Source organism: Longibacter sp. (assembly GCF_051155795.1).
Taxonomy (GTDB): Bacteria; Bacteroidota; Rhodothermia; order Rhodothermales; family Salinibacteraceae; genus Longibacter.
Genome location: NZ_DAXETW010000106.1, coordinates 1 through 57,359 on the forward strand (window position 1 = coordinate 1; position 57,359 = coordinate 57,359).

51 protein-coding genes and 2 tRNA genes (1 of these 53 running past the window's edge) are annotated in these 57,359 nt (G+C 62.7%); 26 read left to right on the top strand and 27 right to left on the bottom strand.

What is annotated here, in order from left to right:
• The 3 genes from thpR to ACFCU0_RS11225 all read left to right on the top strand — a co-directional run.
• On the top strand, window positions 1-462 hold a 462-nt coding region (gene thpR / locus ACFCU0_RS11215), incomplete at its 5' end, for an RNA 2',3'-cyclic phosphodiesterase (RefSeq protein WP_434973762.1).
• 105 nt (window positions 463-567) lie between these two features.
• Window positions 568-1,212, top strand: coding sequence for a LolA family protein (locus ACFCU0_RS11220; protein WP_434973763.1), 645 nt, complete (start codon window positions 568-570; stop codon window positions 1,210-1,212).
• A gap of 54 nt (window positions 1,213-1,266) precedes the next feature.
• Entirely contained in the window at window positions 1,267-2,478 is a 1,212-nt protein-coding gene (locus ACFCU0_RS11225) for a lysylphosphatidylglycerol synthase transmembrane domain-containing protein (RefSeq protein WP_434973764.1), read from the top strand.
• Window positions 2,479-2,910: 432 nt separating this feature from the next.
• On the opposite strand, the gene ACFCU0_RS11230 is transcribed toward ACFCU0_RS11225, so the two are convergent.
• From ACFCU0_RS11230 to ACFCU0_RS11260, 7 genes are all read right to left on the bottom strand, one after another.
• The gene (locus ACFCU0_RS11230) at window positions 2,911-3,735 is read right to left on the bottom strand and encodes a class I SAM-dependent methyltransferase (protein WP_434973765.1); all 825 of its coding nucleotides are present in this window, start codon (window positions 3,733-3,735) and stop codon (window positions 2,911-2,913) included.
• Window positions 3,736-3,788: 53 nt separating this feature from the next.
• Window positions 3,789-4,391: an OsmC family protein gene (locus tag ACFCU0_RS11235; protein WP_434973766.1), complete on the bottom strand. Its 603-nt coding sequence runs from the start codon at window positions 4,389-4,391 to the stop codon at window positions 3,789-3,791.
• A 103-nt stretch (window positions 4,392-4,494) separates the two neighbouring features.
• Complete coding sequence (locus ACFCU0_RS11240) at window positions 4,495-4,734, bottom strand: hypothetical protein (RefSeq protein ID WP_434973767.1); 240 nt, start codon at window positions 4,732-4,734, stop codon at window positions 4,495-4,497.
• 1 nt (window position 4,735) lies between these two features.
• A complete protein-coding gene (locus ACFCU0_RS11245; protein ID WP_434973768.1) occupies window positions 4,736-5,056 on the bottom strand; it encodes a 2Fe-2S iron-sulfur cluster-binding protein in 321 nt (106 codons plus the stop codon).
• Window positions 5,057-5,069: 13 nt separating this feature from the next.
• Window positions 5,070-6,467 (bottom strand): selenium-binding family protein, encoded by a 1,398-nt coding sequence (locus ACFCU0_RS11250; protein ID WP_434973769.1) that lies wholly within the window; start codon window positions 6,465-6,467, stop codon window positions 5,070-5,072.
• Between the two features lie 58 nt (window positions 6,468-6,525).
• Window positions 6,526-7,263 carry a hypothetical protein gene (locus ACFCU0_RS11255; RefSeq protein ID WP_434973770.1) on the bottom strand — a complete coding sequence of 246 codons (738 nt, stop codon included), beginning with the start codon at window positions 7,261-7,263 and terminating at the stop codon, window positions 6,526-6,528.
• A gap of 150 nt (window positions 7,264-7,413) precedes the next feature.
• Window positions 7,414-8,499 (bottom strand): alpha/beta fold hydrolase, encoded by a 1,086-nt coding sequence (locus ACFCU0_RS11260; RefSeq protein ID WP_434973771.1) that lies wholly within the window; start codon window positions 8,497-8,499, stop codon window positions 7,414-7,416.
• Between the two features lie 825 nt (window positions 8,500-9,324).
• On the opposite strand from ACFCU0_RS11260, the gene ACFCU0_RS11265 reads away from it, so the two are divergent.
• A complete protein-coding gene (locus ACFCU0_RS11265) occupies window positions 9,325-9,900 on the top strand; it encodes a hypothetical protein (protein WP_434973772.1) in 576 nt (191 codons plus the stop codon).
• A gap of 239 nt (window positions 9,901-10,139) precedes the next feature.
• On the opposite strand, the gene rlmB is transcribed toward ACFCU0_RS11265, so the two are convergent.
• Window positions 10,140-10,913, bottom strand: coding sequence for a 23S rRNA (guanosine(2251)-2'-O)-methyltransferase RlmB (gene rlmB, locus ACFCU0_RS11270; protein WP_434973773.1), 774 nt, complete (start codon window positions 10,911-10,913; stop codon window positions 10,140-10,142).
• Window positions 10,914-11,360: 447 nt separating this feature from the next.
• Between rlmB and ACFCU0_RS11275 the strand changes: the two genes are divergently transcribed.
• The 5 genes from ACFCU0_RS11275 (at window position 11,361) to ACFCU0_RS11295 (ending at window position 17,018) form a co-directional block, all read left to right on the top strand.
• Window positions 11,361-12,674, top strand: a complete 1,314-nt coding sequence (locus ACFCU0_RS11275) for an acetyl-CoA C-acyltransferase (RefSeq protein WP_434973774.1) — start codon at window positions 11,361-11,363, stop codon at window positions 12,672-12,674.
• A 49-nt stretch (window positions 12,675-12,723) separates the two neighbouring features.
• Entirely contained in the window at window positions 12,724-14,904 is a 2,181-nt protein-coding gene (locus ACFCU0_RS11280; protein WP_434973775.1) for a 3-hydroxyacyl-CoA dehydrogenase NAD-binding domain-containing protein, read from the top strand.
• A 248-nt stretch (window positions 14,905-15,152) separates the two neighbouring features.
• Window positions 15,153-15,503, top strand: a complete 351-nt coding sequence (gene ytxJ / locus ACFCU0_RS11285) for a bacillithiol system redox-active protein YtxJ (protein ID WP_434973776.1) — start codon at window positions 15,153-15,155, stop codon at window positions 15,501-15,503.
• Between the two features lie 50 nt (window positions 15,504-15,553).
• Entirely contained in the window at window positions 15,554-16,192 is a 639-nt protein-coding gene (locus tag ACFCU0_RS11290) for a TlpA family protein disulfide reductase (protein ID WP_434973777.1), read from the top strand.
• 85 nt (window positions 16,193-16,277) lie between these two features.
• The gene (locus tag ACFCU0_RS11295; protein WP_434973778.1) at window positions 16,278-17,018 is read left to right on the top strand and encodes a head GIN domain-containing protein; all 741 of its coding nucleotides are present in this window, start codon (window positions 16,278-16,280) and stop codon (window positions 17,016-17,018) included.
• Window positions 17,019-17,239: 221 nt separating this feature from the next.
• Here ACFCU0_RS11295 and ACFCU0_RS11300 read toward each other — a convergent pair whose 3' ends face one another.
• On the bottom strand, window positions 17,240-17,605 hold the full coding sequence (locus ACFCU0_RS11300; protein WP_434973779.1) for a hypothetical protein: 366 nt from the start codon (window positions 17,603-17,605) through the stop codon (window positions 17,240-17,242).
• A gap of 264 nt (window positions 17,606-17,869) precedes the next feature.
• Here ACFCU0_RS11300 and ACFCU0_RS11305 point away from each other — a divergent pair, with 264 nt between their 5' ends.
• Window positions 17,870-18,532 (top strand): hypothetical protein, encoded by a 663-nt coding sequence (locus ACFCU0_RS11305; protein ID WP_434973780.1) that lies wholly within the window; start codon window positions 17,870-17,872, stop codon window positions 18,530-18,532.
• Window positions 18,533-18,592: 60 nt separating this feature from the next.
• Here the strand turns inward: ACFCU0_RS11305 and ACFCU0_RS11310 are convergent, their stop codons facing one another.
• Window positions 18,593-19,051 (bottom strand): hypothetical protein, encoded by a 459-nt coding sequence (locus ACFCU0_RS11310; protein WP_434973781.1) that lies wholly within the window; start codon window positions 19,049-19,051, stop codon window positions 18,593-18,595.
• A gap of 218 nt (window positions 19,052-19,269) precedes the next feature.
• On the opposite strand from ACFCU0_RS11310, the gene ACFCU0_RS11315 reads away from it, so the two are divergent.
• From ACFCU0_RS11315 to ACFCU0_RS11325, 3 genes are all read left to right on the top strand, one after another.
• On the top strand, window positions 19,270-20,343 hold the full coding sequence (locus ACFCU0_RS11315; RefSeq protein WP_434973782.1) for a metal-dependent hydrolase: 1,074 nt from the start codon (window positions 19,270-19,272) through the stop codon (window positions 20,341-20,343).
• 92 nt (window positions 20,344-20,435) lie between these two features.
• Complete coding sequence (locus ACFCU0_RS11320; protein ID WP_434973783.1) at window positions 20,436-21,266, top strand: mechanosensitive ion channel family protein; 831 nt, start codon at window positions 20,436-20,438, stop codon at window positions 21,264-21,266.
• A gap of 146 nt (window positions 21,267-21,412) precedes the next feature.
• Window positions 21,413-21,844, top strand: a complete 432-nt coding sequence (locus ACFCU0_RS11325) for an OsmC family protein (RefSeq protein WP_434973784.1) — start codon at window positions 21,413-21,415, stop codon at window positions 21,842-21,844.
• 117 nt (window positions 21,845-21,961) lie between these two features.
• On the opposite strand, the gene ACFCU0_RS11330 is transcribed toward ACFCU0_RS11325, so the two are convergent.
• The 4 genes from ACFCU0_RS11330 to ACFCU0_RS11345 form a co-directional block, all read right to left on the bottom strand.
• Window positions 21,962-22,945, bottom strand: coding sequence for an NAD(P)H-quinone oxidoreductase (locus ACFCU0_RS11330; protein ID WP_434973785.1), 984 nt, complete (start codon window positions 22,943-22,945; stop codon window positions 21,962-21,964).
• A gap of 108 nt (window positions 22,946-23,053) precedes the next feature.
• Window positions 23,054-24,295, bottom strand: coding sequence for a bifunctional alpha/beta hydrolase/OsmC family protein (locus ACFCU0_RS11335; protein ID WP_434973786.1), 1,242 nt, complete (start codon window positions 24,293-24,295; stop codon window positions 23,054-23,056).
• A 122-nt stretch (window positions 24,296-24,417) separates the two neighbouring features.
• A complete protein-coding gene (locus ACFCU0_RS11340; RefSeq protein WP_434973787.1) occupies window positions 24,418-25,221 on the bottom strand; it encodes an NRDE family protein in 804 nt (267 codons plus the stop codon).
• Between the two features lie 92 nt (window positions 25,222-25,313).
• Window positions 25,314-25,892: a class I SAM-dependent methyltransferase gene (locus ACFCU0_RS11345; protein WP_434973788.1), complete on the bottom strand. Its 579-nt coding sequence runs from the start codon at window positions 25,890-25,892 to the stop codon at window positions 25,314-25,316.
• Between the two features lie 135 nt (window positions 25,893-26,027).
• Here ACFCU0_RS11345 and aroB point away from each other — a divergent pair, with 135 nt between their 5' ends.
• From aroB to rnr, 3 genes are all read left to right on the top strand, one after another.
• Complete coding sequence (gene aroB, locus ACFCU0_RS11350; protein ID WP_434973789.1) at window positions 26,028-27,128, top strand: 3-dehydroquinate synthase; 1,101 nt, start codon at window positions 26,028-26,030, stop codon at window positions 27,126-27,128.
• Window positions 27,129-27,310: 182 nt separating this feature from the next.
• Entirely contained in the window at window positions 27,311-32,116 is a 4,806-nt protein-coding gene (locus tag ACFCU0_RS11355) for a translocation/assembly module TamB domain-containing protein (RefSeq protein WP_434973790.1), read from the top strand.
• Between the two features lie 224 nt (window positions 32,117-32,340).
• Window positions 32,341-34,524: a ribonuclease R gene (gene rnr / locus ACFCU0_RS11360; RefSeq protein WP_434973791.1), complete on the top strand. Its 2,184-nt coding sequence runs from the start codon at window positions 32,341-32,343 to the stop codon at window positions 34,522-34,524.
• 106 nt (window positions 34,525-34,630) lie between these two features.
• Here rnr and ACFCU0_RS11365 read toward each other — a convergent pair whose 3' ends face one another.
• Both ACFCU0_RS11365 and ACFCU0_RS11370 read right to left on the bottom strand, forming a co-directional pair.
• Entirely contained in the window at window positions 34,631-35,059 is a 429-nt protein-coding gene (locus ACFCU0_RS11365; RefSeq protein WP_434973792.1) for a universal stress protein, read from the bottom strand.
• A 167-nt stretch (window positions 35,060-35,226) separates the two neighbouring features.
• Entirely contained in the window at window positions 35,227-37,548 is a 2,322-nt protein-coding gene (locus ACFCU0_RS11370; protein ID WP_434973793.1) for an NAD(P)-binding domain-containing protein, read from the bottom strand.
• 291 nt (window positions 37,549-37,839) lie between these two features.
• Between ACFCU0_RS11370 and ACFCU0_RS11375 the strand changes: the two genes are divergently transcribed.
• From ACFCU0_RS11375 to ACFCU0_RS11390, 4 genes are all read left to right on the top strand, one after another.
• The gene (locus tag ACFCU0_RS11375) at window positions 37,840-38,730 is read left to right on the top strand and encodes an NAD(+)/NADH kinase (protein WP_434973794.1); all 891 of its coding nucleotides are present in this window, start codon (window positions 37,840-37,842) and stop codon (window positions 38,728-38,730) included.
• Between the two features lie 171 nt (window positions 38,731-38,901).
• Window positions 38,902-38,974 (top strand) — tRNA-Phe (locus ACFCU0_RS11380).
• A gap of 183 nt (window positions 38,975-39,157) precedes the next feature.
• Window positions 39,158-39,230, top strand: a tRNA-Phe gene (locus ACFCU0_RS11385).
• Between the two features lie 305 nt (window positions 39,231-39,535).
• Window positions 39,536-40,543 (top strand): hypothetical protein, encoded by a 1,008-nt coding sequence (locus ACFCU0_RS11390; RefSeq protein ID WP_434973795.1) that lies wholly within the window; start codon window positions 39,536-39,538, stop codon window positions 40,541-40,543.
• A gap of 56 nt (window positions 40,544-40,599) precedes the next feature.
• On the opposite strand, the gene ACFCU0_RS11395 is transcribed toward ACFCU0_RS11390, so the two are convergent.
• The gene (locus ACFCU0_RS11395; protein ID WP_434973796.1) at window positions 40,600-41,160 is read right to left on the bottom strand and encodes an ATP-dependent Clp protease proteolytic subunit; all 561 of its coding nucleotides are present in this window, start codon (window positions 41,158-41,160) and stop codon (window positions 40,600-40,602) included.
• 541 nt (window positions 41,161-41,701) lie between these two features.
• Here ACFCU0_RS11395 and ACFCU0_RS11400 point away from each other — a divergent pair.
• The 4 genes from ACFCU0_RS11400 (at window position 41,702) to ACFCU0_RS11415 (ending at window position 47,422) form a co-directional block, all read left to right on the top strand.
• Window positions 41,702-44,065 carry a carboxypeptidase-like regulatory domain-containing protein gene (locus ACFCU0_RS11400; RefSeq protein ID WP_434973797.1) on the top strand — a complete coding sequence of 788 codons (2,364 nt, stop codon included), beginning with the start codon at window positions 41,702-41,704 and terminating at the stop codon, window positions 44,063-44,065.
• Window positions 44,066-44,228: 163 nt separating this feature from the next.
• Window positions 44,229-46,097, top strand: a complete 1,869-nt coding sequence (locus ACFCU0_RS11405) for a putative nucleotidyltransferase substrate binding domain-containing protein (protein WP_434973798.1) — start codon at window positions 44,229-44,231, stop codon at window positions 46,095-46,097.
• A gap of 49 nt (window positions 46,098-46,146) precedes the next feature.
• Window positions 46,147-46,812: a 3'-5' exonuclease gene (locus ACFCU0_RS11410; protein ID WP_434973799.1), complete on the top strand. Its 666-nt coding sequence runs from the start codon at window positions 46,147-46,149 to the stop codon at window positions 46,810-46,812.
• 64 nt (window positions 46,813-46,876) lie between these two features.
• The gene (locus ACFCU0_RS11415) at window positions 46,877-47,422 is read left to right on the top strand and encodes a hypothetical protein (protein WP_434973800.1); all 546 of its coding nucleotides are present in this window, start codon (window positions 46,877-46,879) and stop codon (window positions 47,420-47,422) included.
• A gap of 94 nt (window positions 47,423-47,516) precedes the next feature.
• Here ACFCU0_RS11415 and tyrS read toward each other — a convergent pair whose 3' ends face one another.
• The 9 genes from tyrS to ACFCU0_RS11460 form a co-directional block, all read right to left on the bottom strand.
• The gene (gene tyrS / locus ACFCU0_RS11420) at window positions 47,517-48,740 is read right to left on the bottom strand and encodes a tyrosine--tRNA ligase (RefSeq protein ID WP_434973801.1); all 1,224 of its coding nucleotides are present in this window, start codon (window positions 48,738-48,740) and stop codon (window positions 47,517-47,519) included.
• A 110-nt stretch (window positions 48,741-48,850) separates the two neighbouring features.
• Window positions 48,851-49,315, bottom strand: a complete 465-nt coding sequence (smpB, locus tag ACFCU0_RS11425; protein WP_434973802.1) for an SsrA-binding protein SmpB — start codon at window positions 49,313-49,315, stop codon at window positions 48,851-48,853.
• Between the two features lie 51 nt (window positions 49,316-49,366).
• On the bottom strand, window positions 49,367-50,287 hold the full coding sequence (locus ACFCU0_RS11430; RefSeq protein WP_434973803.1) for an MqnA/MqnD/SBP family protein: 921 nt from the start codon (window positions 50,285-50,287) through the stop codon (window positions 49,367-49,369).
• A gap of 158 nt (window positions 50,288-50,445) precedes the next feature.
• Window positions 50,446-50,805 carry a 50S ribosomal protein L19 gene (gene rplS, locus ACFCU0_RS11435; protein WP_434973804.1) on the bottom strand — a complete coding sequence of 120 codons (360 nt, stop codon included), beginning with the start codon at window positions 50,803-50,805 and terminating at the stop codon, window positions 50,446-50,448.
• A gap of 114 nt (window positions 50,806-50,919) precedes the next feature.
• The gene (gene trmD / locus ACFCU0_RS11440) at window positions 50,920-51,600 is read right to left on the bottom strand and encodes a tRNA (guanosine(37)-N1)-methyltransferase TrmD (RefSeq protein WP_434973805.1); all 681 of its coding nucleotides are present in this window, start codon (window positions 51,598-51,600) and stop codon (window positions 50,920-50,922) included.
• A 46-nt stretch (window positions 51,601-51,646) separates the two neighbouring features.
• Complete coding sequence (gene rimM / locus ACFCU0_RS11445) at window positions 51,647-52,285, bottom strand: ribosome maturation factor RimM (RefSeq protein WP_434973806.1); 639 nt, start codon at window positions 52,283-52,285, stop codon at window positions 51,647-51,649.
• A 55-nt stretch (window positions 52,286-52,340) separates the two neighbouring features.
• Entirely contained in the window at window positions 52,341-52,973 is a 633-nt protein-coding gene (rpsP, locus tag ACFCU0_RS11450) for a 30S ribosomal protein S16 (RefSeq protein WP_434973807.1), read from the bottom strand.
• A 304-nt stretch (window positions 52,974-53,277) separates the two neighbouring features.
• Window positions 53,278-54,660 (bottom strand): signal recognition particle protein, encoded by a 1,383-nt coding sequence (ffh, locus tag ACFCU0_RS11455; protein ID WP_434973808.1) that lies wholly within the window; start codon window positions 54,658-54,660, stop codon window positions 53,278-53,280.
• Window positions 54,661-54,905: 245 nt separating this feature from the next.
• The gene (locus ACFCU0_RS11460) at window positions 54,906-55,244 is read right to left on the bottom strand and encodes a carboxymuconolactone decarboxylase family protein (protein WP_434973809.1); all 339 of its coding nucleotides are present in this window, start codon (window positions 55,242-55,244) and stop codon (window positions 54,906-54,908) included.
• Window positions 55,245-55,578: 334 nt separating this feature from the next.
• Between ACFCU0_RS11460 and ACFCU0_RS11465 the strand changes: the two genes are divergently transcribed.
• Both ACFCU0_RS11465 and ACFCU0_RS11470 read left to right on the top strand, forming a co-directional pair.
• Window positions 55,579-56,202 carry a 5-formyltetrahydrofolate cyclo-ligase gene (locus ACFCU0_RS11465; RefSeq protein ID WP_434973810.1) on the top strand — a complete coding sequence of 208 codons (624 nt, stop codon included), beginning with the start codon at window positions 55,579-55,581 and terminating at the stop codon, window positions 56,200-56,202.
• Window positions 56,203-56,359: 157 nt separating this feature from the next.
• Window positions 56,360-57,112 (top strand): PspC domain-containing protein, encoded by a 753-nt coding sequence (locus tag ACFCU0_RS11470; protein WP_434973811.1) that lies wholly within the window; start codon window positions 56,360-56,362, stop codon window positions 57,110-57,112.
• A gap of 145 nt (window positions 57,113-57,257) precedes the next feature.
• On the opposite strand, the gene ACFCU0_RS11475 is transcribed toward ACFCU0_RS11470, so the two are convergent.
• Window positions 57,258-57,359: part of a M16 family metallopeptidase coding region (locus ACFCU0_RS11475; RefSeq protein ID WP_434973812.1), annotated on the bottom strand (this coding region is incomplete at its 5' end). The annotated region continues 342 nt past the right edge of the window; the window shows 102 of its 444 annotated nt.

The following is a 57,359-nucleotide window of genomic DNA, read 5'->3' on the forward strand; positions in this document are numbered from 1 at the left end:
GTGCGCTGGTCTACGCCGGATACCTACCACCTGACGATCCGGTTCATCGGGGAGTCCAGCGAAACGGAGGCAGATGCGTATCGGGATGCTCTCACATCCGTCGACGCCGCTGCGGCGCACATCGAGCCGTTCGGCCTTGGCGTCCTTCCCTCCCGGCTCTCGCCGCGTGTGGTCATGTGCGGATCCGAGCAAACACGGTCGCTCTCGGCTCTCTACGCAGAGGTGTCGGAGGCCCTCGAAGATGCCGGACTCGACGAGGCGGACAACGCGTTTCGCCCCCACGTCACGATCGGCCGCATTCGAGATGCCGACCCCGAGGCCGTGCATCATGCGCTCCGCGAAGCGTCGAGCGTCCACCTGCCCGCCGTCACTGTTCGCAGCCTGACGCTCTACAGGAGTCGTCGTGGCCCCGATGGCGCGCGACACGAGGTAGTGGAGACCGTTCCTCTCGCCAGCAGTTAAGTGAATATCGGGTCCTCATCCGCTGAAACGCGTTACGGTGCAGCCGCGATGTGCGGCTCTCGCGAACACATGTCCGCCGCTCCTCCTCTGCTTCCCCCGACCACCATGCGCAACCTGGTTTCCATCATTCTTGCGCTGATCCTCCTTGCCGTCGGCACCACCGGCCCGGCGCTCGCACAGTCCGGAGCCGACCTTCTCGAAGAAGTGCAGGCCCGGTACGAATCCATCGACGGCATTCAGTCCCGGTTCGTTCAGACCGTAGAGTCCGAATTCGCTTCGGCCCGGCGCACGGAGGGGACTCTTTACCTGGCCGGCGCCCGGTATCGCGTCGAAACCGATCAGCAAACATTCGTGACCGACGGATCGACCACCTGGATCTACTCCCCGGCTCAAAAGCAGGTGATCATTAACCGCGCCTCAGATGATGGGAGCGATCTCACACCGCAGACGTTCTTCACGGACTATGCGGCACGCTACGCGGTCGACACATCTCGCGACACCACGGTCGCCGGCACCGCCTTTACGGTGCTCGACCTGAAACCTTCGGTACCCGAGGCGTCGTTTGATCATGTCCGACTGTGGGTCAATCCCGTATCTCGGATCATCGAACGTCTTCGTGTTCGGGATGCCAATGGCAGCGTGATCACGATCCGCCTCCGCGACATCAGCGTCAATCCCGGTCTCTCCGACACAACGTTTCGGTTCGACCCGCCGGAAGACGTCGAAATCGTCGACCTCCGGTCGTCGTAACCTGACGCCGGCCCTGCCTCGCTCGCCGCACTCATCGCCAGCACACTTTCCTTCGTGACGCGTCGTCTTCGTCGCCGCCTGTTTCAGGTCGGCAGTTTCTTACTTGCCGCCGGGCTCCTGTATCTCGCGTTCCGCGGGATCGACGTGGACACCATCACGCGGGCCTTTCGACAGGCGGACTACCGCTGGGTGCCGGTGCTTGTGCTGCTGGTGATCGGCGCGAACTGGATGCGGGCATGGCGATGGCATCTACTGCTGGAAGCCCTGCCGGCGGATCGCACACGGGCAGATGAAGAGGGCGAACCGCCAGCGTCGCGGCTGACGGATGCCTTTGCGTCCGTCATGATCGGTTACATGGTGAACTATGCTGCGCCGCGCATGGGGGAAGTGGCTCGGACGGCCAACATGTCCACGCAGTCACGCTATCGCTTCAGTGCGGTCTTCGGCACCGTGGTCGTCGAGCGCGTCTTCGACACCGCCGTCCTTGCGTTCGCCATACTGAGCTCCGGTATTCTGCTGGTGGACCGGTTGCCGATCGTTCGAAAGACGTTCGTGGAGCCGGTCGTTTCGCGCGTCGAGGCTCTCCCCGGTACGTCGATCGTGCTCTGGACGGCAGCGGGCATCGCCGTGGTGGTGGGCATCACTGCCGGCATCTGGCGCATGTTTCAGAACGAGCAGTCCGCCCTCCGACAGATGTGGACGAGCACGCTACAACCCGCGCTCGTCTCCTTCAAGGAGGGCTTCATGACACTGGGCCGGAGCCCGCGTCGCTGGTCGATCGTTATCAGCACCGTGGGCATGTGGGGCGGATACCTACTGATGGCGTACGTACCATTTCGCATGCTGGATCTGACGGTGCCCTACGACATCGGTCTGGTCGACGCCTGGATCCTGATGGCGATCGGTTCGCTCGGGCTTCTCGTCCCCTCCCCCGGCGGCATCGGGTCGTACCATTACGTGACCATCCAGGCTCTCATCCTCCTCTACGACGTACCGGAAGGGGCATCGGCGTCGTACGCCGTTCTGACGCATGCCGCGCAGCTCGTTTTTTACACGATTGCGGGCCTGATCGCGCTTGTACACCAGGGCAGTAGCTTTACCCGCCTCTTCCAGCGCTCGGCAGCACGGCGAGACGATACGGCAAACCGGGCCGGGGATGCCAATCACGATCCATCCAACGGATCGCCACAGCGCTCACCCAATCCGACCGGCGACGAGCGATCCACCCCGGCCCCCGTCACTGGAGCCGCGGACGAGCAGCCGTGAGCAGGAAGATTCCGTACGACGGCTCCAGCCCTCGGACGGGTCGCCCCCCTCCCTGGCGTCCGCCTCATCCCGTTCTTCGTCGGAGCGGGCGCCGGAAGAAACGAACAAGGCTACGCCTAATCTCTCGGGGTCGTATTGAGATACGGTTCCGTCTGTCGATTATATATCAGCCGCCGCGAGATGCCTCAGCGGAGAGCGGGTTGAACGGGTCGCCAAGCATACCCATTCTTGCCAAGTTATGGGTGGAAATAAACCGACAGGCCGAGGCGGGTACTGCGGGAGCGCCAAATCTGTGTAATATGCCCCCTCGACGTTGCTTCGCAGGATCAACGCACCTCCATGCTCCAGAACGAACAGCCTTCCTTGTGATTCTGCTGAGAGACGCGTCTGGTTCGACCGATGCTGTCCTGTGGCCTCCAGGGCCGAGACCGTTCATCGAGAGGGCTTGAACCCGTGGGTGATCACAAACTCCCCGGGGATCGCAACCTTACGCCCGTTTGCATACGGGGCAACCGCTTCCCGGTACTCTGCACGGGCTGCCTCGCGGGTGCTGACATCGAACGTACGCCAGGCCATCGCCACCGGGCCTCCTTCGAATACGGCGCGGCAGGCTTCCTGCTGAGACTCGAAGGGAAGTACGGTGCGTAGTCGATTGGAGGTGACAGAGACGAAGCCAGCGGCCCGAAACGCCGATTCGAGGGCCGAGCCCGTACCAAGTTGGAAGAAAAGTGGGCACACGTCCGACTCCACGCGCCGGTCAACGATGGGAAAGACGGCGGCCCATCCGCAATGCGTGCGCGCCCCCCAGACGCTTGCCACCGCCTGCCTGCCGGGGGCGAGCACGCGGTGCATCTCACGAAGTGCCTCCTCCGGGTCGGGCACATACATCAATCCCAGCGAGCAGAGCACCACGTCGAACGTATCGTGGGGTAGGTCCAACTTTTCGGCGTCCATGCGCTCGAACATCACGTTGCGGATCCCCCGCTCCTCGGCGATCGCCTCGGCGCGCTTGATCATGCCGTCCGAAAGATCGGTACCTACAACCTCGCCCCCGGGGGCCACCGCGTCTGCCGCCGAAAACGTCACCAGACCCGTGCCGCAGGCCACGTCCACGACGTGCTGTCCGGGGTGGAGATCGGCTCGCTCCAGTAGTTCATCCTGCGCAGGCTGGAGCGGCCGCTGCCACCCGGCCTCGTAGTCCCCGGCGGCTCGGTCCCACCCGTACCGCTGCACGCGTTTTTGAAGATTATCCTTCATGATCGGCTATTGCGTTGTGATGAGGGCACCTGTTGTGAAGGCCGGAGACCGAGTCATGGCGACTCCGACATCACGACCTGCACGTCGCGCTCAATGGTTAGCGCGTGCCCCAGGCTGTCGTGGACCGGGCTGTGTGCACGCGCGGCGTCCAGCACACGTTGTACGTCTTCCTCGGGCGCCGGACTCTCAATGGTAATGCGATACCTTAGCCTCGTGAAACGCGGGTCGGTGCCGTCTACGCCGAGCAGGCCGCGCGCGTCGTGGTGGGCGTCTACCTCCACATCGACGCGGTCGAGGGGCACGCCAAGCTTTGCGGCCCACAGTGCCGCCGTCTGAGCGAAACAGGTTCCCATGGCCGCGCGCAAGAGAAAGCCAGGGCCGGGGTGTTTCTGACTACCCCCAAGTTGTGGATCGAGGTCGGCCGCGATTTCCCACGGGCCTTCCTCGACATCGCACATCACCCCATCGCGCAGGCATACGGTGGTCGTGTCGGTGCCCTGCCCGATGGCGGGTCGCAGCGTAACAGCCGCGGTCGCACGTTCGACGATGGATTGAAGCGTGTTCTCGGAGGTCATCGCTTTGATGCCGTTCTGCGCCAGCCGCACGGCAGCGGCGGCCCGCTCGGAGATCGATGGACGTGCTTGTTCTTCTGCCATGATGGGTACCTCGTATTCGGATGGGTGCGTAAACGGTGAAACGCGGTGTTCTTTCGTCACGACATCAGCAGATGCATCGCCGGCGTGCCCCGGAGCACGGTGATCAGGCCGAACACGTCTGCGTCAGGTAGCGCGACGCGGCGCGGAAGGGCGGCCAGTGCATCAGCGTGCCCATCGCCGGAAGGCGCCTCACCGCACCAAGGAGGTGGAGGCCGAGGACGAGCATCAGCGCGCCGGCTCCGATGCTGATCGCGTCCTGCACGCCGAAGAAGGCCCCGCACATGCCGAAGCAGTGCGCGCTTTCGAGAAACCCAGCCGCGAAGACGAGTGAGAAGTCAATCATGTCATGATGCCTGCTTGAACGGATTTGTGAAGAGCTCTCTTTGGCATGCGGCGCCGACCTCGAACACACAGTCCGACCGGGGCCGGGCGATGCAGAGGAGCACGTAGCCAGCCGCTTTGTGCGCGGGCTTCAGGGCCTTTCCGTCGGACTGATCGACCGTGCCGTCCAGAAGCCGCGCTGCGCACGTGATACACGCGCCATGGCGGCAGCCGTAAGGGAGGCGCAGCCCGGCCGTTTCGAGCGCATCCAGCAGCGATTCCTCGCCGGACACCTCCACGACGCGGCCATCCCGATTGCGGACTTCGATGCGGTAGGTTGCCATCACAATCCGATGTTTACACCCAGATGTCGGAGGTGCAGTCGCCGCCCGGGTAGCGCATCTCGTGGGCGCGCGCCGGGCCAGCCGGCTCGTCGCCAAAATCGACATAGAAGTCCTCGTTGATCGACAGGCCGCCGCGGTCGGTGTCGCAGTCGATCTGCAGCATGTAGGAGCCGTGCTCGGCCATGTCGGGATAGAACTGGTTGTCCCAGCTGCTGAGCAGCGAGCTCGTCACGTAGAGCCGCTCCCCGTCCAGGCTAAGCTGCAGCATCTGCGGGCCGCCGACGAGTTCGTGGCCCTGGACGGTGACGGGATCGCCCAGTACGCCGCCGCACGAGACCTCGCCGGCCAGGATCGGAGCAGACGGATTGCTGATGTCGTACTGGCGGATGTGCCCGTGCAGCCAGTTCGACAGATATAGGAAACGGTCGTCCATCGAGATCACGATATCGGTGGTGAGCGGCGGCACAGGGAAGGGCCAGCCCTCCAGCTCGACCGGGTCCTGGTCGATCACCTTCTCGACGGTCCGCGCCCCGTTCGCGCCCTCCCAGTGCCAGATATTGCTGCTGAGCGCCGCGCCGACGAAGCCGTGCGTGCTGTCTGGGTCGTGGTGGAACCGCACCTCCAGCGGGACGAGCCCGTCTTCTCCCAGGTCCACACTTTCGACGAGGCGGCGATCCTCCCAGTCCCAGAAGTTGAGCCGCCGTCCGTAGAGGCCATCGGCCACGTCGTCCAGGTCGAAGCCGGGCAGATACGTCTTCGGCGCCGCGAACTCGCTGCTGACCATCACGTTGTGGCGCGGCTGATACCAGAAGTCGTAGTTGAAGGGCATGCCATCACTGGTGGTCTCCCAGCGGCCGGCCACGTCAAAGTTCTCATCCAGCAGCAAAAAGCCCCCAGGTGCGTTGCCTTCGGCGTCGCCAAGCATGGAAATCATGACGGTTCCATCCGCAAGGCAGTGGACCGTGTGCGGAGCGCTCAGATTCGTCTTCTGCTTGATCTCGTTCGGAGGAATGACTTTATGCAGCGTCGGTGCACGTTCGTCCTTCGTGTCGATGATGTGGATTCGACTGGAACGGAAACCGGGCACGATCAGGAATCGGCGCGACTGGCTCTCGTCGTCGTGGCACGAGCTGCAGGCGTTCCAGCCGAAGTGGTGCAACTCGTCGCCCAGCGTGGGCATCGGCGTGCGGTGGACGACCTCCGCATAGGTCGGCGAGTCCGGGTCGACGTCGACCGTCGCCAGATAGTCGGGCGCGTCCGTTTCGGTGCCAACGTAGAGAGCGACCGTGTAGAGCACCTTTTCGCGATCTGCCTGCATCGCTGCTTCGGGCGAAGCGTACCCGGGGCCGCAGCAGACAGGGGATTCGCTGGCATGTGCGTCGTCGGACGGTGTTGCATCGGCGTGCGTCATGCGAATACCTCTTTTCGTTGGATTCGCGGTGTCGGTGGGGTATGATGTACATGCAGATCTACTCGTGCTTGAAAACGAAGGCGAACTGCTCGGCGTGCGTCCCCGCCGGGCCGCGCTCTGGGCCGTACGTCCGGCCGTCGAAGTGATAGAGGCCGACGACGTGCCACTCAATCTCCTCCAGCGCGCAGGGTGGGATGCTGCCCGTGGTGCCGAGCGCGCCGGGCGGCGTCGTTACGGCAATGCTCCCTTCGCCGTCGGCTGAGGCGAGAAACATGCTGCGGTGTCCGTCGCTCGGACCGGCCGGGCCAAACGCCCTCACGTTGGCGGGCAACCCCGGTTCGTCGAATTCACCGGTGAAGCCGGGCGGATCAAACGTGACGTTCCAGATGGTGTAGACGCCGTGTGGAATCAGTCCCGATAGCTCAAGCTCCACGCGCGTGCCGCCTTCGAGGCATTCAACGATGATGGACCCGTCGACGCTGCTCCACGCGCCCCAGGTGACCTGATCGCCGTCGGGCGCGATGACTGGCTCGCGGCCGAGGTCGGAGATGAGCGTCGTGCTCGGACTCGTATTCTCTGGATCGATGGGGTCGCCGCCCTCCGCCCGCACGAAGAAGGGGAGATTGACGACGTCATCGGATGTGGCGCGAGGACGGTCCGGCGAGTCGCTGTCGTCGTCGTTGTCGAACCCAAGCGTATCGCAGCCGGCGAGCATAAGCAGTGCCACGAGCGCGATGGTCCCAACGATATGAAGCGGGGACCGACGGAGTTGAAAATGACATCTATCGACTGGCATGACGGATCCTCCTCTATGCGATATCAGCGAGTACGCTGATTGCAGCATACCCATCGCAGGGGAGTCCCGTCATGAGACGGATGTCTCAATTTTGGCCCGGATATCGAGGACAGAAGCCCCCGACGTGGGACGCGCGTCCCAGACGCGTTGCTACGACGCTCCGGTGTGCCCAAATCCAGCCTCGCGCGCCTGCACGACGGCCTCGGCGCGACGGCTGACGTCCAGCTTGCTGAAGATGCGGCTGACGTGGTTACGCACCGTCTTCGGACTGATGAAAAGCGCCTCGGCGATCTGGCCGTTGCCGAGGCCCTGTGCCACGAGGTCGAGCACCTCGCGCTCGCGGGGCGTCAGCTCGCAAAAGCCGTCCACCTCCGAAGCCGGGACTTCTTCGTCAGCGAGGAAGCCCCGGAGCTCCGAGACGAACCGCTCCCAGGCCGGCTCATCGGGCAAGAGGATGTGGTTTTCACCGTCCAGCGGGACGAAGCGGGCCTCCGGAATGAGCGACGCCAGATGGCACCCCATCTGGAATGGAATCATCGCGTCGTGCTTCACATGAAAGACGAGCGTGGGCGCCTGAACATGGGGGGCCGCCTCGCGGATGTCGATCACGTGGAAGGCGCGCCATAGGCGGGCTGCCATCTCGGGCGACGTACTCTCGCGCTGGAGCTCGGCAAGCCATTGCTGCTGCTCTTTCGAGCCCTCGGGCACCAGCAGGTCCACAAAGACCTTCCGGAAGGCGGCGTTTCGGCGTCCCCATCCCACCTTAATCATCTGCGTTAGCGCCTCGGCCTTCGTGCGTTCGAAGAACCGCTGTCCTTCGACCAGGGCCCCGTGCGTGTACGTGTCGTACAGCACGAGTTGCTTCACCCGGGCCGGATGCCGTGCCGCGTAGGCGACCGCGATGCTGCCACCCTGGCAAAGGCCCAAAATCGAGAATTGGTCGAGCCCCAGGTCGTCGACCACGGCTTCCAGGTCGCGCACCCAGGCGTCCAGCGAAAGATCGTCGACGCTGCGGTCGGAGAGACCACAGCCACGCAGGTCGTAGCGGACGAGCGTGTGGTCGCTAGAGAGCTCTTCGAACCAGGGCGGCCAGATCGGCCCCTCCCAGTCGAGTTCGAGATGCGTTACCCAGTTGGCGACGCGAACAAGGGGGGGACCTGTGCCCGAGGTGGCGTAAGCGATCCTCGTCCCGTCGAAGGACTCACAAAAACCGATATTCTGGCGGAGGCGGCTCATCGCCCGAGCGGGTCTGGTCCCTTACAATGCGAGCCAGCATGAGGTCTGAGATAAACGATTGTTATCAGGAATGTTCTCCCATGCAAGCCTTCGTGCTTCTTTGAGCCAGAGCGTCCAGGTCCGACGCACTCAGATATCCCCATGAGCATCTGGGACCTGATCTCGCTACCACCGCACTCTCGTGGCTTCGTCATAGGGGAGGAATCCGCCTCATCCGTCGGGCTCTTCTTCAAGCGATCCCCTACACTCCATCAACGTGGCTGAACTATCCCCAACATGCGTCGCAGGAGATCGCTCTTCCAGACGGCCGTTGAAAGCCCGCGTTTTCTCACGGTCGGGCACTGTGGGTCGTCCGCCATCATCCGTTAGGCGATCCTCTGAGCCTCGTAGAATCCGTCCGAGGGATAACAGCGGTGCGGTCTTAGTTGTACGGCCTGAGGGCCGACCGTTCGGTAAAAGATTCGAGCGCTGTCTTTGTCCTTGTATAGTTTCTCCGCTTCATGCTGGGACAGGCGCCGCATTGGCCAACCGAGGCGGCATGGGGGCAGCCAAGCACGTCGGTCGTTGCCTACGAATCCTCCCTCCAGTCTTCCGACGGTCTCCGGTTTGCCATGTCGACCCGGTCGGTATGGCGGACCGGATTCGCGGGTGGCGTGCTCCGTGGTCTCTGTGCGATGGATTACCAGCTTGGGCAGGGGAGATCTCCGAAAATTGATCCGGATGTTTTGGCTGTGGGGCTGGCTCCGAAAGAGGCGCTGGCCCTGCGCCCGGCAGCATACGGCGCAAGCGCGGATCCGCCTGTGGCAAAGCGATTGTGAACGCCCCGTGCTCAACGCGATCGAGGCGCACGACGGTCTCGGTACGTGGTACAAGCGGCCGTCCAATACCTACACATTAGGGTACGGCAACCAGGACGTTAATTGTCAATTTGCATCGTTCCTCTTCGCGGTCAGCCGGACCCGAACAGGCTGCCACGAACTCGTACGGATCACCCTGAGGTTCGCGGTAGCCAATCGATGGAGCGTTTGCATGCGAGGGGGCGTGATGCGGGTCGGGCCGTACGCCCTCGAGCAGCCCAACGCGCAGTTCTGGGTCACAACCGGCGATTCACTCGAGCAGATGCTATTCTTTCTGGCCGATCCCGGTATCACCGTCGATGGGACGCCGTACACCCTGGTCCGTGCCGCCTACACGGATGACGCAGGATACGTCGACGACGACCTCCACACGCTCTTCCCGCATCCGGAGAGGCGCCGGCTGAACACCATCCAGTGCTCCACGACCGACGAGCAGAATGTGCCGCAAAATACAGAAATCTCTGAACTGCGGTTCGACGACGAGGACTGCATGCCGGTCGACGGAAGGCTGAGGAGCCTGCTTGAGCGGGGCCCGGGTAGATAGCATCTCGTTTCGGAGGGCGTTCGAGGCGTCGCACCTCGAACGACGGGCGAATGCACCAATCCAGGAGCCGCCCCGGCTTCACCGTCGGTCGTAAGCATTTTGAAGCTCGGTCTTTGCGTCAATCCGAGCGTGGTTGACGGGCGGCACAAGGCCCCGTCTCCGGTACAAGACCGATCTCGAAGTGGATCGTTCGGGTCGGCGCCGCGACCTTGGCGGTGACGGTAACAAGGTGTTGCGACTCACTGCGCACTCGACAGTCTGTATTTCGCCGCCTGCAGGAGGAAAACACCGGCGGCCACGGATACATTGAGACTTTCCGCGGGTCCGCGCATCGGGATTGACGCCAGCACGTCGCAGGCCTCGGCTACGTCTACCGCCAATCCATCCCCTTCACTCCCGAGGACCACCGTCACGGCCCGGTCGAAGTCCACATCCCAGACCGTCGTCTCCGAGGTCCCATCCGCGCCGCACACCCAGTAACCGCGCTCCTTTAGTTGCTGCAAAACGGTCGGCAGCTTTGGCGCCCGCGCAATCGGAATCCGCATCGCCGTACCAGCACTGGCTTTAATCGCGGCGGCGTTCAGTGGTGCCATGGACGTCTGCGGCACGATGACACCGTCCACCCCGGCCGCGACCGCGCTCCGCAGAATGGCCCCAAAGTTCCTCGTGTCCGTAACCCGGTCGATCACAAGGAGAAGCGGTTTTCGATCCTGCACATCGCCCCACGTCGGAGCCACCTTCGTAAGCAGTTCGTGGACCGACAGATACGTGATCGGGCTGGCGATGGCGACAACCCCCTGGTGCACCGCTCCCTGCGACTCATGGTCGAGCCGCGCCTCCGGCACGTACTGAACCGGTACGTCCCGCTCCTTCGCCGCCTTTCGAATGACCCCGATCGCTTCCCCGCTCGCGCTCTGGGCCAGCATGATCTTCTCGATCCCCTGATCCTCTCGTTCGAGAGCCTCCCGGACCGGGTTGCGGCCGATGATGGTTGACGTGTCGGAGTCTGCCATAGACCGAAGCCTCCTGCGTTTCTGTGTGAACTGGACGTCCGGTTTCATCGAACCATGCCGGTCGGGTTTCCCTCACAGCCGGAATTGTGGGTGAAAGGACGCGCCCTCTCGTTCGTCGTCCGCTGGACTCCCGCTCGCAACGCAGAGACCGGTTGCTGTACCTGGCCTGCTGCGTACCCCGGGCAGTCTTCGGCCGGACACGTGTTGAAACCAGAATTGGGGGATTCCGTGTAACCATCCAGTTGCACTTAACACCGTTAAGCGATAGTCTGTTACGTCGACGTCGGCGCGTCATACGGCGTACGATCCGACCGATGCATCAGGGCTTCCGTTTAATGCGTACCCCGTTTGCTGCGTACTCCGACACGCAGGCGCACTATTGCGGGAGCGCTTTCATGCGTGTCCCCGCTTCCTCGTTACCGTTCTCTCCTAACTCCTCTTACGGCCATGAGCCGATCGATGAACGGCGTCTCGGGCGCCGGATCCCGTACCCCTGTCCTGATCGACGGCTGCCGAATCCCCTTCCAGCGGGCCGGAACCGGCTACACCGACCTGATGGCCTACGACATGGGCCGCATGGCCCTGAAAGGTCTCCTGATGCGGACCGGCGTGGACAAGGACGTCGTCGATCGTATCGTGATGGGCTGCGTCATCCAGGATGTGGAAACGAGCAACGTTGCCCGCGAGGCCGCGCTGGGAGCCGGTTTTCCGAAGCATGTGCCCGCCTTCACAGTGACGATGGCGTGCATTTCGAGCAACCAGGCGGTGACGAGCGGCGTCGACCTCATCCGCGGCGGGCTCGCCGACACGATCATCGCGGGCGGCACGGAGACGATGTCGGATCCGCCCATTCGGGTGAAGCGAAGCGTCCGGAAACGCCTGTTCGAGGCGCGCAAGGCGAAGGGGCCCGGCGACTACCTCGACCTCGTGAAGGGACTCGGCCCTGCAGATCTCGTGCCGGAGGCGCCCTCCATCGCTGAGTTTTCGACCGGCGAGGTGATGGGAGAAAGCGCTGACAAGCTCGCCGCCATGTTTGGCGTCAGCCGGGAAGATCAGGATGAGTATGCACTGCTCTCCCACGAGCGCGCGGCCCAGGCACAGGCTGACGGCCGGCTCGCGAAGGAACTCGTCCCGGCAACCGTTCCGCCCGAGTTCGACGTGATTGACACGGACAACGTCGTTCGCCCTGATACGTCACTGGAGAAGCTGGCGGGCCTGTCCCCCGCCTTTGTGAAGCCGTACGGCACCGTGACCGCGGGGAACTCTTCGGCCCTCACCGACGGCGCGTCCGCAGCCCTGCTCATGAGCCAGGCACGTGCCGACGCCGACGGCCACACCCCGATCGCAACGCTCCGCGACTACACCTTCGTTGCCCAAGACCCCGGCGAAGAGCTGCTCCTCGGCCCCGCATATGCCATCCCAATGGTCCTGGACAGTGCGGATCTCACGCTTGACGACATCGACGTTATCGAGCTGCACGAAGCGTTTGCCGGCCAGGTGCTTGCCGTTCTCGAAGCTCTCCGCTCCGATACGTTCGCCCAGGAGAAATTGAACCGGACGTCCGCCGTCGGCGACGTCGACATGGACAAGCTGAACACCCGCGGCGGATCTCTGTCCCTCGGGCATCCCTTCGGCGCGACCGGCGTTCGTTTGGTGACCACTGCCGCCAACCGCCTGCATGAGGAAGACGGTCAATGGGCCCTTGTTTCGGCCTGCGCCGCCGGAGGGCAGGGCCACGCAATGCTGATTGAACGCACCTGATCCGTGCCCGTCACGCCGCTTCTTCTCCGCTCCAACCCGTTCCGCCCCTATGTCGACCACAACTGCTGACCTCCAGACGTTCGATCTGGACACCGACCTGCTCACCCTCTCCGTCGACGCCAACGGCATCGCGACCGTAACGATTGACGACCCCGACGCCTCCGTTAACAAGATCTCGGAGGACATGCTTGCCGCCTTCGAGGAAGTCATCGGAGCGGTGGAGAAAACCCCGGACATCCGCGGCGCGGTCTTCATCAGCGGCAAGGACAATTCCTTCATCGCCGGGGCCGACATCAACATGCTGTCGGCGTTTGAGATGCCGGCGGACGTTCGCGCCCTGAGTCGCCGCGCGCACCGGCTGCTCGCCCGGATGCAGAATCTACGGATCCCTACGGTGGCGGCCATCAACGGAGCGGCCATGGGGGGCGGGCTGGAAATGACGCTGGGCGCCACCTACCGAATCTGCACCACGCACAGCAAGACCAAGATGGCCCTGCCGGAGGTGCAGTTAGGCCTTCTGCCGGGTGGTGGCGGCACACAATATCTGCCCCGCCTCGTCGGCGTGCAGCAGGCGCTCACGATGATGCTGACCGGTAAAAACATGTACCCGCGGAAGGCCCGTCGTATCGGGCTTGTTGACGCAACGATTCACCCGCCGGGGCTGCACCGTGCGGCCGTGGAGGCTGCCAAATCGCTTGCCGACGGGTCGCTGACGATTGAGCGCGACACCCAGTCCTTCACCGAGAAGTTGCTCGAGAGCAACACCCTCAGCCGGCGGGTCATCTACCAGAAGGCCGGTGAGAAGGCACAGAAGCAGGCTCGCGGCAACTATCCCGCCCCGCCGAAGATCATCGAATGCGTAAAGATGGGCATGGAGCGCGGCCTTGAGGAGGGGCTGGACACCGAAGCGCGGCACTTCGGGGACCTCGTCTTCACCCCCGAATCCCGCGCTCTCGTTAGTCTCTTTTTCGCCAAGCAGGAGGGCGACAAAAATCCCAACTCCGACATAGCACGTCCCGTCGACACCCTCGGTGTCCTGGGCGCCGGGCTCATGGGGGCCGGCATTGCGGAGGTCACCGCCGAAAACGGAGCCGACGTCGTCCTGAAAGACCAAAACATCGAACTGGCGGCGGGCGGCAAGAAGCACATTTACAAGGCGATGAAGAAGAAAAGCGATCGCCGCATCATCACCGAGTTTGAGCGCGACCAGATCGTGGAGCGCGTCACGCCGACTGGCGATTACGCGGCGTTCCGCCACGCCGACGTCGTCATCGAAGCGGTGCCGGAAGACCTGGACCTCAAGCAGGCAATCCTGAAAGACACAGAAGCCGTCGTCCGCGACGACTGCGTGTACGCGACGAACACGTCCTCCATCCCGATTTCCGACATTGCCGCCATCGCGGAACATCCTGAACGTGTGCTCGGCATGCACTACTTCTCCCCTGTCGGCAAGATGCCGCTGCTGGAGATTGTGGTCACCGACGAGACGTCCGACGAAGCGATCTCGACCGCGTACGATGCCGGTCTGCTGCAGGGAAAAACGGTTATTGTCGTGAAGGACGGTCCGGGGTTTTACACGACCCGCATCCTCGCCATCTACATGAACGAGGCGCTGCTCATGCTCGAGGAAGGGGGCGACGTCGAAGAGATCGACGAGATGATGAAGGACTTTGGCTTCCCCATGGGACCGTTCGAGCTCTTCGACCTCGTGGGCATTGACGTGGCCGCAAAGATTACCGAGGTGATGCGGAAGCATCTCGATGAGGAGCAGACCAACATCAGCGATTCAGCCGCTACCCTGGTCGAGGCCGGACTGAAGGGCCAGAAGACCGAGCAAGGCTTCTACTTCTACGAGCCGCAGCCCGGCAAGCCGGAGAAGAAGCGAACGTCGTTCAACGACGCGGTTTATCGCCACTTCGGCGGCAAAAACCGGACGTCATTCCCGGCCGATGATGTGAAAGAGCGACTCGGCCTGATGATGGTTAATGAGGCCATCCGGTGCCTCGAGGAGGGGATCTTAAAGAACCCGACCGATGGGGACCTCGGCGCGGTATTCGGTCTTGGCTTCCCGCCTTTCCGCGGCGGCCCGTTCCGGTATGTCGACCAGGAAGGGGCTGGTGCGATCCGTGCCCGGCTCGAACGCTTGGAGCGAGAGCACGGAGGTCGCTTTGCACCGTCCGCCCTGCTCACAACGCACGCGGAAAACGAGACGCGCTTCCACGACGAGTAAGCGCCTCTAACATCCATCGTGTCCCACCGCTCGATACAAAAACGCTCGCCACGGCCCCGCCGAGGCGGGCGTTGTTCTGTATCTGGAAATCGGATCGAATTCTCACCTTGATCCATCTGATTGCGCACTCCTGCAAACCGAACCAGTCAATTTTACCAGACCTTCAACGTCTTTGCGTATCACCCTGAGGGGTCCAGGGTACGGTACTGCACGAGGATCCCGTCCCCTGTTCCAGCCCTTCAACCCCGATGAGCAACGACGTCTTTCAACCGCTGATTTCCGCCTCCGACTGGCAGGATGCGCTCGCAGCCTCCGAGTCCGCCCCGGTCGTGGTATTCAAACACAGTTCGGCGTGCCCGACCAGTGCCCGTGCCAACGGGGAAATGGAAGATCTGGCTGGCGAGGTGGATACGCCGATCTATCGCGTGGTGGTTCAGGACGCGAGAAGCGTCTCGGATGCTATTGCCGACGACCTCGACCTCCGCCACGAGACGCCGCAGGTGATCGTTCTCTCCGACGGCGCTTCGACGTACGACGAATCGCACTATCGCGTAAAAGCCGACGACGTCCGGTCCGCGCTTAACGGCGCCGCTGAATGACATCGTGCCGGCTGTAGCTATCGCATGTTGATCTGAGACCCGCCGAAGCCATGGATGCTTCCCTCCGTCGATCTGTCTTCGCTTCCCCTTTCCTGTTGCTTTTGGGACTGTCCCTCGTCGGTTGGGTCCTCGCCGGCTGTGGCAACAGTGAACGCGACCCAGCCGAGGCACCCCGCTCCACCGCCGACATCCAGGCCGACACAGCCGAGCGTGCGGCTCCGTTGGACGAGCCGTTCGCCGTTCCAGCGAATCTTTCCTTCGAAACGATGTCCGGTGAGCGTGTCGCGATCGGGCCCTCGGACGGGGGCGTTCAGATCATCAATTTCTGGGCAACCTGGTGCGCCCCGTGCCTGAAAGAGATTCCGGATCTCAACGAATTGCAGTCGGAACTCGGCCCCCACGGGCTGGAGGTTATCGGCATTGCCAACAAACAAGGACTCGCGGAGGTGCGCCCGTTCGCAGACGAACACGGGATCAGCTACCCCGTCGTCGCAGACTCTACCGGCGAGGCGGACAAGCAGCTGGGCCCGGTCTACGTGCTGCCCACATCGCTTGTCGTCACATCGGACGACACCGTTCGCTACCAGATTCCCGGCATCTTCCCCGCAGACGCACTGGAAGACGAGTTGCGGGCCCTGCTCGGTGCGCCGGCTGACACTTCCGCACCGACCTCCCCGGAGCAGTTGTAACCCTTCTCCGGGGTGGACACGTCCCACGAATGAAGCCGGTCGACCCCCGGCACCTCGTTCTTCGAATATGGGACCATCAAACGAAATGACTCCACTTCGGATACTCGCAGCCTCCCTCCTCCTCGCTCTCGGTGGCGTCATCACGTCGGACGCCGTTGCACAGCAGCGATCCGAAACGAGAGACGTGGCCTCGTTCTCGCGGCTCCACCTGAAGGTGCCCGGCGACGTCGAACTGTCGCAGGGCTCGGAGCAGCGCGTTGAGATTCGTGCATCATCTCAGGAGGTCCTGGATGCTGTCGATACGCGCGTGATCGGGGACCGACTCGTGATCGACGGAGACTTTGGCAACTCAGGCTTCCTTTCTCGCCTTCTCGGGAACGGCGTCGACGGCGACGACCTTTCGTTTCGAATCACGATGACCTCCGTGAACGGCCTGGAAGTGGACGGGACGGGCGACATCGAGGGCCAGACGCCGATATCCACCGAGAAGCTCGAGATTGAGGTAAACGGCACCGGGGATGTCGAACTCAATGTGACCGCAGATCGAATTGAAACCAGGATTTCCGGTACCGGCGATGTCGACCTGGAGGGCGAGACCGATCAGCACTACGTCTCGATCAGCGGCACCGGCGACGTGGAGGCCCCGGACCTCGTGACCCGGGAAACGACGGCACGCGTAAGCGGGACCGGCGACTGCCTGGTGCATGCGACGGAGTCTCTAACGGCTCGCGTGAGCGGTCTCGGCGATATCCGTTACCTCGGCGATCCGGCATCGATCGATCGCGCGACGTCAGGCCTCGGCTCCATCGAACCGTATGAGCCGTAGCCGCGAGTGAAGACCAACAGCCATCAACGCGTCGCTGGAGCCTTCCGGCGACGTGTTTTCTGATTGGATCTCGCATCCTCCCCTAGCGAGCGTCGCTCGGCTGACGGGACCGCTACCATGTCCTCCAGCCACGGCGCACCAACAGAAAAAGCATCCTCCGAGCGGGGAATGCTTTTCTGTAATCTCGGAATGTAGATGCCGCGACACGACGGGACGAGCGACTACTCGTCTTCTTCCTCGTCCCGCTCACGCGCCATCAGGTAGTCCTCGATGCTTCCGACGACGATACGCGTCTCTTCGTCCACTTCGACGTCTTTCACGTCGCCCGCACGGATCAGCTTCTTGATCTTCTTGCGGTCGATCTGCTTCAGAATGCGGCGGGCTTCGGTGCGGCTCACTACGTCTTCGCGGTACTCCGCCGCAAAGGACTCAACGAAGTCCATCGTCTGCGGCGAAATCTCGATCATCCGAACCTCCTCGTTCTCGTCAGAGAGGGCCCAGTGGAGATCCGCGTCGATCAAATGCCGGTCGACCCAGCGAACGATCGTCTGCTTCGAGAGTTTGAGGCGGTCAGAGAGATCATCCAAAGGCATGGTCGTGATCTCTCCGCGCTTCGTCGAACGTTCAGCCACTGTCAAAGTCCTCGTGAGTGGATAGTCGGTGATAGCTGTAAAAATACCCTAAGGGGCCACTTTTGTTCCTTTCCTTCCGCCCTGCGACGCCTACCACGCGGGCGGTTGTGCTCCGCACAGACACGGAGCGGGTTGAACGACGCCACGACGATGTAATTCGTTGCTTCTTCGCCGCTTACGTGTTCCAGTTTGGCTTCATGTGACACGTCTCCTCCCGCCATGAATGACACTGTGGATTCCACGCTGTCGGTTTCCGATTGGAAGGACCGCATCCGCCCACACCTCGAGCGATCCATGCGGGACGTCAGCGACGCGATCACCAACGCCGCTCCGATACAATCGTGGATGCATCAGGCATCGTTCGATGCGGCAGAAGGGCTTGGCCAGATGCACGCCATGCAGGCCGAGGCCATGGGACACATGCGGATGCTAAACGATCTGGAGGATTCGTTTCCGGCGCTCATTCAGGCGGTCGACGAACTCACAGACGGGTTCGGGGCGCTCGACATCCACTGGCGCCCGCTCACGCCCAATTTCAGCCGGGTGAAGGTCACGTTTGATCGCGATTACACCGTCAGCGCGTTCCTTTCTCTGGCGGATCAAACGGTGGATGGAGCCGCGTCGGTACTGGATATCCTCCAGAGCACCCTTCCGAAGGGCGACCCGTTCCCGAATCGGCCGCACTCGGTCACCGCGCTCGTGGTTCATCGCTCCGTCCCCCTCGGCGTGCGGCTTCACGACCGCCTCGTCGAGGATAATCGGACGGTGGACGTCACGCTTCTGCCTGAAAACGCGAAACCGGTCGAGGACCTTCCGTTCTCGGTCGCGCCCCGGGCCATTGCGGACTATTTCGCAGCAGAAACCGGTCAACCGACAGCGTAGGTACTCAAATATTGAGGGCGCCGAGACACGGTAGGTCCGCAGAATCGGCGGGGCTCCACGTTACACGTTATCGACGTTCTCGACCTCGCCGGCGCCTCGAACGGTCCATGTGCCACCAGTAGCCTCGGCGCCTGCATGTGCTTCTGCCCCCTCCGTCGCGGGATCCAGCGTGATCTCCGCTCCGGGCTCGAGGAATTCGCTGAGGATGCGGACAAACACCTCGGGTCCGTCCGTTTTCAACGGGTCAGACACCGCTTCGAGACGACCGTCGCGAATGCGTAGAAACCCGATTTCGAATGGTAGCGGTCCCGTTGTTTTCGTACTCACCTCGCGGTACACGGTGCTCGCCCGTCGGAGCGCCTGAACGAGCTCGACGGTCAACCACATCTGTCCACTCGGACCGGCCGACACGCGGTTGTGGTGCCGCCGAGCGAACATCTTCTGAATGAGAGCTTCCAGGTCGTCCTTCCGGTCGGATCGGACCACCGCATCGGTGAATCTGCAGGAGTACGCGGGCATCGTAGCGGGATCAGTGAAAAAACCGGGGGTGAAGCAACGACCCGGCCCCGGTCTGGATTCATGCGGACACGGCGGCCCGTCAGCACGCCGACGGCCAGCGGGACGTGACGGGTCTGTGAACGACGGAGGCGGCTGCCCGAAAGCGGGATCACACCGGGTCCGGCGAGGTACGCTGCGATGCCAACAGCACGTCTCTTCGCCCACCGTCCGACTCCCTCGTGGATTCCCTTACGCAGATCACACTCGGCGCCGCCGTCGGTGAAGCCACTCTCGGCCGACGCGTCGGCAAAAAGGCAGCGCTCTGGGGGGCGGCGTTGGGGACGCTCCCCGACCTTGACGTGATCATCAACCCCTTCGTTACGGAGGCCACGTCGCTCGCCTTCCACCGGGGGTTGTCGCACTCTTTCTTCATCGCGATCGTCGCCGCTCCCCTCCTCGCCTGGCTCCTATCCCGGCTACACAGCGAGGACGATTCCACCTGGCGGGCGTGGACGCCACTGGTCCTGCTCGTCTTGACCACGCACATTATCCTCGACACGCTGACGTCCTACGGCACGCAGGTTTTTGCACCCTTCTCCGACCTCCGGGCCGCCGTGCCGTCGATTTTTATCATCGACCCGGTCTACACCGTTCCGCTGGCGGCCGGGTTGCTTATCGGCTTCCGGTGGCAGCACGACCACGCACTCCGGCGCCGGTCTAATTACATCGGACTTGCCGTCAGTTCCGCCTACCTCGTCCTGACGCTCGGCATCAAGGCCCACGTCGAGTCGGTCTTTGAAGCGTCTCTCGAAGCGCAGGGAAAACCGCATGCCGAGGTCTTCACGCAGCCGACGCCGTTCAATGTCGTACTCTGGAACGGGATGGTACAGGACGAATCGGGTACGTGGGCCGGCCAATACTCGCTCTTCGACCCTGACGACACGATCGAACTGGAGTTCATTCCGAAAAACGACCACCTGCTGAGAGGACACGCTGACGACCGGGCCATCAAGATTCTCCAGTGGTTTTCGAAAGGATACTACACCGTCTCAGAATCCGATAGCTCGGTTCGGTTTCACGACCTGCGCTTCGGGCGAACGGATCTGGGGCTCGGCCCGAGCGGACGGTATCTGTTCACCTTTCACCTCAAGCAGGGACCGGGCGGGCGGTACGTCAACTTCCGCCAGACCCGACCACCGTTTCGGCCGGACCGCGAGCTGCTCGAGCGGTTCGTCGATCGAATCTCCGGCCAGCACTCCTCCACAGCGACGGCAGACCACAATCAAAAGTTAAGGCCAAATTCAGGCTCGTAATCATTCCTTCTCCGATTCGCGTGCCCGGTGCGCGGCGGGTACGTTGGTGCGGTTGATACGCATGTACTTGTTTTTCTCCACCGCACACGGTTATGGATCCACAGCAGTATCTGAATCCCGAGACGTTCACCCTCCTCGGTCAATACCTCCTCCAAGGCGTTGGCTTCTTGATCATCGTCTTCGCCGGACGGTTTGTGGCTTCTCGGTTGCGGTCGACGATCCGGTCAAAGCTGCAGCGCCCGAACGTCGATCAGACGCTGGTGAAGTTTGGTTCGAACATCACCTTCTATGCCATTTTCGTCCTGGCGCTCTTTGCCGCGCTCGAGATGGTTGGCGTTGAAACCGCAAGCTTCGTTGCCGTGCTCGCCGCAGCCGGGTTTGCCGTCGGTCTCGCCCTACAAGGGACCCTGGCCAACTTCGCCGCGGGGGTACTGCTACTCGTTTTCCGCCCGTTCAATGTGGGTGACTACGTTGAGGTCGGCGGCGAGGACGGGTTCGTCCGCGACCTGCAGCTCTTTTACACGAAAATCGACACAAGGGACAACCAACTCGTCATCGTGCCGAACAGCGACGTGTTCGGCAACACGATCCGGAACGTCTTCGCCTACGACCACATCCGCGTAGACTGCGCTGTCGGAACCGATTATCCGGCAGACATTGATGCCACCCGCGAGGTGCTTCTGGAGGCCGCTAAGAAGGTGGACGACCGGCTGACCGAGCACGGCGAACAGGCCGCGCTCCTGAGCCTGGGCGACTCGGCCATCATCTGGGAGGTGCGCATCTGGGCGCGACCGGACGACTATTTCCGATTGAAGCAGGAGCTCACCCGCGTCGTGAAGTACACGCTGGATGACGCTGAGATCGGCATCCCGTATCCGCAGATGGACGTCCACCTCGACTCCCCCACCGGCGAGCCTGCGTAGATTCTTTCTTTCGCATGCAAAATCCCCGGGAAGCACCCGGGGTTGTAGCAGCCGCGTTACGCGACAGACGCACCTGACGGAACGCTTGTCTACCGCGTATCTTTGTCCCGACGCGGCTTGATTCCGAATCCGAAACCTGATCTCATATGCCAACACGTAAAGCAAACGCCAAGTGGGAAGGCGACCTTCAAAGCGGTAACGGCCACATGGCCGTGGAAAGTGGAGCCTTTTCCGGCGCATTTTCCTTCCACTCCCGGTTCGAAGACGGCGAAGCGACCAATCCGGAAGAGCTCATCGGCGCCGCGCACGCCGGCTGCTTCTCGATGGCCCTGAGCAACCTCCTGGCCGAAGCCGGCCACACGCCGGACCGCGTGGAAACGACCGCGGACGTCACGCTGGAAATGCTGGAGGACGGCGGTCCCACGATCACGAAAATCCACCTGACCACCGAAGGATCCGTTCCGGGACTCGACGAAGCAGCGTTTCAGGACTTTGTCGATAAGGCGAAAGTCGGCTGCCCGGTATCGAAAGCACTGGCCGGCCCGGACATCACTGTCGACGCGACCCTGACGTCGTAGCCTGCGTCACCACCGGTCCCGACCGGTACCCGCACATTGCTGACACGCCTCCGCGGCTCTTCGGCCTGCGGAGGCGTTCTGCGTTTGGGATGCAGCGTGCTGTTTTGTGTGAGGGCGTCAATCGACGACCCGAAGTACGATCTTGCCAGCATTCTCGTTGTTCTCCATTCGCTCATGGGCTCTGGAGACCTCCGTCCAGTCCATAACCGAGTCGATGACGGCCTCGAGGTCCCCGTCGATGAACAGGGGCAGCGCGTGGGCAGCGAATTCTTCAGTCAAGCGCACCTTGTAAGCACGCGACCGCGAGCGGAGGGTGGACGCCTTAAGATGTACCCGTTTCGCCATCAGATCGCGCAGGCTGACGCTGTCCACCGTCGCGCCGCCGAGGGTGGCGAGTTGGACGATGATGCCGTCGACGGCAAGCGATAACACGTTCTTGTGGAAGTACGGTGCCCCGATAAAATCAACTACCAGATCCACGCCGCGGCCTTCGGTCCACTCATCGACCGCCTCGACGAAGTCTTCGTTACGGTAGTCGACCACCTCGTCCGCTCCGTATCTCCTGCACACGTCGTGTTTTCCTGCCGATGCCGTTGCAATGGCCGTTGCACCGGCCGACCGAACGAGCTGTAGCGCTGCCGTTCCGACGCCGCTTGCGCCGGCGTGGACGAGCACGCGGCTCGCCCCATCGAGACGTCCGAGCCAGTGCAGCGCCTGATAGGCCGTGAGGAAAACCTCCGGGACCGCCGCCGCATCGGTCATGGACATGCCTGGCGGAATCGCCATCAGCAAGTCCTTGTGAACAACCACCTCTTCGGCATAGCCACCGCCTCCGAGCAGCGCGAAGACGCGGTCGCCCTCCGACCAGTCAACCACGCCATCGCCTGTCTCCTCCACGACCCCGGCCATTTCCAGGCCCAGAAGCTCGCTCTCCCCGTCCGGCGGCGGGTAATGCCCGCGTCGCTGAAAGGTATCCGCACGGTTGAGAGCGGTCGCATGCACACGTATTCGAACCTCATCGACGCCGGGCTCCGGGGCGGGTACCTCCCCGATCGTCATCTTCGACGGATCGCCCGGCTCGGTCACGATTACAGCTTTCATGCGCCTGCGTGGAGTTTGGTTTGAAAAGAAGGCATCGTTCGTAGCGTGCGGTACCGGAGGCGTTCCACCAGGTGCGAACCGACTGCCTCACCGGCCGGGGCCTGGTTCTCAGGCTTGCGTTGTGTCGACTTTCACCTCCCCGTGGAGCGTTCGGTGCACCGGACACTTGTCGGCGATCTCGAGGAGACGATCGCGTTGCTCCCTGGTAAGGTCGCCGGACACCTCCACCTCGCGATGAATCCGGTCTACCTTTCCGCTTTCACTCTCGCAGTCCCGACAGTCTTCCGCGTGGACTTTCCGGTGCGACAGGCGGACGGTCGTGGTCTCCAGCGGCCATCCCTTGCGGTCGGCATACATACGAAGCGTCATGCCGGTACAGGTCCCGAGAGCCGACAGCAGGAGGTCGTACGGCGTCGGTCCCTCGTCGCCTCCGCCGACCGAGGCGGGTTCATCAGCCACCAGTCGGTGCCGACCGGATTGCACGGAGGTGCGATACGGGGTTGTGCCGGTCACGGTCACGGTACCGTCCACCTCATCGCCAGCAGCAGACGACATGGTGCTCTCAGCCGCAGCATCCGGAGCAATCTCCGCGTCCAGGTACTTGCTGGCCCAGGCCGCGAGGACGGTACCCACGTAGCGGGAGTCAGCTTCGTCCGTTAGCAAGTGGTCTGCTTGATCGAGCGAGACGAAGCTCTTCGGGTGCTTGGCATCTTCGAAGATCCCGGCGGCGTTATCAATGCCGACGGTTTTGTCGAGCGGCGAGTGGAAAATCATAAGCGCACGATCCAGGGAGCGGATGCGCCGCGACATCTGCGTCGCCTCCAGGTCATCGAGAAACTGCTTCTTCACCGTGAAGGTGCGGTTGGCGATGGTGACGCGCGCCTCTCCCGCCGACCGAATCTCGTCGATCGAGTCCTGTAGCAGGTGAGTGACGTGCTCGGGGTCGTGCGGCGCACCGATCGTGGCGACCGCATTCACCGTGTCGAGCTGACCGGCCGCCTGGAGGACGGCAGCCCCCCCGAGCGAGTGGCCGACCAGCACCGAGGGGCCGCGAAACTGGGACTGCAGCAGTTCCGCTGCGGCGATCAGGTCGTCGACGTTCGACGAGAAGTTGGTGTCCTCAAAGTCGCCCTCGCTCTCGCCCAGCCCCGTAAAGTCGAAGCGCAGGACCCCAAAGCCCCGCCGTGTGAGTGCGCGGCTGATGTGCCCGACGGCTGTCAGGTTCTTCGAGCAGGTAAAGCAGTGCGCGAAGAGAACGTACGCGGCTGGATCGCTACCCTCCGGCAGGTCCAGACGGGCGGACAGATCATGGCCCTGCGCATTCGTGAACGTCAGCTTTTGAGACGGCATGTACAGTGAGATATCGAAAAGGGAGGAACTAGAAAAGGCACGATGCTGGGTGCAGTAGAAAGCCGTGCGCGTTACGGGGCAGGCGCGATCGATCCTGCTACGGCGGTCGCCTGTTACAACGATCAATCGGCCGATGCTCGGGTCGGAAGTCGGTCGAAGTCGAACCGGCGTGTACGTGCTACGGTGCCATGGTGAAACGTCCGCTCCACGAACGTGATGGCGCCGTCTTTTCCAATTAGCAGCACCGTGGATGCCCGGGTGCCGTAGGCGTCGCTTTCGATGAAGAGCGGCGACAGCAGCGATTCGATCTCCGGTCCGACGCCGGTGTCGGGAAGGTCGTCGTCAGGGAATCGGCGGCGATCGTCCAGCATGGAAAGCAAGTCGTCCGGGTCCACCCTTCCGGACTTCGCGGGCGACGTCGACACGGTCGTCTTGCGCGCGAGGCTGTCCCGGGCTCGATCCGTCTTCGGCCACGACGTGTCGAGTGTGGCATTGCTGATCGCGTGAACGCCGGGCGTCACCGTTTCTGGTCCGTCTCGATAATTCGAAAGGTACGCGCACGTGCTTCCCGCCCCGACAAGCAAATTGAACCCGTTGTAGCGGTCGGCCGTCCCTGCGATCGCATCGACGTATGCACGCGGGTTGCCGTCTTGAATCAGAAACTTCGAGACAAGGTGTCCCCGACTCGGTGCATCGGCTCGGACGCGGCCGGGATCGCGGACGTTTGTGATGACGCCCCATCGACCCGTGCGGGTGACCCCCATCCAGGTGCCGCCGGCACGCAGGTCGCGCCCGGCAAGGACATGGGGATGATCGTCCCAGAAGGAAGCAGGGCTTGTCGGCCGTTCGTACCGCTCGTCCCGGTTACCGGCAAATACGAGATCGTATGTCGGATGATCGTTCAGCCGGAAGGCGAGAAGGCACATGGACGGAGGCGAGCAGGCAGAAGGGAACGGCGCCGCGCGTGCGCAGCGGGCGCAGCACGGCTGGTGCGAGGAGTCGTTCACCGGCGGTAGGGTCAGGCAGCGTGCTTTTCAACCGCCAGCAGGCGGGGTGGGTGGTTCGTTCGGTTCGTAAAACGGTATGACAGCACCCTGTACTCGTGTTGCGGCAGGCAATCGGCCCAGCCGCGAACCGCATCGGCTTCCTCGGGGCCTCCGTCATGACCGGTGTAGAGTACGGCCGTGACGACGCCACCGGGCGCGAGAAGATCAACCGCCGCGTCGAGGGCCGGAAGCGTCGTCTCCGGCGTCGTGATCACGTCATGATCGCCGCGCGGGAGATAGCCCAGGTTAAACATTACCGCACCCACCTCGCCCCGATCGTCGGGATCGACGTACTCCCGGAGGGCGGCGTGGTCCCCCTGGATGATCCGAACGTCCACCTCCGGAACGCGTGTGTTTACCTTGTGGCGCGTCGCAGTAACGGCCTGGTCTTGTCGGTCGATCGCGTAGACCCGTCCCTTCGTGCCCACAACGGAGGCAAGGTGCACCGTATCATGACCGTTGCCCGACGTTGCGTCGATGGCGACGCCCCCGGCGCGCAGAGCGCGACGCGTCAATTCGTGCGCGAACGGTAGAATATCACGGATAACCATCGTGAGTCTGCGACAGCGGAATGGATTTAGGGCCGTCGAACGCTTGGTGAAAGTCACCGTGCCCGACGGGGCTTCGAAACGGAAATTCTGGCCGCGGGTTCGATTCGCATCCTTCATGAACAGTCCCCCCAGACCATGATCGGTACATCGTCGCCTGTCACCGTTCCGCTCGACGCGGATCGGTCGTACGCGGTTCGGTACGAATCGCTGCGTGCCCTGCCCAAGATCCTCGATGATGTGGGGCTTCGGGCGGGCAAATGCGTGGTCGTGACCGACGAGAACGTCGGGGCGCAGTACCGGTCTCCCGTTCGAACGGCGCTTACGTCAGCGGGGTGGACGCCGCACGTAATCACGCTTCCGGCCGGCGAAGCGACGAAGTCCGCCGCCCATCTGCAGGACCTGTATGACGACATTCTACGGTGGGGAATCGATCGGGATACGCCCGTGATCGCGCTTGGGGGCGGCGTCGTCGGGGATCTTGCAGGTTTTGCTGCGGCGACGCTTCTCCGCGGTGTACCCGTCGTCCTGTGCCCGACGTCGCTCATCGCCCATGTGGACAGCGCCCTCGGCGGAAAAACCGGGATCAACCACGAGACCGGTAAGAACCTGATCGGCGCGTTTCACCAGCCGCGAGTGGTGGTAGCCGACGTGGCCACGCTCGGCACCCTTCCGCAGCGGGAATGGACAAGTGGAATGGCCGAGGTCATCAAACACGCTGTGATCGCGGATGCGGAACTGTTTACGTTCCTGGAAGAACACCTCGTCGACCTCCTGACGGGGCGAAACCGTGAACGTGTTCATCAGATGATCCCCCGTGCCGCAGCCGTCAAGGCAACCATTGTCGGCGAGGATGAAACCGAGAGCGGGCGCCGCGCGATCCTGAACTTTGGCCACACATTCGCTCACGCCATTGAGTCCGTTGCCGGCTACGGCACGTTCACGCACGGGGAGGCCGTCGCGATTGGCATGCGCGCCGCCCTGTACCTGTCCGCTCGCGAGCACCCGGACACCGTTCCCCGCGACCGTATCGATTACGTTCTCCGTGCGATCCCGCAGAAGCACGACCCGACCGACCTCGACTGGCCGGCGGTGCGTCGGGCCATGCAGTCGGACAAGAAGAACAAGGCGGGCACCGTGCGCTTCGTTCTTCTCGATCGTCTCGGCAATGCGTATGTGACGGGAGACGTATCCGATGCGGCACTTGAACAGGCCTGGCAGTTTGCTACAACCTCGTAAGTGCCCCTTCTTCCGGCCATTCCGACGGTCCGGAGCCCCCCTCCGGGCCCCGACCGTCGGTTCGTTCGTCCCACGTCGCAGGCCCCGAGGCCCGGAACGCGACGCTGTTTCGATGGCATGTTGCATCGCCCACGAGGGCTCTCCCTGTCGGGCTCATTTTTTGCTGACCTCCGCTTCTTGCATTGTCTTCTTCCCGTACCATAACGCGCGTATTCTGGAGAGCCCTTCAGGGCCTGCTCTACCTGGTCCTCCTAGGCGCCATTGCCTTCTTCGGCTTGACGCGGACGGAGGTCGGGCGCGACGAATTGCGCCAGCAGATCGAAGCCCGGTTTGACGACCAGTTTACCGGCTCCCTGCACATCGCGCGTCTGCAGGGGAATCTCGTCAACGACCTCTACGCCTCCGATGTCCGGATTCTGGACGCCAACGGGGAACGGGTCGTGTCTGTGGACTCCGTCACCCTGCGTCCGCGGTGGACCCAGCTTCTCGCCCGGGAGCTATCGGTTCGCCAGATCACCCTGCACCGCCCCGAGGTCCACGCCCACCGGGACCGTAACGGTAGCTGGTCAATCCAATCGGCGCTCCGACGCACCCGACCGTCGTCCGACGGGCCGGGCCTTGGCATCTCCGTGGCCGACGTGCGGGTCCAGAACGGTCGCGTCACCACCACCCGCGACGGAGCGGCCCCGGAGACGGTCCGGGAGGGATGGCTCTTCGATTACACGCGTGCAGGAGTCGAGAATCTGAACGCAAACGGAACAATCGACTGGTCCGGCGGCGAAAAGTTGATCGAGGCCTACGACGTCACCTTCGATGTGCCTGACGCCGGGCTTTCCTTCGCCGCAGTGCAGGGACAGGTGGTCCGGGAAAACGACACGTGGACGCTTCGACAGACACGGATTGCTACTGGCGCGACAGATATTCGGGTGAGCGGCTCGGTGGCCATGAACGAGACCGGCGAACCGAACCTCGACATCAGCCTTGCCGATAGCCGGATCGATTTCGACGAAGTCCACCGCGTCGTGCCCCGAAGCCCACTCCGGGACCTCGTCTCCGTCCGCGGGCGCATCATCGGCCCACCGTCCAGCTTTCTGCTCGACGATGTGGAAGTCCGGCATGGCGCCTCCCGTATCAACATCGAGGGAACGGCGCTTGGCCTCCCCGACTCTCTAGATTACGATGTACGCGTGAGCGAGGCGGAGCTGCAGCGCGCCGACGTCGAAACCGTCTGGGGTCGGCCGCTCCCCGAACGGCTTGCGACCGTAGACGACGCGTTGCTCTCGTTTTTCTCCCGCGGCGTGATCGACCTCTCTGCAGATCGGCCCACGCCGTTCGATGTCAGCGCGTCGCTGACGGCGGAGACCAATCTCGGAGCCGCCCGCGGCGATGTCGCGGTGCAGCGACGCCCCGGTCGGGCCGTACAGTACTCTGCCGAACTTGACGTCGACAGCCTAAACCTGGGACCTGTGACCGGGCGACCTCAGCTTGCGGGGGCGATCACCGGGCGCATTACCGGAACCGGCCGCGGTATACGGACGGACAGCCTCGATACAGACCTCTCCCTGCAACTGCGGCCCTCGTCGATCGGTCAACAACGGCTCGACACGGCCCGCGTCGACATCACCTTGACTGGACGCGTCGGCGAGGCGCGGATTATGCTCGATCAGGCGGGAGCCGGCACCCTCTCTCTCAACGCTCGGGTCGACGCCCGGGCGCGTGAACCGGACATCCGGCTCACGGCGGATGCGCGCGGCCTCGACCTCGCGCCTCTCCCCGGTACCCTGCCTGCTTCGTCCCTCTTCGCACGCCTCGAAACGCGAAGTCGCGGTGGCGACATGTCCACCCTGACCGGCTCCCTTTCGCTTCAGGTCGATTCATCTCGCATCGCGTCGGGCGACAGTCTCCACATCCTCCCTCCCCACCGTGTGACGGTCGACCTCACCGAGGACGGGGACGACCGGCCCCGCCTGCGTGTCGACGGCACGGTCCTCGGCCTCACCGCGACCGGGGATCTCGACACTCAGATCCTGCCCGCCGTCGCCGGACTGTGGCAACGTGAGTTCCAGGACGCCCTCCGCCTGGCGGCCGACAAACCCATGCCGGCCGAACTCGCCTCCGCGGGCAACACCGTCGTGCGCACGTCCGCGGCAGCGACCGAGCCCGACTCGGCCGTCTCCACACCGGACGCCGACGCCGGGCTGTCGCTTTCGGCCCGCCGCGACTCCGTGCGGGGGCTTCTACAAGATGGTGGCATGCAACGCCCCCTCGATATCGGGCTAAACGCCACAATCCGGGACGCGGCCGTTCTCCGCCTCTGGCTCCCGATGCTGCCCCCACTCACGGATGGACTATCCTCCACGCTAAACGCCCGTGCTGACGCGGACACGCTCGCGCTGCGGGCAACGGTTCATGCCGACGCGTACGCCACGAATCAGGTCCGCGCCGACTCGCTGCGTGCAATTCTTCAAATGAACGCGTCACTGGACCGCCCTCTCGTAGCCTCCACATCGACCCGGTTCGACGTAATCGCGCACGAGGCCGCAGTTGGCAGCCTCTCTGTGGCCGCACCGCGGCTCTCGGCCCGGTATCAGGAGCGGTCGGGAGAACTACGCCTGTCCACTGATCGGAAAGGCAATGCCGGCCCGTTCACGTTCGAAGCCGGCTTGAACGTACGGGCATCGCGCAATGTCATCACCGTCCGCGACCTGTCGGCGACGGTCGGAGAGTTGTCGTGGCGTCACTCCGAGGCGTCCACAATCGATGTGTACGGGGACGGCATCGTCGTCGAACCGCTCGTCATCCAGAGCCCGCGCCCGGAAACGGACGAGATTCAACGGGTTCAGATCTCGGGGCGTCTCTCCCCCAGGGAAGGAGACCGCCTCGTCGCCCGTGCAGAGAACGTTCTCCTCCACCCGGTATCCGAGTTGCTCAAACTCAACCGCCCCATTGCCGGGCGCCTCGACGGCGAAGTCGAACTGACGGGCCGCTGGAACGAGCCCATCGTGCAGGCCGACCTGACCGTGGGCCGATTCTCATTCGATCGGCGCCTTCTTGGGGTCCTCGGGCTGCGGGCAAGCTACCAGGGATCACCGGATGTCGGGGTTTCACTGCGGATTGAACCGGACACGACGGCGTCCGGGCCGGAGCTCGTGCCCGGCGGGGTTCGGACCGCCGAGAGCAATTCGCTCACCCTGGATGGTCGCATTCGTCTACCGATGGCCGGAGCGGACACTCTCGCCGGCGATCCGCTCGACCTCAACTTGACCGTCGACCGCGCCGACCTGTTTTTCTTCGAATACATCTTCCAGGACACCGTCACGAAGGTGAGCGGATACACGGCCGGTCGGGCCCACATCGGGGGGTCGTTTACCGATCCTCGGTTCGACGCCGACATGCGTGTCGAAGAGGGTGCATTTACGCTGCCGGACTTCAACCTCAATTATCGCATCGCGGGCGATGTCATGGTGGACGATGCCGGCATTCACCTCGCCGGCGTTCGGATCGACGACAGCGACGACGGGGTCGCCGATATCGACGGCAGCATCCTGTTCAACGACTACCGCTTCTTTTCCTTCGACCTTGCAGGACAGCTCCGCGAGATGACGGTCATCGACGTCGAGGACTCCGACGACCTGCCCTTCTACGGGACGATCCGCGCATCCGGCCCGGCAACGCTCACCGGACCCCTTCCGGACGCCACCCTGCGCTCCCCCGGTGCCCGGACGACGCCGGACAGCGAACTCTACATCCCGGTTCTGGAAGAAGACGTCTCGGAGGAATCCGGCTACATCATCTTCGCCGACAGCACCGGCCAGCTTCCCGACCTCCGCGACCTCACGCGGCGTGACAACCTCCTCGCGGATCGCCCGGTCGGCGAACCCTCATTCCTTGACGGGCTTGAACTCGATCTCAACATTCTGGCACCGCAGGGCTCAACCGTGCATCTCGTGTTCGACCCGCTGGTGGGCGACGTCGTCACAGCCATCGGATCCGGCCGTGTGCAGCTCCAGCGACAGGAAGGCGAGTTTTTCGTATACGGTACGTACGAGGTCGAAGGAGGCGACTACCTCTTTACCGCCGGCGAAGTATTCGTTCGCAAGTTCAGCATCGACGGCGGGACGCTGACGTGGGATGGCGACCCCGTGAACGCGGTCATGAATCTGTCAGCAGCCTATCGGACCCGGGCGTCGCCCGCCGGACTACCCAACGAGGAGCAGTATGCCGGCCGCATCCCCGTCATCGTGGAGCTGGACATTACCGGTCGCGTAGAAACGCCACGAGTCGATCTCAGCCTGGCTGTCGCGCGCGACCAGCGCTCCGGGCTGATCGGGGATCAAACGCTGGACGCCATCCTCAACCAGGACGACCTCGCGACGGAGTATGCGACCAGTGTGCTGTTGACGAACACGTTCTTGCTCACGACATCCACGCTGACGACCGGCGGGGCCTCCGACGAACAGAGCCGCATCGCGGAGGCGGGCAACCAGCTGGCGTTCAACAGCGTGTCGCAGCTCGTGGCGAGTCAGCTCAACCGGTACCTGTCCGAGGCCCTCCCGAACGTGGACGTGAGCCTCGGTGTATCGGGCGAGGACCCCGAGGATCTTGACATTATTTATGGCGTGGCCCTTCGCCTTCTGAATGAACGGCTCATCATTCGAGGCGAGGGCGTTTACACCGGTAACGAGCCGGATGAAACCGAGGCGAGCGGTCCCCAGGGCGAGTTTGTGGTGGAAGTGCGCCTCAGCCGCAGCGTGTCGGTCGAGGTGTTCTACCGGCGAGCGGGCGACGACGTCACACGGCAGACGCTCACGAATACGACTGGCGCCGGCCTCTCCTATCAGACGGAGTTCTCCACGTGGAAACGACTCTTCTACCAGCTCTTTGGCTGGCTCCTCCCCGGGGACGGCCCCCAGCCCGACACGGACGACCGATCGCCCCCCGAGCCCGAACCTGACGAGGCTGTTGCGCAGCGCGAAGACAACGAGTAAGTCCGGTGCAGGGGGCGCGGAAGCTGGCCGCTGAACCGCCGCGTATCACGTCAAGTCTTCACAGCTCTGACCGCCTGTTGTCCAAAATACGGCGAACGAGATCACGGGCCGCCCCGTTTGCTCCCCGATATCTTCTGCACGACCCCGCGCGTTGGGTTACGGTCCATTCCTGACCGTTCCGAAGGTGCGCCGTCGTCATTTTATTCGATAACGACCTTTTCTTTGTGAACGCTCGTTCCCAAACGGCTTCCGCGGACAAGAAGCAGCTCCGCAAAAAAACCCTCGATTTTCTACGCTCCCACTCCGAGAAGTGGTATCGCACCAACGAGATCGCAAGTGCCCTCCACATCAAGGACCACGACCGGTACCTTACCTTTTGCGATGTGATCGCCGATCTCGCGTCCCAGAAGTTGGTCCGTCGTCGGAAACGGAAGTACCAGCACAAGCCCGTCGGCAACCAGCGCGTCGGCGTCCTCAACGTCACACCCCACGGTTACGGGTTCGTCCAGGACAAGGAGGAGGACGAGGAATATTTCATCCGCGAATACAACATGGGCGAGGCGCTCGACAGCGACCTCGTTCGCGTCGGTATCGCCGCCAAGTCCGGCGGCAAGGACAAAAAGCGGGAGTGTGAAGTGCTTGAAGTTATTGAACGCCGGCGGACGAAAGTCGTCGGGACCTTCAAGCGAAAAGGCCATTTTGCCTTCGTCGACCCGGACGATCAGCGCATTCCGCAGGACGTGTTCGTTCCGCAGGAGGCGTTTAACGGCGCCGAAGACGGCGAAAAAGTGGTCGTTTCGATTGATCGCTTCGAAGACCGGAAAGCGTCACCAGAGGGCCGTATTCTCCGCGTCATCGGGGACGCTAACGACCCGAACGTCCGCGTGCTCTCCCTCGCGATGAGCATGGACGTGAAGGCCGACTTCCCGGAGGAGGTCGAGGCCGAAGCAGAGGCAATCGACGAAGAGATTCCTGCTTCGGAAATCGAGCGTCGCGTAGACCTTCGTGACGAGCTGATCTTCACGATCGATCCGGATGATGCGAAGGACTTCGACGATGCCATTCACCTGACGGAGCTCGACAACGGTCACTTCGAGGTGGGCGTCCACATCGCCGATGTGAGTTATTACGTGGAGCCGGGCACCGCCCTGGACGACGAGGCCATCGAACGGGCGACGAGCACGTACTTGGTCGACCGAACCATTCCGATGCTTCCCGAGAAGCTGTCGAATAAGGTCTGCTCCCTCCGCCCGAACGAGGACAAGTGCGCCTTTTCGGTCATCCTGGAGATCAACCGGCACGGCGACGTCGTCGACTACGACATCCAGGAGACCATCATCCACTCCAAGAAGCGGCTCACGTACGATCAGGCGCAGACGTATATCGACGGTGGATACCCGCAGCACGACGTCTCATCGAAGATCGTGCAGGCCAACCGCCTGGCGAAGACGCTCACGAAGAAGCGGATGCGCGAAGGCGCCATCGATTTCGGGAGCGACGAGGTGAAGGTGATTCTCGACGACAAGGGAAACCCGGAAAACATTATTCGCAAGGAGCGGATGGATGCCAACCGGCTGATCGAGGAGTTCATGCTTCTCGCCAACAAAACCGTTGCCCGGCACATCGGCGGCAAGGACGCGAATAAGCGCGTGGCCGACGGGGCCTACAAGAATCGGGATGAACCCCTCCCCTTCATCTACCGCATTCACGACAACCCGGACGGAGAGCGCATCCGCCAACTGTCCGAGTACGTGAAGGTCTTCGGCTACGACCTGCCGATCACGGACGGCAACGTCACCTCTCAGGATTTGGGCGACCTGATTGATGAGGTGCGGGGATCGGCCGAAGAAACCGTCATCACCCGTGCTGCTCTGCGCGCCATGTCGAAGGCCGAGTACAATGTGAAGAACATTGGCCACTTCGGCCTCGGGTTCGGCTTCTACTCGCACTTCACGAGCCCCATCCGCCGTTATCCGGACCTCGTGATTCACCGCCTGCTGAAGCGCTATGCCGCCTCCGGCAAAGTGCCGAAGAAAGGCAAGCTTCAGGAGATCTGCGAGCATTGCTCCGAGCAGGAACGGAACGCCGAGCAGGCCGAGCGCGAGTCCGTCAAGCTGAAGCAGGTGGAGTACACTCAGAAACACGTTGGCGACACGTTCAACGGGGTCGTCAGCGGAGTCACGAAGTTCGGCGTCTTTGTTGAACTGACCGATCTTCTCGTCGAGGGCCTCGTCCATGTACGTGAAATGGACGACGACTACTACATGTACGACGAAACTACGTACACCATGGAAGGCGAGCACACCGGCAAGTCGTACCGCCCCGGTGGCGAGTGCACCGTTCAGGTGACCAACGTGGACGTCGAGAAGCGCCAGATCGACCTCATCTTCGTCGACGACGACGAGTAGCGCGTCCCACCATCCCGAAGCGTCATAAGCAAAGCCCCGGTCGCCAGAATGGCAGCCGGGGTTTTGTATGCATGGTAACGACGGACTGCGCTCGCGTCGGGCGGGGTCAGCCGCGCACGAGCAGTACACTACACGGTGCAAACAGGGCCACCTGATGACTCACCGTGCCGACCTGATCGCTCGATTCATCCGGGTCGACGACGTGTGAGCGCATTATGATCAGGTCGGCCGGGGCTTCCCGTGCCGTCGCGACAATTTCCTGGGCCTGACCGCTCTCGCCGTAGGTAACCTCGGCCGTCACAGTGTATCCGGCCTCGGTCAGCTTCTCCGCCCACTGCGTGATTTTGGCCTGCGCGTTCTCCCGCAATTCCTCGTAGAACTCCGGGTCTTCGTCGAGGGGGATGTCATCGAGCATCTCGATGACGTGCAGCAGGGTAACATCCGTTTCACCGGGTACGCCGAGTTCCGTGGCACGCTCGAGCACCAGGTCGTTCGTCGCAGACAGGTCAACGGGAATGAGAACGGCGTCGTACATGGCGAGCGGGTTCGCGTGAAGAGCTAGCGGAGGGATGCGTCTGCATGATTTCCGGGCAACAGGTTTACTGTGTCGGTCGACCGGGTACCCGGGACGGCAGTCTAACGCCCGTGGGCGTCTCGTGCAAGCCGGTCGGCGGACTTGAATGACTGTAAACGGCGGTCTCTCTATGCGCCTTCCCGGATGCGTGTCGCGGAGGCCTCGAGCGAATCTCGGGAAATGAACGCACCTGTCGACGGCTCCACCTGACCGAAGCTCAGTACGCCCGTTGGGCAGCTCTGCACGCAGGCCGAGCACCGCACGCACTGGGGATCCGCCATTGGCTCCCCCTGTTGCGCGAAGGACATCACGTCGATGCCCTGGTGGCACACGCTGGTGCACACGTTGCATGAGATGCATTTCTCCTTATCAGCCAGGATGCGGAAGCGGCTGAAGCGGGCGTAGATGTGCATGAGGGCGGCAAGCGGGCACAGGAAGCGGCACCAGAAGCGGCCGGACAGCCAGAAGTAGACGCCGTAGCCGATCATGCCGGCCATGACGACATCGACCATCCACGCGTAGTTGATCTGCAGGCCGAAGACGGCGCCGAACATCAACTGGTTAAAGGCCTCGTCCATCCAGCCGCCCGGCCAGACCCATCCGCCGATGCGGAAGAAGAGCAGCACGAACGCCAGGACCATCAGCGCTTGCCCGACGAGATTGAGCTTGTTCCAGCCCTCCCCGTGCGGCATCTTGTCGCGGTGCTCGTCCCCGAGCGTTTCCGCCAGCGCCCCGCAGGAGCAGATCCAGCCACAGTAGGCGCCTTTCCCCCAGAAGTAGATCATGCCCGGAATCAGGACGAACGTCTGCACGAAGCAGATGGCGATCCACCACCACAGCGGCTCTGCGGTAAACACGTTGTAGACCAGAAGCGGCCAAGCAAGGATAAATCCATACGCCCGCCAATACTCACGCCCGTGAACCGCCCATTCACTCGTGGGAAAGAGGGCATCCAGGAAACCGGTTGGCAGAAGACCATTTGCACCCAGATACGGCAGGATCATTTCCGGCAGTAAAAACAGCGGGATGACCTGGATGGCCATCAGCGTGAGCGTCTGTACACGGATGTACGGCGTCTGCCTTCGTCGAATACGACGAACGCCGAAAATAACGACGATCAGCGAATACACCAGCGTGTAGTAGAACCCCGGTTTCGTAGCCGACGTCAGAATGATCTCAACCAGACCGGTCGCTTCCGGGTCACCGCTCAGGTTGAACGGGAAGATATTCGCCGCCGAGGCCCACTGCTGCACGATCCCTCCGTCCTTCCAGCTGTACACCGCGCACATGAACAGGAAGAAGGCAGCGAATGCCCCGACGCGTCTCCAGAGCACATTCGACAACCAGTCGACCCCGGTAACCGCCTCTTTCATGGTGGCCGGCAGATCCCCGAAGTCGTTTCGAAGCCGGATCCCGGAGCGGCGGAAAAAGTCGAGCGGCGCTTCGCGGCCGATCATCGCGTAAACTGCATCCGCCCGGACCGTTTCCGGTTCGCCCTCTGCGTCGGACAGCGTTACCTCGTGGTCGCCGATGGACTCGACCTCCGTCGGCATACGCAGGCGGAGCGACCCGTCTCCCGCATGATACGTCGCGAGCTCATACGCCCGATCGACGTTCTCCGGCTTCGGTCGCGCAAACTCGTCTCGACGATAGGACAGCGTGACCGCGGCGCCGGCCTCCGTCAGGGCGGTGGCGGCCTCCAGCGCGGAATCGCCGCCGCCGATGACCACCACGTCTTTCCCCGCCCACTTCTTCGGGTCGTGAAGGCGATGATGCACAAACGCCCGATCTTCTCCCGTGACGCCGAGGCTTCGGAAGTTTCCGCTGCGACCGATTGCCACGATTACCCGGCGCGCATAGACCCGGTCCCCGTCTTCGCTCTCGATAATATGCAGACCGCCATCCCGGGCGATGCGATGCGCTTCAAAGTCGCGAACGGGAAGATCACGGGTCTGGCCTTCGAGCTCGTCCACGAGCGCCTCTTTCACTTTCGCCGACACCGTCAGGTCCCCGGCAGGCGTCATGTCCTGCGGATAGGTGTAGATAGGCTTGCCCTGCTGGAAGTCCTTAATCGTCGCAAACCGGCAATTGGCTTCGAGCACGACGGCGTCGATCCCAAGATTTCGGGCCTCCCGGGCAGCAGCCATCCCTGCGGCTCCGGCCCCCAGAACGGCGATGGACACGGGCGCCTCTCGCGTTCCATCCGGCACGTGGGCCGGCGCACCGTCCCCTCCACCGGCCGCACCGAGATCGTCAGCGGCATGACGCACCGCTTTCACGCCCGAGTCGATCGAGAACTTCAGCAGCGGCACGCCCGCCAGATCGCCGACCACGTACACGCCATCGACACTGCTTCGATAGTGATCGTCGACACGGGGAAGCTTCTCCACATCACCGGCAGGCCATTGAAGGTGGAGCCAGTCGACATACTTCTGAAACGCGCGGATCATACGTGACGGTGATTGGAAATGAGTAGATGCAGCATGGGACAACGGTTTGGTACCGCAGACCGGGGTGTCGTTACGCATGCCGACGGCATCCGCTCCCTCTTCGTTCATGACGAGCGATGAACCGCCTCCTTGGCCGTTCACGACGACTCGGCCACGGACCGATGCCCACGATCAAACTTGTGTCGCTGGCCACCCGTTGAGTGCAGCATGCGTCAGAACGGATCGCTATTTCCGTAGCCGCATAGATACACCTCTTGCTTCCAGTCTCTTCCTTGATCCGCCCTCACGCGTATGACGTACGGCCTCACCGGGAACCCAACGAAGTCGCAGATTTGGCCGCCCCTGGAGCGCCTGATCACCTGGCTGTCGGACAAAGACATGCCCTTCTGCCTGCACGAGCCGATCGCGGACGGGCTTCGAGAGCGCGACCGCCTGGACGGGTCGATCTGCAGTGAACTGGATGCAGAACGCCTTGCCGAGACCAGCGACATCGTCCTGTCCTTCGGCGGAGACGGTACGCTGCTTCGTACGGCACACGAAACGGGTCCCAACGATACGCCGGTTCTCGGGGTCAATATCGGACGGCTCGGGTTTCTGGCCGACATCGAGGTGGACGACCTCTTCGAGGCCATCTACGCCATAGAAGCCGGCGACTACTCCGTCGAAGAGCGCATGGTCCTTGAGGCAACCACGCCAAACGACGATACGCTTGACGTCGCGTGGGCGCTGAATGAATTCGTCCTCGATCGAAGCGGAGAAGCCGGACTGATCGAGATCGACGTGCACGTCGACGGGGAAGAATTGAACACCTACTGGGCGGACGGCCTCATCATGTCGACGCCGACGGGGTCGACCGCCTATTCGCTGTCGACCGGCGGACCGATTCTCGCTCCCGGCGTGGACGGTGTCATCCTGACGCCGATTGCCCCCCATACACTCACCGTACGGCCGATCGTCCTGCCGGGCTCTGTCGAAATCACCGCTCGCGTTCTGGCGAACGATCAGCCGTACGTTTTCGCCGCGGATGGGCGCAGCACGGTCCTCGAGACCCACGACCTCGCCTTCTCCGTTCGCCGCGCGGAGCATACGGTCAACCTGGTCAAACTCGGCGGTCAGCACTTTTTCAAAACCCTCCGGAAGAAGCTCATGTGGGGCGTCAGTCGATCCACGAAAGAAGGGTGATCGATCGGGCGTCGAAATGCCCGATCTTCGGAACACGCACGTAGATTATTCGCCTCAGCGATGCTTTGCAGAATCCCTGTGAACACCTGCGTAACATGCCGTCGCCGCGAACCTTTCCAGGTGGCAAAGGTTGGGAGTGATCCCGGCGCGAGAAATCGCGCAATCCAGGTAGGTCAGGTAGCTCAGGTGGTAGAGCAACGGCCTGAAAAGCCGTGTGTCGGCGGTTCGAATCCGCCCCTGACCACACCCCCCGCGTCTCCCGGTCCCCCTGGCGAGGCGTTTTTTCGTCTGCTCGCTGCGGCATTCCGCTGCACATCTGAACTCGTAGTGAATCGAACGCAAGCCGTTTGACAGGATCTAGTCGGCGGCCTAGATTCGGCGTCGAATGAAGACGGCAATACGAACAGTATGCCAGCACAGATATGATGGTCAGGTAGCTCAGGTGGTAGAGCAACGGCCTGAAAAGCCGTGTGTCGGCGGTTCGAATCCGCCCCTGACCACGACACGCATCAGGATCCACCTCGTCCCACTCTCGCGGTCTGCCCCGCGGGAGTTTTTCTTTTGCCCGCCCCCTCCGTATACGCCGGATCCAGCCCCGGCCGCTTAGCGAGCGTGTCCGTTGCGAGTTTCTCCGCCGTCAACGTCCGCTCTCATCGGGGATGTCATGGCGACGGGGATGTCATGGCGACGGGGATGTTGTATGTTCATGTAGTAAATGTGTAGGTTGAAGGCGCGGTGAGTCCTTTTTTAGCGGAACCCTGCCCATCCTCCCTACCCCGACCGTCGAATCATCGACCGAGGCGCCATGAGAATATTCGACGACAGGCCGGTCGAATGTCCCCCGGTGGAGGTAACCCCTCTGCAGGAGGATGAAACCGGTCAGGACCTACTGAACCGTCTGTCCCACCTCCAGCAGCAAAAGGCCGAGGCCGAGCATGAAGCGGCAGCGACAAGTCAGCCCCTGCCGTCACTCATCGCCCGATCGGATGACCTTTCGGCCCGATCGATGGCGGGAACTGTGGATGTCGAGGAGGCGGAAGCCGCGGAGGAGGAGGTACAACGCGTCCAGGCCGAGGTGGAGGCGGCACGCCGGCGAGCCCGTCAATCGAGCAAGGCAATTGCTCTGGTTGAAAAGCAGCTCGAAGAACGCGCCAGGACCCTCTATGAGGAAAACACGCGACAGGTACGTGAGACCCACCGAACGCTCGTCAAAGAGGCCCGCGACGCCCAGACGCGAGCAGCGACGTTGCTGAGGATCCTCCGCGAGTTTGAAATGCGCTATGCGCGCTACACTGAAAGCACGGAGCCGGAACCCTACCCCCGATATTTGCGAGACGCGGAACGAACCAAGCCTCCGCGTTCGCTGATGGGACCCGCGAAATCACCGAATGGGCACGTATACGCGTCGTCAGACGCGACGCAATGGCTTCAGCGGGCCGCGGCGCTCCTCGATGAGAACGGTCCGTCTATCATCGACGTACAGGCGCTCGACTTTGAGTCACCATCTGCCACCTACACGCCGACCACGTCCGATCACGTCCCCGCGCGGTCGGATGTCAGCGAACCGGGTGCCGGTTCCCGCCCCCGAACGCCGGCCCATGACGAGGCAGATGTGCCGGCACCGGCGAATGTCGATCCCTCCACGAGTGAGACGCCAGAGGACGCCTCGGACGATTCCGCTCCAATTGACACGAGCGGCGAGGATGCAGACGACGCGTCGGACGGAGGCCAAGCGGCAGCGGACGGTGCCCGCTCATCGCCGGGCGACGTGAGCGACTTACAAGCGACCGGACGACAGGCAAAGGGCAAGTAAGTCCGAGGCCGCGCGTCCAGTGCCCGCACCGGTGATCCGGCCGCCGCGCGTTCCGGCTACTTCTTGTCGGTCCGAGAAATGATCCGGTGGACGAGCCCGTAGGTCACGGCCTCCTCGGCCGTGAGTGACGTGTGGGCGGCCAGGTCTTCCCGGATTCGTGCGCCAGACTGTCCCGTCGCATCGGCCAGTAGCCGCGCGACGCGTCGCTCAAGGTCGGCTTTCCGATCGGCGACATCGTCCACCGTTTCACCTCCTCCTGCAGCGATGGATGGCGGTTGAAAGCGGAATCGCACGTTCTCCAGGGCAATCCGATGCTCTTCCGCCGCACCGGCCAACAGCAACAGGCCGGCGCCCTGGATGCCCCCGCCGCAAATCACGGTTACGGGCGCATCCATGCTTTGCATCACGTCGACGATGCTGCATGCTGCCTCTGCATCGCCACCAGGCACGTTCGTCAGCATCAGACGTACCGGATCATCTCCCTCCCGATCCAAGAGCGTGAGGTGTTGCGTGAGCTGCGTCGCAACCTCTGACTCCAGTGCACGGCTCAGCACGAGCGTACGGTCACTGCGCGAGACGCCGGGAAGTTCGGAGCGAATAAATTCAGGAAGACTCATGAACTGCGGTACGAATGGGTCAAAAGGAACCAGGAGGTGCCGATGAATAGTCCGCTGCGACGTTTCACCTTTTTCCGCTCAAGGTGATCCCGACTGCAGGGGTTTGTTCGCACACCTACAGAATTTTCGATTCCGACGGACATGCGAGCATGCTGCGGCTCTGCCAACGGCTTGTACATGCTGCAACGAATCGTCCTTAGAACGAATCGTCCTTAGGAGGCCACCTGCACCCGATTACAGAACGGTTCTGGGCGTCGTTCTTCTGCGGTTCGCGCAACGTGTGTGCCATGAAACAGCCCGCTTCCTACCAACGGGTTTGGCGTCCCATCTACGCCATCATTTACCTCAAAGCCGTCCCCGACCGTAGTTCTATCGAAGCTTGTAAAGAACACTTCATCTTGGACCCGTTTTTGATGTAGTTCGGTACGTCGCAACGCGCGGTTGGACTCTCTCCCTTTGGCCGACTCGCGGGACACGGATGTCCTTCCCCGCTGCGATCTCCCCTACCCCACGCCCTTCATCTCGACCGATTCCCACGCGAATGTCCCTTCGATCGGCGACAGGTTTTCTCTTTTTCGCACTTGCATTTTCCATCGCACTAACCGCCTGTCAGACGACAGAGACGCAACGGATCATCGACGTCGGTCCATCCGATACGCGGTCGACGGTCAGCGGTACGGTCATCGACAGCCTGACTGGCGAGCCCCTCGACAGCGTTACCGTCTCCTATCGCGGGGCAGGCCAAACCCTCACGACCAACGCACAGGGGGAGTTCACGCTGACGGATGTGCCACCGGGCGTGTATGTCTTCGACCTGTCGAAGTACGGATACCATGAGCGCCGCAACGTTGCGGCCGTCGTGAGTCCTGGTGACCAGACCGTGGATATCACGACGTCGATGCTGAGCCAGTCGCTCGAGATGCAGTGCAACCAGGTGAACGCGGACTACCACACAGACATCAACCGCTTCCTGGAGGAAGACTCGACCGGCGTCCGGCTTCGGACCCTCGACTTCGTGGCCGACGGGCGCGACGTACTTCTCCAGCCGGTCGTATCCAACAATGTCAACGCGCCCATTTTCGTACCGGAGAATCTCGGTGCATACGGGCACTACGAACTCTCGCTTGTCGGCGAGGACGGACAGCCGATCTCGTTCACGTATCCGGGAGCGAGCGCACAGGGAGACGGGATGGGCGACAAAGAGGTGTACGAACGCGGCGATGTCCTGGTGATCGTTCCGCGACAGTCCCAGCGTCTCGACCCCACCGAGATTCGCATCGACGGGTCGGTTCCGAGCGGAACACCGATTTACGCCCGGATGCGATACAATTTTTCGCTGAACCAGACGCTCCGGCCGACGCCAACGTCTACATTTCCCTCGGTCGCGCTGGATTCGCTCCGCGCGCCGTTCTTCGACACCCTGCGGGTCAGCGACCGCCTGATCGTGCCGGATAGCCTCATCATCGGCGTCGACACGACGCTCGTTCGGGTCCTCGGTACCGACACGACCATCACCCGCGACGGACAGGTTCTGTATTCATCGGAGGAAAACGACACCCTCGATGCCAATACGGCGCTTTCTCTTCTCCGACTCCGCACGCCGGAGGAGCCGCTCGGGCCCGTAACGCTGCCGCCGATCGACACCACGCGGATGCCTCTTCAGATTGCGAATCGGTTCGACGAACGGGCACTCGACACGCTCATAACCGAGCGGGACCGGCTGAACGGTGTGCTCGACGCGTCGTGGCCTGCCGACTCGACCGAGACCGAAGCGCTACGAACGCGGCGTCGCCCGCTCTGGCGTCATCAGCCGCCGACGGCAAGCCACCGACCCGACCTCGACTCCCTGCTCGCGGAGGCCTTCGTGCCGGACTCCGTCCGTATCGACTCACTGCTTGCAGACTCCACGCTTCTGGCCTCGCTTCTTCCGGCCCCCCCCGCCCCAGCAGCCGCATCCGACACGCTAACGGCAATACCGACGGACACCACCGCTCAGGTGGCGACTACTGATACTGCGAGGACTGCCCCGGCACCAGAGAGCATGTCAGGTGAGACGGCAGCGGCCGCCACGGACACCGTAAAGCAAGATTCCGTCGAGACCAGTACGGCCTCAGACACATCCATGACGACGACGCCCACCACGGCCGTCCCGGATTCCGCGGCGGTGCCGGAAGACAGCATCATGGCAACAAGCGCGTCCACGGACACGCTATCGCAAGGGGAAGGCGGCGGCGATCGCCTCGCCGCCGATTCTGCGCGGACGGACACGAGCGCGATGCTGGACGAGACGGAACGCGAACGGCCGAAAGTTACGATTGACTCTCTCCGTAAGACAGTCAACATCGACTCCCTGCGAAACGCACGACGTGTCGATCTCCTCCGCGAGGCCCTGGAGCGGGACACCGCGCGGACCGTCCCCCTGGAGATGATGCGCTCTGCCGTGCTGGTGGACTCCCTCGAGCGAGCGATTCGCGGCGACTCAGTCCGGGCCGGTCTGCCACCCGCCGACTTGATCGTCGGCCTGGCAGCAACGCTCGACTCCCTGTCATCCCTCCCGCCGGTGGCGCTTGAGAAGATGGCGCTATCCGTGCCGGAGGCCTGGACGCAGGACTCAACGCGGGTGTTGCTCCTCTCCCCGGTGTTCCTTCGGCAGCCAATGACGCCTTTGCTCGACACAACGATGGTCGACGACATTCGGTCGCTGACGCCTCAGCGTCTGCTGCTGCGTCCGAAGCGCCTCAGCCAGATCGTCGTTCAGCAAATCATCCTGGCGCCCATTAGCGTCTACCGGGATGAATACCTGCAGACATGGGCCGAAGTGCAACGGGAAAACCTGCGCGATCCGTTCTGCGACATCCTCCGGATCCCGCTCGAAACGGACTGGCGGTCGACAACCGTGCAGTAGGTGCGACCCACCCTCCCCTCCACCGTCCCGTGGCTCCGGCCGCGGGGCGGTTTTTTGTTTCGCCATCGCCGCTATGCGACCGCTGCTCTGACACTTCGGCCCGTGTGCGTTATCTTGGTCTCAGACTGCCTACGTTCTAGCGCCTTACCGAGCGACGGTACCGATGTCGTCCCGCAAAATAGAACCAATCGAGATCACGGAGATCGCCGATTTTCTCGGCGCGACGCCCCCGTTCGACGCACTGGACGAATCGACCGTGCGCACCGCCGCTCGAACCGTCGACATCACGTACGAGCGGTCCGGTACCGTCATGCTGGACCTCGGCGATGCGACGGACACACTATATCTCGTCCGTTCCGGCGCCGTCGAACTGCACGACGCGTCGGACACGCTCATAGCACGGCTCGGTGAGCACGAATTCTTCGGTTACCCCTCCCTTCTGACGGATGCGCCCGCCCGTCGCCGCGTGACGGCGATCGAAGACACGCTCGTCTACCATCTTCCGGCGTCGCTCTTCGACCGTCTGCGAGCACAACACGCCCCGTTCGACCGGTTTTTCGCGCGGGCCCACGCCGACCGCATCCACGATGCGGTCCAGGAGTCTCGCGCAAACGTCCCGCTCACGACGCCGCTACGCGATGTTATTTCGCGCCGGCCCGTTCAGGCCACGCCGGACACGTCCATCCGGGACGCTGCCGCCATCATGCAGGAGCACCGGGTCTCGTCGCTTCTCATCACAGACAACGGACGGCTGGTGGGTCTCGTTACCGACCGGGACCTTCGAAACCGGGTGCTGGCCTCCGGCGTCGCGCCAGCGGAGCCGGTCTCCGTCGTTATGACCGCCGATCCGTGGACGATCGCTTCGGACGCACGGTCCTTCGAGGCAATGCTGAGCATGAGCCGCCGCAACATCCACCACCTGCCGGTGGTGGACCACGACGGCGTCGTCGGCATGATCACCACCACCGACCTCATGCGTCAGCAGGTCGACAGCCCCGTCTACCTCGTCGGAGAGGTCTGGAAGCAGGAGGACCTGGAGGGGCTAGTCGAGATCAGCCGGCGGGTGCCCGGTATGCTTCGGCAAGTCGTCGACGCAGGCGCAAGAGCCGATGACGCCGCGCGCATGGTGACGGCCGTGACGGACGCTCTCACCGAGCGTCTCATCGACCTTGCAATCGACCGTTTCGGGCCGCCGCCCACCGCGTTCGCATGGGTAGCCCTTGGATCGCAGGCGCGTCATGAACAGACCGCGCATTCCGACCAGGACAACGCCCTCGTGCTGGGCCGTGACGCCACGCAGGACGACGACGCCTATTTCAACGATATCGCGCAGTTCGTCTGTGACGGCCTGAATGCGTGCGGATACGAGTACTGTCCGGGTGAAGTGATGGCGACGACACATCGGTGGCGACAACCTCTGTCGGAGTGGAAGCGAACGTTTCGAGCATGGATCGAGGAACCGCGTCCCAAGTCGCTGATGCATGCGACCATCTTCTTCGACATGCGCCACATCGCCGGAAATGCGGCGCTTACGACGGAGCTTCAGTCATACGTTCTCGAACGGACAGCCCGTAATACGATTTTCCTTGCGTCCCTGGCCGCCACGGCACTGGATAACCAGCCGCCGCTTGGCTTCTTCCGACGATTCGTCCTCGAACGGCACGGCGGCGAAAAGGACACCCTGGACCTGAAACTAAACGGCGTCGTCCCCATCGTCGACCTCGCCCGAATCCACGCGCTCGGTCACGGCGTGTCCGCGGTCAGCACAATTGAGCGCTTTCAGCAGCTCGCCGGTGGCGGTCACATGAACGCCGGCGACGCCGCAGACCTGCGGGATGCCCACGAGTTCATCGCGTCCGTACGCCTGCGCCACCAGGTGGATCAGATCCGTCAGGGCCACGAACCCGACAATTACGTCGCACCGGACAGCCTCTCCGGATTCGAACGACGACACCTGAAGGACGCCTTCAAGATCGTATCTCAGATGCAGAGCGCGCTATCGCAACGTTACCAGACGAGCTTTATTTCCTGACGCGCTGGCTCCCCGCCCACGGATGTCCGCCTCCTTCCCTTTTCGGTCGATGACGTTTTCGCTACAACGTGCCTGGTACCGGCGCCATTGCGACGGCGCCATGGCCGCATACCTGGACGCGCCCCCGCCCGCGGCTCGGGCAAATGTCAAAACGCTGGATCTGCTCGCCCTCGATCTTGAAACAACGGGTCTCGACCCGGGGACGGATCGCATTGTAAGCATCGGATTCGTCGAAATCGAAGGGCGGCGGATCTGCGGCGATAGGGCCCGCCACATCCTGCTGAAGATTGACGGCTCGGTCGATCAAAGCGCGACGATCCATCAAATCACCGACACCGATCTCGGGGACGCCGTCTCTGAGCGGGATGCCCTGGATACGGTCCTGACCCACCTGCAGAGACACGTCCTCCTGGTCCACCACGCACCGATGGACGTCGGATTTCTGAACGCTGCCTGCCGTCGCCACTATAACGTTCCCCTCCTCGCTCGAACGGTGGACACCCTCGCCCTTGCACGGCGCCTGCAAGAGCGCGGCAACAAGCACGCGCGGGCAGGTGCGTTGCGGCTGCACGCCCTGCGCTCCACCTTCGGCCTGCCCCGATACGCGGCGCACAACGCTCTGTCGGACGCGGTCGCCACGGCCGAGCTATACCTGGCTCTCCTGCCGCGCTGGGCTGGAGACGACGCGCTCCCGCTCCGCACCATCCTTACGTAGCCGGGCGACCTGACGTCACACACCGGTCCCGCCACCCTTCGACCCACTCTCCCTCTATCGGCTCATGATCGCGTCTCGTTGCTTCTCCCTCGCCTGTGCATTTCTTTGCACCCTGCTTCTTGTTGTTCTCCCCGGCTGTATTGAGGAACAGCCGGAGGCCACGGAGCGGATCACGGAGGTCTATGCCGACAGCACGCCGCGGGTTGTCGAAGTCGTCGAAGGTGACTCCGTCGTGGAGACGCGCCACTTCCGGTCGACCGGGTCGCTCCTCCGCCTCGAGCGCGGGGACTCCGTCGCGACGTATCTCGACATCCACCCGGTCGACTCAGCATATGTGCTGCAGGACTTTCTTCAGGGCCGCTGGCGGAGCGTCGGCATCGACACCACCGATTCAATGGCCAGCGAAACGTACGTCTTCGACGAGAACTCCCTGACCTTCATCAACCCCTTCGGTGAACGGCACGAATCGATCGGCGTCCGGTACGACTCGCTCCGCACCCTTTACACGGAATCGGGCACGCCCGTTACCACCGAGATCGTGGCCTTCGACACGGTCCGAGTCACGGGCTACACGCTCGTACGCCAGGACGCACCGGCGACCGACGGGTGACCGCACGTACATCGCGTCCACACAACAACGGCTCGCCGGGGATGAGTGCCCCGTGCGAGCCGTTTCGTGTTCCGGGTTTCGTTTCTGCGCGAAATCAACCCTCCCAGCAGACCCGGGCAAAGCGGCGCTTGCCGACCTGCACCGTAAATGGCGCGCGGTCGGACACGTCGACGTACAGGCCGGTGTCAGTGACCGTCTCACCGTCGATGGAAACAGCGCCTTGCTTGATCATCCTTCGTCCCTCGCTGTTGGATTCCGTCAAGCCGGCATTCCGCATCAGATTCAGAAGGCCGACCTCTTCGCCGTCCCCGGCGTCGGACACGTACTCGTCGATGTCATCCGGGACGCCGCCGTGAACGACGGTGCGCTCGAAATGCTCGCGGGCCGCCTCCGCCGCCTCCTCTCCGTGGTACATCGTGACGATTCGCGCTGCCAGCTGGTGCTTGGCGTCCCTCGGGTTCTCCTCGGCGAAGGCCTTGACGTTCTGGAGCGCGTCCGTCGGAATGTCCGTGATCAGCTCCGTGTACCGGAAGATTTGCTCATCCGGGATTGACATCGTTTTGCCATACATCTCCTCCGGCGTCTCGTTGATGCCGATCGCGTTGTCGAGGGATTTCGACATCTTCTCGTGTCCGTCCGTCCCGACGAGGAGCGGAAGCATCATGCAGACCTGTGGATCCTGACCGGCGACCTGCTGGACGTGACGCCCGACCAGGAGGTTAAAGCGCTGATCCGTCCCGCCCAGTTCGACATCCGACTCGATGTGTTTCGAGTCCTGCGCCTGCGCGAGCGGGTACAGGAATTCGTGAATGCTAATCGGCTGCCCGGCCTGGTAGCGCGTTTTAAAGTCCTCCCGCTCCAGCATCTGCGCTACGGTGTACGTGCCCGCAAGCTCAATGACATCGCTGAACGACATTTCGTCGAGCCACTCCGAGTTGTACAGAATGTCCGTTTTTTCCCCATCCAGGATGCGGGTGGCCTGCTCATAGTACGTTTCTCCGTGCTCACGCGTCTCCTTCAGCGTCAGCGCGGGCCGCGTTTTCGAGCGGCCCGTGGGGTCGCCGATCATACCGGTGAAGTCGCCAACGATCAGGACCGCGCGATGGCCGAGGTCCTGAAACTGGCGTAGCTTTCGAAGAACGACGGTGTGTCCGAGGTGAAGGTCCGGGCGGCTCGGGTCGCAGCCGAGTTTTACGGTCAGGGGCGTGTCCGCGTCTCGCGACTCCTGCAACTTCGTCTTGAGGTCCTCCTCGGGGACAACTTCTTCGACACCCCGCATCAATACTTTCAGCTGCTCATCGACCGGTGGGAACGGCATTCCTTAGAGATTCTGGTGGGTGGAATAAGACGAAGGCCCGGATAGCCGGGCCGGGTACTCGAACGATTCGGTGAGCCGACCGAACGGACGGCTATTCGGGACGCCGTGCGTCAGAGGTTGTACGACTTCTTGACCTCGTCCAGACGCCGTTTCGACTCGCGTTCTTTGATCGACTGGCGTTTGTCATGCTGTTTCTTCCCCTTCCCGAGGCCGAGTTTGACCTTGGCCCATCCATCTCGGAAGTATAGCTCAAGCGGGACGATGGCATAGCCTTCCTGCTCGGCTTTCTCTCCCCACTTCTCGATCTCGCGCGACTTCAGGAGGAGTTTCCGGTTACGGCGCGGCTCGTGGTTGAAGTGGCTGGCCTGCTCGTAGGGTTTGATGTAGGCATCATGCAGCAGCATGTCGCCGTATCGGTCCACGCTGCAGTACGATCCGTCCAGGCTGACCTTGCCATTCCGGACGGACTTGACCTCCGAACCCTTCAGCACGAGGCCCGCCTCGACCGTTTCCTCGATGTCGTAGTTGAAGCGCGCTTTCTTGTTGCGCTCCACCATCTTGATTCCGTCTCCCATGGTATCGTCTCTCTGCCAGTCGCATGAACGAGGCCCTGCGCACCTGCAACGCTAGCCGTCATCGCCGAGCCCGATGTCGGGCAGGTCTCCTTTGGGGAAGTCGGGACCGGCCGTGGGTGGCTGGTTTCCGCTGGACGGAGGCGCTTCCGGAGGGGGCGACCCCGGTCCGTCGTCTTCCTCATCGTCGCCCTGACCGAGAAACACGAACGGCAGATCCGGTACCTCGTCGGTCAGGTCGTAATAGAACATATATTGCCGGAGTTCGGTCAGGCTCGCCATCGCGAGTCGGTCCAGCGCCGAACGCAGGTCCTCGCGATAGAACTCTCCGAGGCGCTCAGATGTCTCCTGGGCCATGACCCAGACGTCCCGGTTTTCCTCTGCCGTCTCGCGGGCATCCACGAGCGCTTCCGTCACCTCGTCATTGACCCGGTCGCGCTGCATGACGAAGAGCCCCCAGACCATCGGGTAGTTCGTAAGCTCGTACCACTCGCGCCCGATGTCCATCGAGAACGCGTCGAGCTGCATGGCCGGCACATCGTTTCCGACGAGCAGGGCCGCGTCTTCCTCCGTCTCCAGAAGCTGGCGCGGCGTGAGACCGTCGTACGGGACGAACGCCGGCTCCGTCCCATAATGCTCCTGCAGGACGACACGCGCGATGAACCGCTCCTGCGACACCCGTCGATCGTAGGCGATGGTCTCCGGGTAGTCGCGCAGGCCGCCGCTCCACGCCAACCGGGCATACGGGTATTTCCATGAGACGAGGCCGATGCTCGGTACCACGTCAATGGAGTCGGCCGCCTGGAGCGCGAGGGTTGTCGGAAGAAGCGCAATGTCCACCTCTCCCTGCACGAGGCGGCGCGCACACTCCTCGGGCCGGTACCGGAGAATGTCGAACGGATTTGAGACCGCGCCGGATGTGAAGCCGGAGACGAGAAACTCTGCCGGTGGTAAGTCCCAGATGGCGAGCTTCATGCACGCAGGTGGGTTGTCGGAAAAGGTTTTATCGAACGATCGCGCAGGGGCACGAAACAGCACGCGTCCGAGCCGGGAGACTCAGACGCGGGCACGCCGGATCGGCGGTGGCTCAAGATTCTGTCGGAGCCACCGCACGACTGCGGGTCGGCAGAAGATTACGCGTCGCGCATGCGCTCCTTGATACGCGCCGCCTTCCCGGCCCGCTCGCGGAGGTAGAACAGCTTCGACCGGCGGACGCGACCGCGGCGGACAACGTCAATCTTCGCGATGCGCGGCGAGTGAACCGGAAAGATCCGTTCCACGCCGATGCCGCTGGAGATCTTACGGACCGTGAAGGTCTGGCTCGAGCCGCTGCCACGGCGCTGGAGCACGACCCCTTCGTACTGCTGGATCCGTTCTTTGTCACCCTCCACCACGCGCAGGTGCACGTTCACCGTGTCGCCCGGCTCGAAGTCCGGTCGGTCGTCTTTGAGTTGCGTGGTTTCAATGAGGGAAATGAGATCGGTGGTAGCCATAACGGGTACCTCATAAGGATTAATAGGTGGTGGCAGCCAAGCGGACTGCCGGAATATGTCGAAAGGCTGCACGCGGCAGCGGGTATGGACGCCGGCGGGGGCCGAAATCCTCGGTCAGTCGGTCAGCAAATCGGGTCGGCGCCGGCGGGTCTTCTCGATCCGGTGGGTGTCACGCCATTCAGCGATGGCCGCATGATTCCCCGAGCGCAGGACCGCCGGCACGGTGAGCCCGCGATACTCGGCGGGTCGTGTGTAAACAGGAGCGTCGAGGAGTCCGTCCTGGAACGAGTCTGTGAGCGCAGAGGACGTGTCGCCCAGAACACCGGGCTGTAGTCGTGCCACCGCGTCAATCAGGACCAGGGCCGGCAGTTCACCGCCGCTCAGCACATAATCGCCGATCGACACCTCGCGCGTGACCCGCTCATCGCGGACGCGCTGATCGACGCCCTTGTAGTGGCCGGCGAGGAGCACGAGGTGATCCACCATGGAGAGCTCGTTTGCCATGGGCTGGCCGAACGGCTCCCCGTCCGGCGTGAGGAAGATCACCTCGTCGGGGTCGCCGTGCGCGTCTGCGACGGCATCGAGGCAGGCAAAGATGGGTTCCGGTTTCAGAACCATCCCGGCTCCGCCGCCGAACGGATAGTCGTCGATCTGTCGGTGCTTCCCGTCCGCGTAGTCGCGAAGGTCGTGCACCTCAATCTCGACGGCTCCCTTATCCTGAGCGCGACCCACAATGCTGTGCTGGATCGGACCGCGGACGATGTCCGGCAGTGCCGCGATGACGTCAATGCGCATGGTACCACGTACGGTCAACGATGACAGGCGACCCGCTCCGGGGCGATTACTCGTTCATGCCCTCAATCAGCTCCACGACCATCTGCCCGTGCTCCAGATCGACGTCGTGGATAAAATCCGCGACGAAGGGGAGCAGCAGTTCGCCCCCGTCGTGCCGGTGCACGACAACGGTCAGGTGCGCGGGGTGCTCGAGGACGTTCGCGACGGTACCGAGGGCATCGCCCTCCGTTGTCGTAACCGCCATCCCGATCATGTCGTGAATCAGAAGCTCGTCTTCGTCGAACGTCAACTGCTCTTCGTCAACGAAAACCGACTGCTTCGTGATCTTCTCGGCCGCATCCCGGGAATCCACCTCGTCCAGACGGAGGATAACCGTGGTGCCGCGCTTCGTCTGCTGATACCGAACGGATGCTACGGTAAACGTTTCGACCGATATCGCATCGGCGCCGACCTGAACCCGTTCGAATGATTCAAACTGCTCCGGATCGGACGTCTCCGGTTTCACCTTCAGCTCTCCGTGCACGCCGTGTGGGCGGAAAACAAACCCCACACGAACGAGCGCGCCGGATTGCTCATCTGCATCGTTCGACGAAGCGGTGTCACCGGAGCCGTCGGCATTCACCGATGGCCCGGCGGACGCATCCGTCGGCGCATGCAGCACGGGAAAGGGAAACCGATCGAACATGGCATCATGGCGGGACCGGCACTGATCCGTGAACGAATCGGCACCAGACCGCGGCTTACTTGTCGTCCTCGTCGTCCGTGTCGTCGGCCTCCTCGTCGGAGGACGCATCATCGGACGCTTCGGCGTCGGCGCTCTCGTCGTCGGATTCGTCGGCTTCTTCAGCCTCCTCTTCCTCGGCAGCGGCTTCTTCGGCGGCTTTGGCTTCCGCTTCTTCCTTGGCTTTGCGTTCGGCCTCTTCTTTCGCCTTCCGCTCTTCCTCGGCTTTGCGGCGCGCCTCCTCCTCCAGCTCTTTGACTCGCTCACGCTCGGCCTCGAGCGCTTTCTGGCGACGCATGTCGGCCGTCATCTTGATCTCATCGCCTCTTTCGGCCATGCGCTCAAGATGGTCGGCGACGGCGGCGTCGATATCCTCCTCGCTCTCCCCCTTCAATTGGAGGGTGCGACGGAGAAGCACGCCCCGCTTCCGCAGGAGCGACCGCACCGTATCACTGGGCTGAGCACCCTGATTAAGCCAGTAAATGGCCCGCTCTTCGTCCAGCTGGACTTCCGCGGGTTGTTCGAGGGGATAGTAGCGACCGAGGTCTTCGATGTACCGTCCGTCACGAGCGTTACGCTGGTCCGTGGCGACGATGGAAAAAACCGGGATCTTCTTGCGCCCCATTCGGCGCATGCGAAGTTTAACAGACACGTTCGTTAGCTACGGGGTTCTGTTCAGAAGTACATTCGGCAGATCGTGACGGTCGCAGCGCAACAGGTGGATCCCGCTGCTGCGGCGAAGAAAATTGGTAGTCTCCGTTTGGGCGATCACCGGAGCATCCGGGTAGATAAGGCCGGATCGGTCACCGCATCCCCGGTCGAGCCGGGGGCAGCCGCGGCAGGCGCACGCAGCCGGAGAGGTCTGCGTGCGTGCCGATGTCGTGGCGCCGAAGCGCGGCGCCGGGTTGGGTGCTTCGTCAGGTGGTGTGCGTCTGCCGGGCAAACGCAGACATATACTACATGCCCGGGAACGGGGAGTTGCCTCCTCCGAACTTGTTCATCAGTTTCTTGAGATTCATCGATCGTCCCTGGCCGGTCAACTTAGACATGGTCTTCATCATCTTCTTCATCTCACGGAACTGCTTAATGAGCTGGTTCACGTCCCGAACTTCCATGCCGCTGCCCCGGGCGATGCGACGCCGTCGCGTTCCGTTGAGAATTTCGGGATGGGCGCGTTCGTCGGGCGTCATCGACTGGATCATCGCCTCGATGTGCTTGAACGCATCGTCGTCAACATCGAGATCCTTGATCTGACGTCCGACACCCGGAATCATGCCGAGCAGGTCTTTGACCGAGCCCATCTTCTGGATTCGCTGGAGCTGGTCGTAGAAGTCCTGCAGATCGAAGTCTTCCGACCGGATCTTCTGCTGGAGCTTCTCTGCCTGCTTCTCGTCGTACTGCTCTTGCGCCCGCTCAACGAACGACACGACATCCCCCATGCCGAGGATGCGCTGGGCCATTCGATCAGGATAAAACTCCGTGAGCGCATCCAGCTTCTCGCCGGTGGACGCGAACTTGATCGGTTTCTCCACCACCGAGCGGATCGACAGGGCCGCCCCACCGCGGGTGTCCCCGTCCAGCTTCGTGAGGACGACACCGTCGTAGTCAAGCTGTTCGTTGAACTCCTTGGCCGTATTGACCGCATCCTGTCCCGTCATGGAGTCCACGACAAACAGAATCTCATTCGGATCCACGGCCGACTTGATGGCCGACACCTCCTCCATCATCGCCTCGTCGATGTGCATGCGGCCGGCGGTGTCGATAATCACCATGTCGCGCGCCGACTTCCGGGCTTCTTCAACCGCCTCCTTCGCCACGCGGACCGCATCCTGCACCGGTTTTCCATCGTCCCCGCTGATCGTGTAGACCGGGACATTAATGTTGCCGGCCAGCTTCTGAAGCTGGTCGACGGCGGCCGGACGATACACGTCAGCAGCCGCAAGAAGCGGTGCGCGTCCCTTGCTCCTCAGATGCTTCGCCAGCTTTGCAGAAAACGTTGTTTTACCGGAGCCCTGCAGCCCGGCAATAAGGATCACGGTCGGCGGGTCTTCCGCATACTCGATCTCCTCGTGCTCACCACCGAGGACGCGCGTGAGCTCGTCGTAAACGATCTTCGTAAGCTGCTGACCGGGCGTCACGGACGTCAACACGTCGTCGCCCATCGCCTTCTCCTTCACGTTGTTCGTGAACTCCTTGGCGACCTGGTAATTCACGTCGGCGTTCAGGAGCGCTCGACGGATCTCACGCATCGTTTCCGCCACGTTGAGCTCGTTGATCCGCCCCTGGCCCGTGACGGACTGCAGGGCACCTTCCAGTTTTTCAGACAGGCTCTCAAACATGAGCGCGGAGCGTGCGATGATACGAGTCTAGAGAAATCGGCGGATTGCGGGACCCATGCCCCGAGCACCCCGCCACCAGCGCCGTCCCGATGCTACAGGACAGCCGTTACAAGCCCGACGCATCAGATGGAGGCGCCGGGCTTCAGGCAGATTGGTAAACGTAGTGACAGTCGCGCACAACAACAATGCGTCAGCACGTGCGCGCCGCGAAGATCGCATGGATGTCACGAACCGGCAGCGCGGGTCTAATCGGAGGGCGTATTTGCCACATCGTCCGATGCTTCTGCTCGAAGCAGGTCAATGGTCTCCACCGCGTGACGCAGGTGCGGAATCACGATGGAGCCGCCCACGACCAGGGCGACGTTCATGGCGTCGTCCAGTTCGTCGTCAGTATAGCCGTGATCGATGCATTGCTGCAGGTGGTAATCGATGCAGTCGTTGCAACGAAGCACCATCGAGGCAACGAGGCCAAGCAGTTCCTTCGTCCCACCGTCCAGCGCACCATCGCGATACGCCGCTGTGTCGAGATTGAAAAACCGCTTGATCCCGAGATGTTCTTTCTCCTCCAGGATACGGTTATTCATCCGGTCCCTATACGCCCGAAATGCCTCTAATCGATCCGTTTGCCCAGGTGTGTTCATTATTAATTCGCCAGAGAGGTAACCGATTCACGTGTTGACCCACTGCAGACGTCCGGATCCGGGAAGAGGAACGTGCCGACACGTGGATGCTCGTCGTACGGAGCAACACGTAGGGTAACATTTCCCTTGGCATGCGCGTTCTGGATCACGACCACGAAGCAACGGAAAACGCGCGTCGCCTCCGGAGTGTGCAGGACCGCGTGCACCGAGAGCAACCTTCGATGTTTCGCCGCGGTATCACCTTTCCACGCACAGCGGTTTCGAACCGATAGCGTTTATGTCTCCGTCCCTCTCAAAATCTCAACTCCGCGGCCAGTTCGACCGGGCCCGGCGATCAATGGATCCGGGGACCGTCCGCCGCTTCAGTGAGCAGATTGCACGGCATGCGCTTGAATTGCCGGCGCTCTCCACGGCATGCACCGTGCACACGTACTGGCCGATCCCCGACCAGAACGAGGTTGACACGCGACCGCTCATCAACCACCTCCGGGACCGCGGCGTCGAGATCGTGCTTCCCGTAGTGACAAGTTTCGAGGCCGGCGCGCCGAAGATGACGCATCGACGTTTCACGACCCGTGCGTCACTACAAAAGAACGCGTGGGGGATTCCCGAGCCCGTCGACGGAGATCCCGTACCGCTTGCCTCGATTGATGTGGTCGTCGTACCCGCACTCGGCGCTGGCTTGAATGGCCACCGCATCGGCCATGGATGGGGATACTACGACGCCTTTTTGTCGAATCTCTCACCCGATACACCGCACATCGTGCTCGCATTCGATGCCTGCGTGCGGCCGAACGTCCCGAGTGAGCCGCACGACGTACCGGTCGACGCGATCGTGACCGAAACGGGCGTCCACAGCGTGTCTGTAGCATCATCCCCCGCCAGCACAGAGCCCGACTGATAATTCCTTCGCCCCCTGCATCACCCTCACTTCATTCACAGTGAACACGGAATCGACGATGGCTTCTTCCGGGTCTTCCTCTCAGATGCGCACTCCGGGTCCCGAGTCTGACGACCGGTCGCGACGTCAATCGGACTCCGAGATCGATATTTCGGAGATGCGCACCAATCTTGACGCTGCCGACCGACGGGCGTCTGGACCGACGCCGCAGGAGGCGTTCGATACAGGCAGAACCACGCTCAACCTGGATCACATCAGCGACGAGGAGCTCGACGCGTTCTTCTTCGACGAGGAGAGTGACGAAGAGAGCTGGCTCAACGCCCCGACGCTGACGGGCATCGCGCTCATCGTCATCGGGTTTGTTTACCTGATGGCTGAGATGGGCATTCTGTCCGGCATCGCCCTCCCGGCCATGATCTCTCTCCTCCCCTGGCTTGCCGGCGTCTTCGTGGTCGTGCTCGGCTTCGGTCTCCTCTCGCGCGGACGGTCGGACACGCGTCGCGAACGGGAAGCGGCCGACCGGTCCCGGTCCCGTCGCCGTTCGAAGTCACCGAAACGATCCTCGCGCGAAAAACGCTCGACCACAACCTCGGACGCCTCGACGGAGGCCGAGTCCGCCTCCACATTCGAGATGCCGGAAAGCCCCACGTCGGGCACGTCCTGGAATCCGTTTGGTAAGAAGCGGATTCCGTTGCGGCGCTCGATGTCGGACAAACGAATCATGGGGGTCTGCTCCGGTATAGCAAATTATTTCAACATCGACCCGACCCTCGTTCGCATCGCCTTTGTTATCGGCGTCATCGTAACGGGCGGACCGTTCATCCTTGCCTACATCGGCCTGGGATGGGCGATGCCAAAAGACACGGAGTTGTCGCATGAGGAGCGCATGCGAATCATCCGCGATAGCTGACGGCGATGTATCGATTTTCCGCGAGCGTTCCTGGATTCCTCTCGACAGCCGCACCGGACGGGATCCGCTACGCGGTAGCCCACAATACGAACAGCCTGACCCGAGCGGTCAGGCTGTTTTGATTTGCCGAAAGAACACGTCCTCGTTACTCGGCCTCCACCGGTTCAGGCAACGTCCCCGCGGCCCCCACGTGGAGCTGGTCCGGGTGCAGGTAGCGCTGCGTGGCTTCGGCAACCTCTTCGAGAGA

What these genes read in the sequence shown, in the direction of transcription:
- ACFCU0_RS11220 (WP_434973763.1), top strand. Translation starts at nt 568, where the DNA reads ATGCGCAACCTGGTTTCCATCATTCTTGCGCTGATCCTCCTTGCCGTC.
- ACFCU0_RS11230 (WP_434973765.1), bottom strand. Translation starts at nt 3,735, where the DNA reads ATGAAGGATAATCTTCAAAAACGCGTGCAGCGGTACGGGTGGGACCGA.
- ACFCU0_RS11235 (WP_434973766.1), bottom strand. Translation starts at nt 4,391, where the DNA reads ATGGCAGAAGAACAAGCACGTCCATCGATCTCCGAGCGGGCCGCCGCT.
- ACFCU0_RS11240 (WP_434973767.1), bottom strand. Translation starts at nt 4,734, where the DNA reads ATGATTGACTTCTCACTCGTCTTCGCGGCTGGGTTTCTCGAAAGCGCG.
- ACFCU0_RS11245 (WP_434973768.1), bottom strand. Translation starts at nt 5,056, where the DNA reads ATGGCAACCTACCGCATCGAAGTCCGCAATCGGGATGGCCGCGTCGTG.
- ACFCU0_RS11250 (WP_434973769.1), bottom strand. Translation starts at nt 6,467, where the DNA reads ATGACGCACGCCGATGCAACACCGTCCGACGACGCACATGCCAGCGAA.
- ACFCU0_RS11255 (WP_434973770.1), bottom strand. Translation starts at nt 7,263, where the DNA reads ATGCCAGTCGATAGATGTCATTTTCAACTCCGTCGGTCCCCGCTTCAT.
- ACFCU0_RS11260 (WP_434973771.1), bottom strand. Translation starts at nt 8,499, where the DNA reads ATGAGCCGCCTCCGCCAGAATATCGGTTTTTGTGAGTCCTTCGACGGG.
- rlmB (WP_434973773.1), bottom strand. Translation starts at nt 10,913, where the DNA reads ATGGCAGACTCCGACACGTCAACCATCATCGGCCGCAACCCGGTCCGG.
- ACFCU0_RS11275 (WP_434973774.1), top strand. Translation starts at nt 11,361, where the DNA reads ATGAGCCGATCGATGAACGGCGTCTCGGGCGCCGGATCCCGTACCCCT.
- ACFCU0_RS11280 (WP_434973775.1), top strand. Translation starts at nt 12,724, where the DNA reads ATGTCGACCACAACTGCTGACCTCCAGACGTTCGATCTGGACACCGAC.
- ytxJ (WP_434973776.1), top strand. Translation starts at nt 15,153, where the DNA reads ATGAGCAACGACGTCTTTCAACCGCTGATTTCCGCCTCCGACTGGCAG.
- ACFCU0_RS11290 (WP_434973777.1), top strand. Translation starts at nt 15,554, where the DNA reads ATGGATGCTTCCCTCCGTCGATCTGTCTTCGCTTCCCCTTTCCTGTTG.
- ACFCU0_RS11295 (WP_434973778.1), top strand. Translation starts at nt 16,278, where the DNA reads ATGACTCCACTTCGGATACTCGCAGCCTCCCTCCTCCTCGCTCTCGGT.
- ACFCU0_RS11305 (WP_434973780.1), top strand. Translation starts at nt 17,870, where the DNA reads ATGAATGACACTGTGGATTCCACGCTGTCGGTTTCCGATTGGAAGGAC.
- ACFCU0_RS11310 (WP_434973781.1), bottom strand. Translation starts at nt 19,051, where the DNA reads ATGCCCGCGTACTCCTGCAGATTCACCGATGCGGTGGTCCGATCCGAC.
- ACFCU0_RS11320 (WP_434973783.1), top strand. Translation starts at nt 20,436, where the DNA reads ATGGATCCACAGCAGTATCTGAATCCCGAGACGTTCACCCTCCTCGGT.
- ACFCU0_RS11325 (WP_434973784.1), top strand. Translation starts at nt 21,413, where the DNA reads ATGCCAACACGTAAAGCAAACGCCAAGTGGGAAGGCGACCTTCAAAGC.
- ACFCU0_RS11330 (WP_434973785.1), bottom strand. Translation starts at nt 22,945, where the DNA reads ATGAAAGCTGTAATCGTGACCGAGCCGGGCGATCCGTCGAAGATGACG.
- ACFCU0_RS11335 (WP_434973786.1), bottom strand. Translation starts at nt 24,295, where the DNA reads ATGCCGTCTCAAAAGCTGACGTTCACGAATGCGCAGGGCCATGATCTG.
- ACFCU0_RS11340 (WP_434973787.1), bottom strand. Translation starts at nt 25,221, where the DNA reads ATGTGCCTTCTCGCCTTCCGGCTGAACGATCATCCGACATACGATCTC.
- ACFCU0_RS11345 (WP_434973788.1), bottom strand. Translation starts at nt 25,892, where the DNA reads ATGGTTATCCGTGATATTCTACCGTTCGCGCACGAATTGACGCGTCGC.
- aroB (WP_434973789.1), top strand. Translation starts at nt 26,028, where the DNA reads ATGATCGGTACATCGTCGCCTGTCACCGTTCCGCTCGACGCGGATCGG.
- ACFCU0_RS11365 (WP_434973792.1), bottom strand. Translation starts at nt 35,059, where the DNA reads ATGTACGACGCCGTTCTCATTCCCGTTGACCTGTCTGCGACGAACGAC.
- ACFCU0_RS11370 (WP_434973793.1), bottom strand. Translation starts at nt 37,548, where the DNA reads ATGATCCGCGCGTTTCAGAAGTATGTCGACTGGCTCCACCTTCAATGG.
- ACFCU0_RS11375 (WP_434973794.1), top strand. Translation starts at nt 37,840, where the DNA reads ATGACGTACGGCCTCACCGGGAACCCAACGAAGTCGCAGATTTGGCCG.
- ACFCU0_RS11390 (WP_434973795.1), top strand. Translation starts at nt 39,536, where the DNA reads ATGAGAATATTCGACGACAGGCCGGTCGAATGTCCCCCGGTGGAGGTA.
- ACFCU0_RS11395 (WP_434973796.1), bottom strand. Translation starts at nt 41,160, where the DNA reads ATGAGTCTTCCTGAATTTATTCGCTCCGAACTTCCCGGCGTCTCGCGC.
- ACFCU0_RS11400 (WP_434973797.1), top strand. Translation starts at nt 41,702, where the DNA reads ATGTCCCTTCGATCGGCGACAGGTTTTCTCTTTTTCGCACTTGCATTT.
- ACFCU0_RS11405 (WP_434973798.1), top strand. Translation starts at nt 44,229, where the DNA reads ATGTCGTCCCGCAAAATAGAACCAATCGAGATCACGGAGATCGCCGAT.
- ACFCU0_RS11410 (WP_434973799.1), top strand. Translation starts at nt 46,147, where the DNA reads ATGACGTTTTCGCTACAACGTGCCTGGTACCGGCGCCATTGCGACGGC.
- ACFCU0_RS11415 (WP_434973800.1), top strand. Translation starts at nt 46,877, where the DNA reads ATGATCGCGTCTCGTTGCTTCTCCCTCGCCTGTGCATTTCTTTGCACC.
- tyrS (WP_434973801.1), bottom strand. Translation starts at nt 48,740, where the DNA reads ATGCCGTTCCCACCGGTCGATGAGCAGCTGAAAGTATTGATGCGGGGT.
- smpB (WP_434973802.1), bottom strand. Translation starts at nt 49,315, where the DNA reads ATGGGAGACGGAATCAAGATGGTGGAGCGCAACAAGAAAGCGCGCTTC.
- ACFCU0_RS11430 (WP_434973803.1), bottom strand. Translation starts at nt 50,287, where the DNA reads ATGAAGCTCGCCATCTGGGACTTACCACCGGCAGAGTTTCTCGTCTCC.
- rplS (WP_434973804.1), bottom strand. Translation starts at nt 50,805, where the DNA reads ATGGCTACCACCGATCTCATTTCCCTCATTGAAACCACGCAACTCAAA.
- trmD (WP_434973805.1), bottom strand. Translation starts at nt 51,600, where the DNA reads ATGCGCATTGACGTCATCGCGGCACTGCCGGACATCGTCCGCGGTCCG.
- rimM (WP_434973806.1), bottom strand. Translation starts at nt 52,285, where the DNA reads ATGTTCGATCGGTTTCCCTTTCCCGTGCTGCATGCGCCGACGGATGCG.
- ffh (WP_434973808.1), bottom strand. Translation starts at nt 54,660, where the DNA reads ATGTTTGAGAGCCTGTCTGAAAAACTGGAAGGTGCCCTGCAGTCCGTC.
- ACFCU0_RS11460 (WP_434973809.1), bottom strand. Translation starts at nt 55,244, where the DNA reads ATGAATAACCGTATCCTGGAGGAGAAAGAACATCTCGGGATCAAGCGG.
- ACFCU0_RS11465 (WP_434973810.1), top strand. Translation starts at nt 55,579, where the DNA reads ATGTCTCCGTCCCTCTCAAAATCTCAACTCCGCGGCCAGTTCGACCGG.
- ACFCU0_RS11470 (WP_434973811.1), top strand. Translation starts at nt 56,360, where the DNA reads ATGCGCACCAATCTTGACGCTGCCGACCGACGGGCGTCTGGACCGACG.